At 59.7% G+C, this 56,528-nt stretch carries 52 protein-coding genes (1 of these 52 running past the window's edge); 30 read left to right on the top strand and 22 right to left on the bottom strand.

Annotated elements, in window-relative coordinates; translation table 11 throughout:
* Positions 1-68: 68 nt before the first annotated feature.
* Complete coding sequence (locus AB4P97_RS06995; RefSeq protein WP_395602297.1) at positions 69-569, top strand: Hcp family type VI secretion system effector; 501 nt, start codon at positions 69-71, stop codon at positions 567-569.
* On the top strand, positions 562-897 hold the full coding sequence (locus tag AB4P97_RS06990; RefSeq protein WP_273878565.1) for a hypothetical protein: 336 nt from the start codon (positions 562-564) through the stop codon (positions 895-897). The genes AB4P97_RS06995 and AB4P97_RS06990 overlap by 8 nt, the downstream gene beginning before the upstream one ends.
* 260 nt (positions 898-1,157) lie before the next feature.
* Here the strand turns inward: AB4P97_RS06990 and AB4P97_RS06985 are convergent, their stop codons facing one another.
* The 4 genes from AB4P97_RS06985 to AB4P97_RS06970 form a co-directional block, all read right to left on the bottom strand.
* Positions 1,158-1,706, bottom strand: a complete 549-nt coding sequence (locus AB4P97_RS06985; protein WP_042558757.1) for a cupin domain-containing protein — start codon at positions 1,704-1,706, stop codon at positions 1,158-1,160.
* A gap of 508 nt (positions 1,707-2,214) precedes the next feature.
* Positions 2,215-3,498, bottom strand: a complete 1,284-nt coding sequence (locus tag AB4P97_RS06980) for an FAD-binding oxidoreductase (protein WP_042558756.1) — start codon at positions 3,496-3,498, stop codon at positions 2,215-2,217.
* Positions 3,499-3,550: 52 nt separating this feature from the next.
* Positions 3,551-5,041 (bottom strand): aldehyde dehydrogenase, encoded by a 1,491-nt coding sequence (locus AB4P97_RS06975; protein WP_395602296.1) that lies wholly within the window; start codon positions 5,039-5,041, stop codon positions 3,551-3,553.
* A gap of 174 nt (positions 5,042-5,215) precedes the next feature.
* Complete coding sequence (locus tag AB4P97_RS06970) at positions 5,216-6,592, bottom strand: glutamine synthetase family protein (RefSeq protein WP_042558754.1); 1,377 nt, start codon at positions 6,590-6,592, stop codon at positions 5,216-5,218.
* Between the two features lie 282 nt (positions 6,593-6,874).
* Between AB4P97_RS06970 and AB4P97_RS06965 the strand changes: the two genes are divergently transcribed.
* The 5 genes from AB4P97_RS06965 (at position 6,875) to AB4P97_RS06945 (ending at position 12,190) form a co-directional block, all read left to right on the top strand.
* Positions 6,875-7,636: a gamma-glutamyl-gamma-aminobutyrate hydrolase family protein gene (locus tag AB4P97_RS06965; protein WP_042558753.1), complete on the top strand. Its 762-nt coding sequence runs from the start codon at positions 6,875-6,877 to the stop codon at positions 7,634-7,636.
* 370 nt (positions 7,637-8,006) lie between these two features.
* Positions 8,007-9,149, top strand: a complete 1,143-nt coding sequence (potA, locus tag AB4P97_RS06960) for a polyamine ABC transporter ATP-binding protein (protein WP_042558752.1) — start codon at positions 8,007-8,009, stop codon at positions 9,147-9,149.
* Positions 9,150-9,178: 29 nt separating this feature from the next.
* Positions 9,179-10,060 carry an ABC transporter permease subunit gene (locus AB4P97_RS06955; protein WP_164488122.1) on the top strand — a complete coding sequence of 294 codons (882 nt, stop codon included), beginning with the start codon at positions 9,179-9,181 and terminating at the stop codon, positions 10,058-10,060.
* On the top strand, positions 10,057-10,932 hold the full coding sequence (locus AB4P97_RS06950) for an ABC transporter permease subunit (protein ID WP_042558750.1): 876 nt from the start codon (positions 10,057-10,059) through the stop codon (positions 10,930-10,932). The genes AB4P97_RS06955 and AB4P97_RS06950 overlap by 4 nt, the downstream gene beginning before the upstream one ends.
* Before the next feature lie 160 nt (positions 10,933-11,092).
* On the top strand, positions 11,093-12,190 hold the full coding sequence (locus AB4P97_RS06945; RefSeq protein ID WP_042558749.1) for a polyamine ABC transporter substrate-binding protein: 1,098 nt from the start codon (positions 11,093-11,095) through the stop codon (positions 12,188-12,190).
* Between the two features lie 225 nt (positions 12,191-12,415).
* Here the strand turns inward: AB4P97_RS06945 and thpR are convergent, their stop codons facing one another.
* A complete protein-coding gene (gene thpR, locus AB4P97_RS06940; RefSeq protein WP_042558748.1) occupies positions 12,416-12,955 on the bottom strand; it encodes an RNA 2',3'-cyclic phosphodiesterase in 540 nt (179 codons plus the stop codon).
* 107 nt (positions 12,956-13,062) lie between these two features.
* On the opposite strand from thpR, the gene AB4P97_RS06935 reads away from it, so the two are divergent.
* Positions 13,063-13,257 (top strand): hypothetical protein, encoded by a 195-nt coding sequence (locus tag AB4P97_RS06935; protein WP_047300714.1) that lies wholly within the window; start codon positions 13,063-13,065, stop codon positions 13,255-13,257.
* A gap of 276 nt (positions 13,258-13,533) precedes the next feature.
* On the opposite strand, the gene AB4P97_RS06930 is transcribed toward AB4P97_RS06935, so the two are convergent.
* Entirely contained in the window at positions 13,534-13,887 is a 354-nt protein-coding gene (locus AB4P97_RS06930) for a DUF1428 domain-containing protein (RefSeq protein ID WP_042558747.1), read from the bottom strand.
* 2 nt (positions 13,888-13,889) lie between these two features.
* Positions 13,890-14,972, bottom strand: coding sequence for a hypothetical protein (locus AB4P97_RS06925; RefSeq protein ID WP_395602295.1), 1,083 nt, complete (start codon positions 14,970-14,972; stop codon positions 13,890-13,892).
* Between the two features lie 303 nt (positions 14,973-15,275).
* Between AB4P97_RS06925 and AB4P97_RS06920 the strand changes: the two genes are divergently transcribed.
* Entirely contained in the window at positions 15,276-15,551 is a 276-nt protein-coding gene (locus AB4P97_RS06920; RefSeq protein ID WP_042558746.1) for a hypothetical protein, read from the top strand.
* A 57-nt stretch (positions 15,552-15,608) separates the two neighbouring features.
* On the opposite strand, the gene AB4P97_RS06915 is transcribed toward AB4P97_RS06920, so the two are convergent.
* Positions 15,609-15,815: a hypothetical protein gene (locus AB4P97_RS06915; RefSeq protein WP_042558745.1), complete on the bottom strand. Its 207-nt coding sequence runs from the start codon at positions 15,813-15,815 to the stop codon at positions 15,609-15,611.
* A gap of 243 nt (positions 15,816-16,058) precedes the next feature.
* Between AB4P97_RS06915 and AB4P97_RS06910 the strand changes: the two genes are divergently transcribed.
* The 4 genes from AB4P97_RS06910 (at position 16,059) to paoC (ending at position 21,855) form a co-directional block, all read left to right on the top strand.
* Entirely contained in the window at positions 16,059-17,813 is a 1,755-nt protein-coding gene (locus AB4P97_RS06910) for an L-lactate permease (RefSeq protein ID WP_042558744.1), read from the top strand.
* Between the two features lie 273 nt (positions 17,814-18,086).
* Complete coding sequence (gene paoA, locus AB4P97_RS06905; protein WP_047300711.1) at positions 18,087-18,710, top strand: aldehyde dehydrogenase iron-sulfur subunit PaoA; 624 nt, start codon at positions 18,087-18,089, stop codon at positions 18,708-18,710.
* A complete protein-coding gene (locus AB4P97_RS06900; RefSeq protein ID WP_395602294.1) occupies positions 18,707-19,660 on the top strand; it encodes an FAD binding domain-containing protein in 954 nt (317 codons plus the stop codon). The genes paoA and AB4P97_RS06900 overlap by 4 nt, the downstream gene beginning before the upstream one ends.
* A complete protein-coding gene (gene paoC, locus AB4P97_RS06895; RefSeq protein WP_395602293.1) occupies positions 19,657-21,855 on the top strand; it encodes an aldehyde oxidoreductase molybdenum-binding subunit PaoC in 2,199 nt (732 codons plus the stop codon). The genes AB4P97_RS06900 and paoC overlap by 4 nt, the downstream gene beginning before the upstream one ends.
* A 66-nt stretch (positions 21,856-21,921) precedes the next feature.
* On the opposite strand, the gene AB4P97_RS06890 is transcribed toward paoC, so the two are convergent.
* Positions 21,922-22,398: a cupin domain-containing protein gene (locus AB4P97_RS06890; protein ID WP_273875838.1), complete on the bottom strand. Its 477-nt coding sequence runs from the start codon at positions 22,396-22,398 to the stop codon at positions 21,922-21,924.
* Positions 22,399-22,595: 197 nt separating this feature from the next.
* Between AB4P97_RS06890 and AB4P97_RS06885 the strand changes: the two genes are divergently transcribed.
* On the top strand, positions 22,596-23,495 hold the full coding sequence (locus AB4P97_RS06885) for a LysR family transcriptional regulator (protein ID WP_210625018.1): 900 nt from the start codon (positions 22,596-22,598) through the stop codon (positions 23,493-23,495).
* Here AB4P97_RS06885 and AB4P97_RS06880 read toward each other — a convergent pair.
* Positions 23,492-24,436, bottom strand: a complete 945-nt coding sequence (locus AB4P97_RS06880; protein ID WP_181818475.1) for an aldo/keto reductase — start codon at positions 24,434-24,436, stop codon at positions 23,492-23,494. The genes AB4P97_RS06885 and AB4P97_RS06880 overlap by 4 nt on opposite strands.
* Before the next feature lie 112 nt (positions 24,437-24,548).
* On the opposite strand from AB4P97_RS06880, the gene AB4P97_RS06875 reads away from it, so the two are divergent.
* Positions 24,549-25,319: an alpha/beta hydrolase gene (locus AB4P97_RS06875; protein ID WP_395602292.1), complete on the top strand. Its 771-nt coding sequence runs from the start codon at positions 24,549-24,551 to the stop codon at positions 25,317-25,319.
* A gap of 183 nt (positions 25,320-25,502) precedes the next feature.
* On the opposite strand, the gene AB4P97_RS06870 is transcribed toward AB4P97_RS06875, so the two are convergent.
* Both AB4P97_RS06870 and AB4P97_RS06865 read right to left on the bottom strand, forming a co-directional pair.
* Positions 25,503-26,786: a Zn-dependent hydrolase gene (locus AB4P97_RS06870; protein ID WP_395602291.1), complete on the bottom strand. Its 1,284-nt coding sequence runs from the start codon at positions 26,784-26,786 to the stop codon at positions 25,503-25,505.
* Positions 26,787-26,958: 172 nt separating this feature from the next.
* Positions 26,959-28,443: an NCS1 family nucleobase:cation symporter-1 gene (locus AB4P97_RS06865; RefSeq protein ID WP_395602290.1), complete on the bottom strand. Its 1,485-nt coding sequence runs from the start codon at positions 28,441-28,443 to the stop codon at positions 26,959-26,961.
* A 623-nt stretch (positions 28,444-29,066) separates the two neighbouring features.
* Here AB4P97_RS06865 and hydA point away from each other — a divergent pair.
* The 3 genes from hydA (at position 29,067) to preA (ending at position 33,341) form a co-directional block, all read left to right on the top strand.
* Positions 29,067-30,506 carry a dihydropyrimidinase gene (gene hydA, locus AB4P97_RS06860; protein WP_042559665.1) on the top strand — a complete coding sequence of 480 codons (1,440 nt, stop codon included), beginning with the start codon at positions 29,067-29,069 and terminating at the stop codon, positions 30,504-30,506.
* A 192-nt stretch (positions 30,507-30,698) separates the two neighbouring features.
* On the top strand, positions 30,699-32,066 hold the full coding sequence (locus AB4P97_RS06855; protein ID WP_395602289.1) for an NAD(P)-dependent oxidoreductase: 1,368 nt from the start codon (positions 30,699-30,701) through the stop codon (positions 32,064-32,066).
* The gene (gene preA / locus AB4P97_RS06850; RefSeq protein ID WP_210705390.1) at positions 32,067-33,341 is read left to right on the top strand and encodes an NAD-dependent dihydropyrimidine dehydrogenase subunit PreA; all 1,275 of its coding nucleotides are present in this window, start codon (positions 32,067-32,069) and stop codon (positions 33,339-33,341) included.
* Positions 33,342-33,420: 79 nt separating this feature from the next.
* Here preA and AB4P97_RS06845 read toward each other — a convergent pair whose 3' ends face one another.
* From AB4P97_RS06845 to AB4P97_RS06835, 3 genes are read right to left on the bottom strand one after another with little or no spacing between them, the layout of a single operon-like run.
* Positions 33,421-34,041, bottom strand: a complete 621-nt coding sequence (locus AB4P97_RS06845) for a TetR/AcrR family transcriptional regulator (protein WP_042559668.1) — start codon at positions 34,039-34,041, stop codon at positions 33,421-33,423.
* Between the two features lie 38 nt (positions 34,042-34,079).
* The gene (locus AB4P97_RS06840; RefSeq protein WP_395602288.1) at positions 34,080-35,222 is read right to left on the bottom strand and encodes an HlyD family secretion protein; all 1,143 of its coding nucleotides are present in this window, start codon (positions 35,220-35,222) and stop codon (positions 34,080-34,082) included.
* Positions 35,219-36,874, bottom strand: a complete 1,656-nt coding sequence (locus tag AB4P97_RS06835) for an MFS transporter (protein WP_042559670.1) — start codon at positions 36,872-36,874, stop codon at positions 35,219-35,221. Before AB4P97_RS06835 ends, AB4P97_RS06840 begins: the two co-directional genes overlap by 4 nt.
* Positions 36,875-37,194: 320 nt before the next feature.
* Here AB4P97_RS06835 and AB4P97_RS06830 point away from each other — a divergent pair, with 320 nt between their 5' ends.
* From AB4P97_RS06830 to AB4P97_RS06805, 6 genes are all read left to right on the top strand, one after another.
* A complete protein-coding gene (locus AB4P97_RS06830; RefSeq protein ID WP_261736827.1) occupies positions 37,195-38,490 on the top strand; it encodes an OprD family porin in 1,296 nt (431 codons plus the stop codon).
* 392 nt (positions 38,491-38,882) lie between these two features.
* Positions 38,883-39,707 carry an NAD(P)-dependent oxidoreductase gene (locus AB4P97_RS06825; RefSeq protein WP_047300619.1) on the top strand — a complete coding sequence of 275 codons (825 nt, stop codon included), beginning with the start codon at positions 38,883-38,885 and terminating at the stop codon, positions 39,705-39,707.
* 44 nt (positions 39,708-39,751) lie between these two features.
* Positions 39,752-40,645, top strand: coding sequence for an SMP-30/gluconolactonase/LRE family protein (locus tag AB4P97_RS06820; protein ID WP_395602913.1), 894 nt, complete (start codon positions 39,752-39,754; stop codon positions 40,643-40,645).
* Positions 40,646-40,705: 60 nt separating this feature from the next.
* Complete coding sequence (locus tag AB4P97_RS06815) at positions 40,706-41,677, top strand: TRAP transporter substrate-binding protein (RefSeq protein ID WP_395602287.1); 972 nt, start codon at positions 40,706-40,708, stop codon at positions 41,675-41,677.
* Between the two features lie 77 nt (positions 41,678-41,754).
* Positions 41,755-42,282 carry a TRAP transporter small permease gene (locus AB4P97_RS06810; RefSeq protein ID WP_042559676.1) on the top strand — a complete coding sequence of 176 codons (528 nt, stop codon included), beginning with the start codon at positions 41,755-41,757 and terminating at the stop codon, positions 42,280-42,282.
* Positions 42,282-43,562 (top strand): TRAP transporter large permease, encoded by a 1,281-nt coding sequence (locus AB4P97_RS06805; RefSeq protein WP_210625005.1) that lies wholly within the window; start codon positions 42,282-42,284, stop codon positions 43,560-43,562. The genes AB4P97_RS06810 and AB4P97_RS06805 overlap by 1 nt, the downstream gene beginning before the upstream one ends.
* 47 nt (positions 43,563-43,609) lie before the next feature.
* Here AB4P97_RS06805 and AB4P97_RS06800 read toward each other — a convergent pair whose 3' ends face one another.
* The 3 genes from AB4P97_RS06800 to AB4P97_RS06790 form a co-directional block, all read right to left on the bottom strand.
* A complete protein-coding gene (locus AB4P97_RS06800) occupies positions 43,610-44,410 on the bottom strand; it encodes a sulfite exporter TauE/SafE family protein (RefSeq protein ID WP_042559678.1) in 801 nt (266 codons plus the stop codon).
* Positions 44,411-44,419: 9 nt separating this feature from the next.
* A complete protein-coding gene (locus AB4P97_RS06795; protein ID WP_042559679.1) occupies positions 44,420-45,664 on the bottom strand; it encodes an FAD/NAD(P)-binding oxidoreductase in 1,245 nt (414 codons plus the stop codon).
* Between the two features lie 164 nt (positions 45,665-45,828).
* Positions 45,829-46,170, bottom strand: coding sequence for a helix-turn-helix transcriptional regulator (locus AB4P97_RS06790; protein WP_042559680.1), 342 nt, complete (start codon positions 46,168-46,170; stop codon positions 45,829-45,831).
* 96 nt (positions 46,171-46,266) lie between these two features.
* Between AB4P97_RS06790 and AB4P97_RS06785 the strand changes: the two genes are divergently transcribed.
* Entirely contained in the window at positions 46,267-47,130 is an 864-nt protein-coding gene (locus AB4P97_RS06785; protein ID WP_042559681.1) for an MBL fold metallo-hydrolase, read from the top strand.
* Positions 47,131-47,157: 27 nt separating this feature from the next.
* Here the strand turns inward: AB4P97_RS06785 and bkdR are convergent, their stop codons facing one another.
* Entirely contained in the window at positions 47,158-47,646 is a 489-nt protein-coding gene (gene bkdR / locus AB4P97_RS06780; RefSeq protein WP_042559682.1) for a Bkd operon transcriptional regulator BkdR, read from the bottom strand.
* A 185-nt stretch (positions 47,647-47,831) separates the two neighbouring features.
* Between bkdR and AB4P97_RS06775 the strand changes: the two genes are divergently transcribed.
* The 5 genes from AB4P97_RS06775 to AB4P97_RS06755 all read left to right on the top strand — a co-directional run bounded on the left by AB4P97_RS06775 (position 47,832) and on the right by AB4P97_RS06755 (position 54,043).
* Complete coding sequence (locus tag AB4P97_RS06775; RefSeq protein WP_042559683.1) at positions 47,832-49,067, top strand: 3-methyl-2-oxobutanoate dehydrogenase (2-methylpropanoyl-transferring) subunit alpha; 1,236 nt, start codon at positions 47,832-47,834, stop codon at positions 49,065-49,067.
* Between the two features lies 1 nt (position 49,068).
* Complete coding sequence (locus tag AB4P97_RS06770; protein WP_042559684.1) at positions 49,069-50,127, top strand: alpha-ketoacid dehydrogenase subunit beta; 1,059 nt, start codon at positions 49,069-49,071, stop codon at positions 50,125-50,127.
* The gene (locus AB4P97_RS06765; RefSeq protein ID WP_042559685.1) at positions 50,128-51,402 is read left to right on the top strand and encodes a dihydrolipoamide acetyltransferase family protein; all 1,275 of its coding nucleotides are present in this window, start codon (positions 50,128-50,130) and stop codon (positions 51,400-51,402) included. It abuts the gene before it with no gap.
* Positions 51,403-51,406: 4 nt separating this feature from the next.
* A complete protein-coding gene (lpdA, locus tag AB4P97_RS06760) occupies positions 51,407-52,780 on the top strand; it encodes a dihydrolipoyl dehydrogenase (protein WP_042559686.1) in 1,374 nt (457 codons plus the stop codon).
* A 243-nt stretch (positions 52,781-53,023) separates the two neighbouring features.
* On the top strand, positions 53,024-54,043 hold the full coding sequence (locus tag AB4P97_RS06755; protein ID WP_042559687.1) for a branched-chain amino acid aminotransferase: 1,020 nt from the start codon (positions 53,024-53,026) through the stop codon (positions 54,041-54,043).
* Positions 54,044-54,234: 191 nt separating this feature from the next.
* On the opposite strand, the gene AB4P97_RS06750 is transcribed toward AB4P97_RS06755, so the two are convergent.
* The 3 genes from AB4P97_RS06750 to AB4P97_RS06740 form a co-directional block, all read right to left on the bottom strand.
* Positions 54,235-55,056 carry a TIGR03915 family putative DNA repair protein gene (locus tag AB4P97_RS06750; RefSeq protein WP_042559688.1) on the bottom strand — a complete coding sequence of 274 codons (822 nt, stop codon included), beginning with the start codon at positions 55,054-55,056 and terminating at the stop codon, positions 54,235-54,237.
* A complete protein-coding gene (locus AB4P97_RS06745; RefSeq protein ID WP_042559689.1) occupies positions 55,053-56,273 on the bottom strand; it encodes a putative DNA modification/repair radical SAM protein in 1,221 nt (406 codons plus the stop codon). Before AB4P97_RS06745 ends, AB4P97_RS06750 begins: the two co-directional genes overlap by 4 nt.
* Before the next feature lie 110 nt (positions 56,274-56,383).
* Positions 56,384-56,528, bottom strand: the end of a protein-coding gene (locus AB4P97_RS06740) for a helix-turn-helix transcriptional regulator (RefSeq protein ID WP_042559690.1). 605 nt of this gene lie beyond the right edge of the window; 145 of the gene's 750 nt are visible here — the last part of the coding sequence; its start codon lies off the right edge, out of view; its stop codon occupies positions 56,384-56,386.

Genomic DNA, 56,528 nt, shown 5'->3' with positions numbered 1-56,528 from the left:
ACTGTTCCGGCTTTAGTGGACGGTTACTCTTCAACCAAGAGTTTTCCATTCAACAAAGCAGAGCATCCATGGCCAACCACAGTTACATGAGCATTACCGGAAACAGACGAGGACTGATCTCCGCCGGTTGTTCCGACACTAATTCAATCGGCAACAAGTGCCAACTGGGTCACCTTGACGAAATAATGGTACTGGCCTATTCCCACAACATGACCACCGGCAATAACGGCAGCGTCACCGCAGATCGTGGCCAACACTTGCCGATCATGATTACCAAGAACATCGACAAATCCTCACCACTGCTATCCGCCGCACTTCATGAGCGTGAAGTGCTGGACTGCACCATCTTCTTCTACCGAACCTCACCCGCTGGCACACAGGACAAGTACTTCAAAATCCACATTGCCGGCGCAAAAATCGCCCACATCAACCTCCAGGTTCCCCACGCCATCCACTTGAACGACGCCCAGCCTCAAGAATTGGTGTCGTTTACTTATCGCGAAATCAGTTGGACACACTTACAGGCTGGCACGTGCGGTTTCAGCCGTTGGGAAAATGAAGATGAATGAGGATTCGTGTGACATCAACGACGTTACCCGGGCTGCTTCCGATCTGGTCGCATTCGGGTGCCAGATCAGCGCGATTCGGTTGTACGATAGCTTCAGCCAACTCAAGCTTGGCGAGGTTGTTTCATCTTATGCGAATGAGATTGTTCGAGCGGTAGATGAAGGTGTTATTAGTGCAAAACAAGGATTTGATGCAATTAGCAGCGAGTATTCAGAGCTTTCAAGGAAGTCTGCCTTCTACATCGAGAACGGAATAGGCGTGATCGCAGGAGCTATTCAGTTTGAGTCAGGCGTTTCCAAAATCAAAAACAGCCGAGGACACCCTTTATGATTGAGCGCGAAACAAAACACATTTCCCGAACACTCACTAGTCCGCCACACCCTCGCCCCGAAAAAAAGCGAAAAGCAATGTAAACATGCCAGATAATTCATTACGCCATTAGCCCTGCATCATCACGCGCTCATTCAGAGCCTTCCTACAAATGAAAACCGACAAGCCTGCAAACCTTTCCTCGACTCAGAAAAAATCCGACGCCCTTCAACAAGGCGTCGGATTTACTTACAGCGCATGGTTTTTACCTAAAGCATCAATTAGAAGTTAGCCGGCGTATTCGCACTAATAATCTCAGCCTCATCCGCCCCGATATTGCGAAACTTATGCGGCAACGTCGTAGGAAAGTAATACCCATCCCCGGCATTCAGCACACTCACCGAGCCATCCACGGTCAACTCGACAGTCCCGCGCGTCACAAGCCCACACTCCTCACCTTCCGAGTGAACAATCGGCTCTTCCCCGGAGCTCGCGCCCGGTGCGTATTGCTCGCGCAGCAAGCGCATCTGGCGGCTTGGTACCGAGGCGCCGATCAGCAGCAGGCGCAGGCCGTGGCGGCCGAGGTCGGGCTGTTCGTTGGCGCGGAAGACGTATTGATGTTCGCGCGGCGGCTGGTCAAAGGTGAAGAAGTCGGCCAGGGACATCGGGATGCCTTCGAGCAGCTTTTTCAATGAGCTGACGGAGGGACTGACGCGATTCTGTTCGATCAGGGAGATGGTGGCATTGGTCACGCCGCTACGCCGGGCCAGCTCGCGCTGGGAGAGTTTGTAGCTTTCGCGTACTAGTTTGAGTCGAGAACCCGTATCCATGACTGCCTTATGTAAGAACGACTTAAGGGCGATGGGGGTGGGTGGCGGGTGACGCGCCGGGGCGCGGGTCACGTTGCTCCCGTGTCCCGGAACCGTGAAAGGCGGCTATTAAATCACGTTTGGTGGTGTTGCTCAGCAGGTTCGATGGGTGGTGGGGGAAAAGTCTTTCTTGCCTTGCTAATACAGTGACTGTGGGAGTGAGCCTGCTCGCGAAAGCGGTGTGTCAGACGACATCGATGTTGGCTGATATGACCTCTTCGCGAGCAGGCTCGCTCCCACAGTTGGATCTCTTTTGTGTCAGTTGGCTTTGTGGAGGTTGTCAGGCCGTCATCGCTGGCAAGCCAGCTCCCACAGGTTTTGTGGTTGTCAGTGGGAGTGATGGCGTCTTTACAGGCGTCATCGCTGGCAAGCCAGTTCCCACAGGTTTTGTGGTTGTCAGTGGGAGTGATGGCGTCTTTACAGGCGCCATCGCTGGCAGGCCAGCTCCCACATTTTGAACATTACTAGCTTAGATGCCGAAACGATCGCGCAGCGAGTAGTAGACGGCGCCGAGGGCGGTCAGCGGGGCGGAGAAGGTGCGGCCGCCGAGCATTGGCATGTGTGGCAAGGACGCGAACGCGTTGAAGCGTTCGGCATCGCCGCGGATCATTTCCGAGATCAGTTTGCCGGCCAGGTGCGAGCAGGTGACGCCGTGGCCACTGTAGCCTTGCATGTAGTAGGCGTTTTTCTCGATACGGCCGAATTGCGGCATGCGTGACATGGTCAGCAGGAAATTGCCGGTCCAGCGGTAGTCGATTTTCACGTCTTTGAGCTGCGGGAAGGTCTTGAGAATCTTCGGGCGGATCAGTTGTTCGATGTCGTCCGGTTCACGCGCGCCGTAGACCACGCCGCCGCCGTACAGCAAACGGTTGTCGGCGGTGAGGCGGTAGTAATCCAGCAGATAGTTGCAGTCTTCGACGCAGTAGTTGTTGGTGATCAGGCTGCGCGCCTGTTTCTCGGTCAACGGTTCGGTGACAACGATTTGCGAGCCGCAGGGCATGCTTTTCGCGGTGACGCGGTTGTCGAGGCCTTGCGGCAGGTAGGCGTTGCCGGCGATCAACAGATACTTGGCGCGCACCAGACCTTTGGCGGTGCGCACGACATTTGGCTCGCCGTAGGTGATTTCCACCGCGGCCGATTGCTCGTAGATCTTGCCGCCCAAACTCACGATGGCAGCAGCTTCCCCCAGGGCCAGGTTGAGTGGATGCACGTGGCCGCCCTGCAAGTCCAGCAGACCACCGACGTAGGCGTCGGAGCCGACTTCGCGACGAATGTCCGCAGCGTCGAGCATCTTCAGATTACGGTTGCCGTAGCGTTCCCAGTTTTTCTTCTGCTCGGCCAGACCATTCAGTTGTTTCTTGTTCATCGCCGCGAAGATACCGCCCGGACGGTAGTCGCATTTGATGTCGTATTGCTTGATGCGCGAACGAATGATGTCGGCGCCTTCGAAGATCATGCTGCCCAGGATTTCGGCGGTCTTGTCGCCGTAACGCTCTTCGATCACGTCGACGTCGCGACTGTAGGAGTTAACCAGTTGCCCGCCGTTACGGCCGCTCGCGCCGTAACCGACTTTCGCCGCTTCCAGCACCGTGACTTTATAGCCAGCCTCGGCGAGGAACAGTGCCGAGGACAGGCCCGTGTAACCGGCGCCGATGATGCAGACGTCGCAATCCACCGCTTCTTCGAGGGTCGGAAAGTCGATGACTTCGTTGCGAGTGGCGGCGTAGTAGCTGTTTACGTGTTGTTGTTTCATACGGTTCTCCGAGGGTCGCCGGCTCACGCCAGCAACCGCCGCTGTAAAAGAATTAGAGCTTGATCCAGGTCGCTTTCAGCTCGGTGTACTTGTCGAATGCATGCAGCGATTTATCGCGACCATTGCCCGACTGTTTGAAGCCACCGAACGGCGCGGTCATGTCACCGCCGTCGTACTGGTTGACCCAGACGCTGCCGGCACGCAGGCCACGAGCAAAGGTGTGCGCCTTGCTCAGGTTGCTGGTCCAGACCCCGGCGGCGAGGCCGAAGATGCTGTCGTTGGCGATCTGCAGCGCTTCTTCAACGGTGTCGAAGGTGATCAGCGACAGCACCGGGCCGAAGATTTCTTCCTGAGCGATGGTCATGGCGTTGGTCACGCCGTCGAAAAGCGCCGGCTGCACATACAGGCCGCCGGTTTCTTCAAGGGTGCGTTGACCACCGGCAATCAGCTCGGCGCCCTGCTCGCGACCGATGCTGATGTAACGCAGCACGTTGTCGAGTTGGCGCTGATCGACCACGGCGCCGACGGTGGTCGCCGGGTCGAGGGCGTGACCGGGTTTCCACGCTTGCAGTGCTTCCACCAGCAGCGGAATGAACTGCTCACGAATCGAACGCTCGACCAGCAGACGCGAACCGGCGGTGCAGACTTCACCCTGGTTGAAGGCGATGGCGCCGGCCGCTGCTTGTGCCGCGGCGCGCAAGTCCGGCGCGTCGGCAAACACTACGTTCGGGCTTTTGCCGCCGGCTTCGAGCCAGACGCGTTTCATGTTGCTCTGGCCGGCATAAATCATCAGTTGCTTGGCAATCGCCGTGGAGCCGGTGAAGGCCAGCACGTCGACGTCCATGTGCAACGCCAGCGCCTTGCCGACGGTGTGGCCGAAGCCTGGCAAGACGTTGAACACGCCTTTCGGAGTGCCGGCATCCAGTGCGAGCTGAGCGATGCGGATCGCGGTCAGCGGAGACTTTTCCGAAGGCTTGAGGATGAACGAGTTACCCGCCGCCAGGGCCGGGGCGAATTTCCAGCTGGCCATGATCAGCGGGAAGTTCCACGGCACGATGGCCGCCACCACGCCGCAAGGCTCACGAGTGATCAGGCCGAGCTGATCGTGCGGTGTGGCCGCGACTTCGTCGTAGATCTTGTCGACGGCTTCAGCGCTCCAGCGGATCGCGTTGGCGGTCGCCGGGATGTCGATGCTCATCGAGTCGCTGATCGGTTTGCCCATGTCGAGGGTTTCCAGCAGCGCCAGTTCTTCCTGGTTTTGCAGGATCAGATCGGCGAAGCGGATCAGGATGCGCTTGCGCTCGGCCGGGGCTTTGTTGGCCCACACGCCGGATTCGAAAGACTGGCGCGCGACTTCCACGGCGAGGTTGGCGTCGGCTTCATCGGTGCTGGCGACGGAGGCCAGAAAACGGCCGTCAACGGGGCTCAGGCATTCAAAGGTGTCGCCGCTGATCGCCGGGCAGTATTCACCGTTGATGAACGCGCGGGATTCAATGGTCAGGGACTGGAAGCGTTGTTCCCAGTCGTTGCGGGTCGTTGTCATTGTTATGGCTCGACGAGGGGGTGGTGAGCAGCGGACGAACGCCGCCGATCAAAATCTGGTAACCCGATACCCTGTAGGAGCTGCCGAAGGCTGCGATCTTTTGATCTTGATCCTGAAAAACAAAGTCAAAAGATCGCAGCCTTCGGCAGCTCCTACAGGGGATGGTGCTGGGCTTTAAACGGTATGCAGATACCAGTTGTACTCAAGGTCAGAAATCGAGTTTTCGAACTCGGCCAGCTCGCTCTCCTTGCACGCGACAAACACGTCGATGTACAGCGGGTCGATGTAGCGGGCCATGACTTCGCTGTCGTCCAGCTCACGCAATGCGTCGCGCAGGTTGTTCGGCAGGCTCTGTTCGTTCTGCTCGTAGCTGTTGCCCTCGACTGGCGCACCCGGTTCGATCTGGTTGGTCAGGCCGTGGTGAATACCGGCCAGCACCGAGGCCATCAGCAGGTACGGGTTGGCATCGGCACCGGCGACACGATGCTCGATGCGCACCGCGTCTGCAGAACCGGTCGGCACACGTACTGCAACAGTGCGGTTGTCGATGCCCCAGCTCGGCGAGTTCGGCACGTAGAACTGCGCGCCGAAGCGACGGTACGAGTTGACGTTCGGGCAGAGGAAGGCCATTTGCGCAGGCAGGGTCTCCAGCACACCGCCGATCGCATGTCGCAGCGCGGCGTTCTGCTCGGGATCCTCGCTGGCGAAGATGTTGTTGCCTTCTTTGTCCAGGATCGAAATGTGTACGTGCAGACCATTACCTGCCTGGCCCGGATACGGCTTGGCCATGAAGGTGGTGTCCATCTCGTGGTCGTAGGCGATGTTTTTCACCAGACGCTTGAGCAGGACGGCGTAGTCGCAGGCCTTGATCGGATCGGAGACGTGATGCAGGTTGACTTCGAACTGCGCCGGAGCGCTTTCCTTGACGATGGCGTCAGCAGGAATGCCCTGCTCTTTCGCGCCTTCGAGGATGTCTTGCAGGCAGTCGACGTATTCGTCGAGGTCGTCGATCAGGTAGACCTGAGTCGACACCGGGCGCTTGCCGGAAACCGGCGAGCGTGGCGACTGCGGACGGCCGTTCACGTTGTCCTGGTCGATCAGGTAGAACTCGAGTTCGAACGCTGCACAAATGGTCAGGCCGAGGTCGTCGAATTTGCGCACCACGTTGGCCAGCACTTCACGCGGGTCAGCGAAGAACGGCTGGCCTTCAAGTTCGTGCATGGTCATTAACAGTTGTGCGGTTGGGCGCTTCTGCCACGGCTCGATGCTGAGGGTGCCGGGGATCGGATAGCAGATGCGGTCGGCGTCGCCGATGTCCAGGCCCAGGCCGGTGCTTTCCACCGTGGAGCCGTTGATGTCGAGGGCAAAGAGCGAGGCCGGCAGGTTGATGCCTTTCTCGTAAACCTTATGAAGACTGGTGCGTTCGATGCGCTTGCCGCGCACCACACCGTTCATATCCGCAATCAGAAGGTCGACGTACAAAACCTCAGGATATTTCTTAAGGAATGCGTTTGCTTCGTTGAGTTGAACGGTACGCAGAGGGACCGACATGATGCACCTATTTAGCTGTTAATTATTATGTTCACTGCTGTTTCGCCGAGCCAGTCAACCCGAACGGCAAAGTGAAGTCAATAGCGAACACCCTGCCGCTCAGCCTTTATTTTTAGGGCTTTTCTTGACACCCGCGTGCCAAAACAGGCGCCAGACGCCTGCCAATCATGAAGATTTGATGAACGGCGTTTAGAATTTTTTACACGGGAGTTGTTAATTAAAATCAACGACGCTAAGCTCCGGAAAAGCTCGTTCAAGTGTCAAACTTCGAGGTGAATAAAAATGGCATTCAAGCCATTGATCGGCGTTACTGCGTGCGTCAAACAGATTGGCCTGCACCCCTATCACATCAGCGGCGACAAGTACGTACGTGCTGTCAGCGTTGGCGCCCAGGGGCTGCCGGTGGTCATTCCTTCCCTTGGCAACCTGACTGAAATCGAGGACCTGCTCGGTCAACTCGACGGTCTGCTGCTGACCGGCTCGCCTTCAAACGTGGAACCTTTCCACTATCAAGGCCCGGCCAGCGAACCCGGTACGGATCACGATCCGGCGCGGGATGCCACGACCCTTCCTTTATTGCGTGCTGCCATTGCGGCGGGCGTTCCGGTGCTGGGCATTTGCCGCGGCTTCCAGGAGATGAACGTGGCATTTGGCGGCAGCCTGCATCAGAAGGTGCATGAGCTGCCGGGCATGCTCGATCACCGCGAAGCGGATAGCCCGGATGTGGCCGTGCAATACGCACCGGCTCATGCGGTCACGGTGCTTGGCGGCGGCGTGTTCGAAGCGCTGGAGTTGCCCGGCGAGTTCCAGGTCAATTCCATTCACAGTCAGGGCATCGACCGCCTCGCGCCCGGCCTGCGTGCCGAAGCGGTGGCGCCGGATGGTCTGATCGAGGCGATCTCGGTGGAGCACAGCCCGACCTTTGCCCTCGGCGTGCAATGGCACCCAGAGTGGCAGGTGCTGGACAACCCGAACTACCTGAAGATTTTTCAGGCCTTCGGTGAAGCTTGCCGGCAACGGGCGGCGCGACGCAACCAGCGCTGATATCAGCAAACAATACCTGACGATTTACTGCCCCCACGCAAGTCGGGTGTGCCTGCGCACATCCGTCATTCGTGAAAAACAACACCCGTAATAACAACAAGTACGACCCAGGCAGCCAGGACGGCGGCGCCGAACAAGCCGGAGCGGTATGAGCAGTACCCGTTGGATCAATGCAAAACCCTGTGGGAGCTGGCTTGCCAGCGATGGCGGTGGGTCAGTCACCCTTTATGTTGAAGGTGACGGCCTCATCGCTGGCAAGCCAGCTCCCACAGGGTATTGCTCAGATCCGAACGGCAATGTGCTTACAGGCTTGCAATCCACTTAAGCCAGGCCACATTGGCCTGGCACTGAAACCTGTTGGGAGTTTCACATGGCAAACGCCTCCAGCACTTACAGGAAGGCACTTGAAGGTCATCAGCAACCGAAAAAGGTGTTGGTGAAAATCGATCGTGTCACCAAGAAGTTCGACGAAACCATCGCAGTTGACGATGTATCCCTTGAGATCCATCAGGGCGAAATCTTTGCCCTGCTCGGCGGCTCCGGCTCGGGTAAATCGACCCTGCTGCGCATGCTTGCCGGTTTCGAGCGCCCGACTGAAGGGCGGATTCTGCTCGACGGTGTGGACATCACCGACATGCCGCCGTACGAGCGGCCGATCAACATGATGTTCCAGTCTTACGCGCTGTTCCCGCACATGACCGTCGCGCAGAACATCGCCTTCGGCCTCAAGCAGGACCGTTTGCCAGCCAGTGAAATCGACGCCCGCGTTGAAGAAATGCTGCGTCTGGTGCACATGACCCAATACGCCAAACGCAAACCGCATCAACTCTCCGGTGGTCAGCGCCAACGTGTCGCCCTCGCCCGCTCGCTGGCGAAACGGCCAAAGCTGTTGCTGCTCGACGAACCGATGGGTGCGCTGGATAAAAAGCTGCGTTCGCAAATGCAGCTGGAGTTGGTTGAGATCATCGAGCGCGTCGGCGTGACCTGCGTGATGGTGACTCACGACCAGGAAGAAGCCATGACCATGGCCGAGCGGATCGCGATCATGCACCTGGGCTGGATCGCGCAGATCGGCAGCCCGATTGACATCTATGAAGCACCCGTCAGCCGTATGGTCTGCGAGTTCATCGGCAACGTGAACGCCTTCGACGGCACGGTGGTTGAAGACCTCGAAGGTCACGCGATCATCCACAGCCCGGACTTGCAGCAGAAGATCTACGTCGGTCACGGCGTCAGCACCTCGGTGCAGGACAAGTCGGTCACCTACGCGATCCGTCCGGAAAAAATGCTCGTCAGCACGACCCAGCCCGAGTTCCGCTACAACTGGTCCGAAGGCAAGGTGCATGACATCGCCTACCTCGGCGGTCACTCAGTGTTTTACGTGCAATTGCCGGGCGGCAAAATCGTCCAGTCGTTCATGGCCAACGCTGAACGCCGTGGCGCGCGACCGACCTGGGACGACAAGGTTTACGTCTGGTGGGAAGACGACAGCGGCGTGGTACTGCGCTCATGAGAACTTTCAATCAGCAATTCCTGCGCCTGGTGCCCAGTGGCCGAAAACTGGTGATCGGTATTCCGTTCATCTGGCTGTTCCTGTTCTTCATGCTGCCGTTTTTCCTGGTGATGAAGATCAGTTTCTCGGAAGCTGCGCTGTCGATCCCGCCGTACTCGGAGATTTACACCTACGCCGAACAGAAATTCCAGCTGCTGCTGAACATCGGCAACTACACCATGCTCGGCGAAGACGAGCTGTATCTGTCGGCCTACCTCGGGTCGTTGAAGGTCGCGGCGCTGAGCACGCTGATGTGCCTGGTGATCGGCTTCCCGATGGCTTATGCGATCACCAAGACCGGCAAGGAAACGCAAAACGTCCTGCTGCTGTTGATCATGATGCCGACCTGGACCGCGATCCTGATCCGCGTTTACGCGTGGATGGGCATTCTCAGCAACAACGGTTTGCTCAACAGCTTCCTTATGTGGACTGGCCTGACCGATCACTCGATCGAGATCCTCAACACCAACACGGCGGTGTATATCGGCGTGGTTTACGCCTACCTGCCGTTCATGGTGTTGCCGCTGTACGCCAACCTGGTGAAGCACGACGGCAGTCTGCTTGAAGCCGCGTCGGACCTGGGTTCGAGCAACTTCAACAACTTCTGGAAAATCACCGTACCGCTGGCCAAGAACGGCATCATCGCAGGCTGCATGCTGGTGTTCATTCCGGTGGTGGGCGAGTTCGTGATTCCCGAACTTTTGGGTGGCCCGGAGACGCTGATGATCGGTCGCGTGCTGTGGCAAGAGTTCTTCAATAACCGCGACTGGCCGGTGGCGTCTGCTCTGGCGGTGGTGATGCTGTTGATCCTGATTGTGCCGATTCTGCTGTTCAACCGCAGCCAGGCCAAAGAGATGGAGGCACGGGGATGAAACGCTTCGGTTTTGCAAAGTTCATGTTGATCTTCGGCCTGACGTTTATCTATCTGCCGATGCTGATCCTGGTGATCTACTCGTTCAACGCCTCGAAACTGGTGACGGTGTGGGGCGGCTGGTCGATCAAGTGGTACACCGGTTTGCTCGACAACACGCAATTGATGGGTTCGGTAGTGCGCTCGCTGGAAATCGCCTGCTACACCGCGATTGCTGCTGTGGCACTCGGTACTCTGGCTGCGTTCGTGCTGACTCGGGTGACGCGCTTCAAGGGTCGCACGCTGTTTGGCGGCTTGGTCACCGCGCCGTTGGTGATGCCTGAAGTGATCACCGGTCTGTCGTTGTTGCTGCTGTTTGTGGCGATGGCGCAACTGATCGGCTGGCCGCAGGAGCGTGGCATTGTCACGATCTGGATCGCCCACACCACGTTTTGTGCAGCCTATGTGGCGGTGGTAGTCTCCGCCCGCCTGCGTGAACTGGACCTGTCGATTGAAGAAGCGGCGATGGATCTGGGCGCGAAACCGTTCAAGGTGTTTTTCCTGATCACCATTCCGATGATCGCGCCGTCGCTGGCGGCGGGCGGGATGATGTCGTTTGCCTTATCGCTGGATGACCTGGTGTTGGCGAGCTTCGTCTCCGGCCCCGGCTCCACCACCCTGCCGATGGAAGTGTTCTCGGCGGTGCGTCTGGGCGTGAAGCCGGAGATCAACGCGGTGGCGAGTCTGATTCTGCTGGCGGTGTCGCTGGTGACTTTCCTGGTCTGGTACTTCGGCCGCAAGGCTGAGGCCAATCGCAAGCGGGCGATTCAGGAAGCGATGGATCAGACGGCGAACGAGTCGTGGCAGCAACCGCCACGCGCAGCCACCGCATAATCCTGTAGGAGCTGCGGCACGCTGCGATCTTTTGCCTTTGCGCTTTTTAAGATCAAAAGCAAGATCAAAAGATCGCAGCGTGCCGCAGCTCCTACAAGAGTCGAGTTAGTTGTTCGGTTTTTGTGTTGTGTTTTTGAATAAAAAAAATGGAGTTGTACCGATGAAAATGTTTGGCAGGACTCTGCTGACACTGTCCTTAATGGGCGCAATCGTCATGGGCGCCCAGGCCAACGACAAAGTGCTGCGTGTTTACAACTGGTCCGATTACATCGCGCCGGACACCGTCAAGAAGTTCGAAGACGAGACCGGCATCCGTGTGACCTACGACGTCTTCGACAGCAACGAGACCCTTGAGGCGCGCTTGCTGGCGGGCAAATCCGGCTACGACATCGTCGTGCCGTCCAACAGTTTCCTGGCCAAGCAGATCAAGGCTGGCGTCTATCAGCCGCTGGACAAATCGAAGCTGCCGAACTGGAAGAATCTCAACCCGGTGCTGCTGAAAAATGCCGCCGCCAGTGATCCGGACAACGCTCACGCGTTCCCGTACATGTGGGGCTCGATCGGCATCGGTTTCAACCCGGCCAAGGTCAAGGAAGTACTCGGCGCCAACGCTCCGACCAACTCCTGGGACTTGCTGTTCAAGCCGGAAAACGCTGAAAAGCTGAAGGCCTGCGGCATCAGTTTCCTCGACTCGCCGACCGAAATGATCCCGGCCGCGCTGCACTACCTGGGTTACCCGGTGAACGACAAGGACAAGGCGCACATCATGGAAGCCGAAGCGCTGTTCATGAAGATCCGCCCCAACGTGGCGTATTTCCATTCCTCGAAGTACATCTCGGACCTGGCCAACGGCAATATCTGCGTGGCGGTCGGTTACTCCGGGGACGTCCTGCAGGCCAAGGCCCGCGCGGCGGAATCGGGTAACAAGGTGAAGATCGACTACAGCATTCCCAAGGAAGGCGCAGGCAGTTTCTACGACATGGTCGCCATCCCGCGTGATGCGGCGAACGTCGACAATGCGTATCTGTTCATGGACTTTTTGATGCGTCCGGACATCATCGCCGAGATCACCAACAGCAACGGCTACAGCAACGCCAACTCGGCGGCGACGCCATTGGTGGACGAAGCGATCCGTAACGACCCGGGCTCGTACCCCTCGCAAGCGGTGATGGCGACGCTGTATGCGGTGCCGGATCAGCCGATTGCGACCCAGCGGATCATGACTCGCGGCTGGACGCGGGTGAAACTCGGCAAGTAACCACTACCCAGTGTAGGAGCTGACGAAGGCTGCGATCTTTTGATCTTTAAAAGCAAAAGATCGCAGCCTTCGGCAGCTCCTACAGTGGAATTGTGTGGTTTGAGAATTATTGCTTTTCCGTTCACGCAGCGCCTTACCACCGCTGCACCCTGCATATGAACGGCCTCACCTGGCTCCCTCGGCTCAGGTGAATTTCAGGCGCCCTCGGGCGCCTTTTTTTGTGGCTCACGTCAGTGGCCAATCCTGCAGAATCCGGTAGCGGCCCTTGTGCGATTCAAACAACGCAAAGCGCTCGGCACGCAGGAAAAACGCTGGCGGCGTGGCCGATTCCGGCTCCGGCGCCCGGTAGTCACGGGCCAGAGTCAGGTGCGGACGAAACTCGTGGGCCGTCTCTTCAAAACCGAATGGCAGCATCGCCTGTTCAAGCCCATAGGCTAATCGCAGCAACGCTTGCGGAGCCTGATCCGGCGCCAATGCCAACACCCCGGCACGGTGCCAGACCTGCAGGCGATCCAGTGAAATCTGCAACATTTGCCCCGGCGTGCCCACTTTGCCAGCCGCCTCACAGACTCCGCCGATCTGCGCCAGCGGCACTGCGCCGAGAAACAGCAGCGTCAGATGAAAGTTGTCCGCCGGCACTGACTTGCCGGTTCTCAGACGCAACTCCGCGCGCCACTGCGCAATCGCCTTACGCTGTGCCGGTGGGCAGTCCAGCGCAAAAAACAGGCGTTTGGAGGGTTCATCCCTGTGCGCGTCATCGGTCATGGCCGGGCTCCTTCGTTTCTGGTGATCGGCGTGATTCTACACAGCCTGATCTGACGACTCGCGACACCGGTCTATAGTTCAAGGATTGCCATCAACCGGAGGCCGCCATGCGCGAGGTCCTCAGCAAAGAACCGTGGTGGGCACGACCACCCAATCCCGGGCAGGATGAAACCGAGCTGGAATGGGGCTGGCTGGTGCATTACAGCGAGGGTGAGCCACGTTTTGAATTCGTCCGCGAACGCCCGACGGACGAGCAGATCCGCAACCGAAAAGGCTGCCGAATCACCCCCTCCGCAGAGTGACCCCAAGCCCCGCCCTCTATGTAGGAGCTGTCGAGTGAAACGAGGCGGCGATCTTTTGATCTTGTTTTTAGGGCAAGATCAATAGATCGCAGCCTTCGGCAGCTCCTACAGGGATCTGCGGTGTATTCACCATCGAAACCATCACACAGAAACCTGAGGGACGAACACCGCGAAGCCTGTGGGAGCTGGCTTGCCAGCGATAGCGGTGGGTCCGTTGAAATAGGTGCTGGCTGACACACCGCTATCGCGAGCAGGCTCACCCCTGCTGGGTTTTTTTCAAGGTTCGATGAGGTACTGGAAGCCGCCGAAGATCATCCGCTGTCCATCAAACGGCATCGGGTTGACGTCCGGTTGCATGCGCGGGTCTTCCATCATTTTCGCCATGCCGGTATCGCGAGTGGCCTTGTCGGGCCAGATCAGCCAGCCGGACGCGACGGTTTCACCTTCCTTGAGTTTTACCGCCATCGGGAACGAGGTGAGCTTGCCGTCCGGCACATCATCGCCCCAGCATTCGGCCACGCTCAGGGCGCCGTATTCCTTGAAGATCACCGCTGCGATTTCAGCGTGCTTTTTGTACTGCTCGCGATTGGCGGTCGGGACCGGCGCTACAAAAATATCGATGTAAGCCATGATCATTCTCCTGGTACGTTGGGTTCGATCTGCCGGGTAGTCGATTCCGGCGGACGCCATTCGACACGATGCGCCCCAAACCCGACCGACGGCTCATCAAGCCCACCGAGATTGCGCTCGACCTGCCCGGCCATGTGCAGCGTGCCGGCCATCACGCCAGTGGTCGGGTTCTGCACCAGTTTCAGCCAGGCCTTATCGAAGGTGTTGCCCAGGCTGCTGCGTATCAGCGCCTCACTGTCGGGCCGGTCGTTGGCCTGGAGGATCGCGCGGATGCCCATCACGCCGACGGAAATCATCGCCCCGGCCAGTTTGCCCGCCGCTGCCGCGACTGCACTGGCAGCACCGCGGGGAGCCATTTCCGCCTCCATACGCTGGCTCGCCCGCTTGGCGACGGGTGCCATGCCGGCGTCGGTCGACGCGATGCCTCTGGCGCCGCCGTCGGTGTGAATCTTGTCGATCAGAGCCGCGTACGCCGGCAGGCTGTTCAACGGTTCGGTGCTGATGACTTTGTACAGCGAGGCATCCCGCGCCGGCGGTGGTCCGAGGGCAATGGCCGGGATCTTCTGCAAACGACCGTTGAGCTGGGCAATTGGCACGCGGTGACGCTGGGCGATGAGCGGCATCTGCCGAGCCATCAGCTCTGCATAGAACGCCGTGGCCTGGCCCAGGATCGCATCCGGGTCTACCTCCACCGCGACCGGCGCAAGCACCCTTTTCTGATACTGATCAAGCAGATACGTCGCCAGGCGCTTGGCCGAGGCATCCTGCTCGTCACCGGCGCTGATCGAGTACCAACTGACCTTCATCGACAGCCATTCCTGGGTCCAGTAGCTGCTGAACCACGGAATGAAATTTTCTTCAGTTTGCTGATAGACGCGAGTGCGCCAATGTTCCATCGAGCCCCGGGCGAACAACTTGACCTGCTCGGTGGCTTGCTGCGATGCGTTGACGATTTCGCGGTCGATCTGTTGCCAGGTCGCGGGCGACACCACCACAGCCTGCACAGCGGTCACCGGAGCCCGGGCCGACGTGGCGCAGCCGGCCAGCAAAAACAGCGCGGCGACGACCAGCGCACGCAGGCTCACGGTGGGTGTGTCCTTTAAATGAGGAGGGAGCAGATTTGAGTATAGGTGGGTCAGTCGGCGGTGTTGCTGGATGTTCTGGCCGCATCGCTGGCAAGCCAGCTCCCACAGGTTTCGCGTCGTTCCTGAATTTGTATTCACCGAAGATCACTGTGGGAGCTGGCTTGCCAGCGATGGGGCCAGCCAAAGCGCCGCAAAACTCGACCATCAATGCCGTCGATATTCACCATTGCGACGATCACCTTCCGTCTGCCGCCCACGCAGGGCACGATGGCCACATCCGAACCGCAACGAGGAGTTCACATCATGATTCACACCATCGCACTCTCCGTGAGTTTTCCGGTGTTCGGCAGCAACTACTACGACCAACAACCTGTGTCGCACAAGGCACAATCACTGGTGTTCAACGAAGATTTCGAAGATCTGCTGATGCCCGCCGCGACCAATCATTTCAGCAATGAAGTGGTCGGCATCAACGATCAGTTCCGCTTTCTGAGCGACATTCTCGCCACCCATTTGCTGGATCTCGAGGCCTCTGTGCCTGCGCGTTCCCGCGTCCAGGCGAGCGCTCGTTTTATTTGATGACTGAGGGCCAATGATCGAGGGCGTTCCTTTGCGGGAACGCCCTCTTGTGTTCAATCAATCATCATCCCGATCGCGGTGATAGCGACGGCCATCGCGGCGGTCGTCATCGCGGTCGTCCCAGCGCCGGTCATTGTCGTAATGGCGCCCATGGTCGCGGTCGTAATGCCGGCCGTGGCGGTGGTCATCATCAAAATCCGCCACACAGCCGCCGAGCAATACGGCGGCGGTAACGGTCAGCAGCATCGTTGTAGCGCGCTTCATTCAACACATCCCTAAAACCAAGGTCTTGACGACGGAATCGGCCACGCCGCCCTCGCCTTCAGGTCGCGGTGCGCGCAGCCGTCAATACGACCGGGTAAACCAGGGATGATTCAGTGGCCACTAATGACCGTTTATCGCCTCGTCCGCCCATCCCGAACAGCGGCGAGATGCCACCTATACTGCTTGCAGCCCAACCCCATGCAATGGATCTGCACCCTCAATAACAAAAAGCAGAGGTGGACCATGGTATGGCAGCAAATCTACGACCCGTTTGGCAATCCGGTGATCTCCACGCTCATGGCCGCCGTCCCGGTGGTGGTGATGCTGGCGGCGCTGGCGTTCTTTCACGTCAAAGCGCATCTGGCGGCGCTGCTGGCACTGGCTTCAGCGCTGTTGATCTCGATCTTTGCGTTCGGCATGCCCGCCTCCATGGCCGGTTCGGCAGCACTGTTCGGTGCAGCCAATGGCTTGCTGCCGATCGGCTGGATCGTGCTCAACATCATCTTTCTGCATCGCCTGACCACCGAGAACGGCTCGTTCAAAGTGCTGCAGGATTCGCTGGCGCGGATCACCGATGATCGCCGTTTGCAGTTGCTGCTGATCGCCTTTTGCTTCGGTGCTTTCTTCGAAGGTGCGGCAGGCTTCGGTACGCCGGTGGCGGTGACCGGGGCAATCCTCATCGGCCTCGGTTTTTCGCCGCTGGCCGCGTCTGGCCTGGCACTGATCGCCAACACTGCGCCGGTGGCTTTCGGCGCACTCGGCACACCGATCATCACACTCGCCAAAGTCACCGGACTGGACGAGATGGAGCTGTCGATGATGGTCGGTCGGCAACTGCCATTCTTCTCGGTGCTGGTGCCGTTCTGGCTGATCTGGGCGTTCGCCGGGTGGCGCAAGATGCTCGAGGTCTGGCCAGCGATTCTGGTGGCCGGGGTCAGCTTCGCCGTGCCGCAGTTTCTGGTATCGAACTACCACGGCCCGATGTTGGTGGACGTGATCGCCGCGTTGATTTCCATGGCCTGCCTGACGCTGTTCCTGAAGGTCTGGAAACCGGCGACCATTCACACCTCGGCGGCGCTGTCCGGTCGGGTCGACAACTCCAGGGTCGATGAAGAAAAAGTCACCGCCAGCGCCGCATTCAGCGACCAGGCGCGCCCGGCCGTGATGCGCGCGTGGATGCCGTGGTTCATCCTCACAGTGTTCGTGTTCGCTTGGGGCACGCAGGGTTTCAAGAACCTGTTCGACACTCGGCCGGCAATTGATCCGGTCACGCAATCAGCCAAACTCGATCCGCAAGGCAAACCGATGCGCGAGGCCAATCCGATCTTCGCCCCGGCCATCGTGTTCACGACGCTGCATCAACAGGTCGAGAAGGTGCCGCCTGTGGTGCCTGCGCCGAAAACCGAAGAGGCGGTCTACAAGTTCACCTGGTTGACCAGCACCGGCAGCGGAATTTTACTGGCGGCGATTGTCGGCGGTTTACTGATGGGCTATTCGATCCCGCAACTGATCAAGCAATACCTGCGCACGCTGTGGGTGGTACGTTTTTCGCTGATCACCATCGCGGCGATGCTGGCGCTGGGGTTCCTCACGCGCTACTCAGGCCTGGACGCAACCATGGGCCTGGCGTTCGCGGCGACGGGGATTTTCTACCCGATGTTCGGCACCCTGCTCGGCTGGCTCGGGGTGGCACTGACCGGCTCCGACACCGCGTCCAACGTGCTGTTCGGCGGACTGCAACGGGTGACGGCGGAACAACTTGGCATCAGCCCGGTGCTGATGGCAGCGGCCAACAGTTCCGGTGGGGTGATGGGCAAAATGGTCGATGCGCAGTCTATTGTGGTCGCATCCACGGCAACCCGTTGGTATGGGCATGAGGGCGAGATTCTGCGCTACGTGTTCTTCCACTCGATTGTGCTGGCGATTCTGGTGGGCGGGTTGGTGACGTTGCAGGCCTACGTTTCACCATTCACCCACATGGTCGTCGGCGGCCACTAAACGCACCCGTGTAGGAGCTGCCGAAGGCTGCGATCTTTTGATTTTGATCTTAAAAGCGCAAAGTCAAAAGATCGCAGCCTTCGGCAGCTCCTACAGGGGATTTGCGTATATGGCGATTCATGAGCTGAGTAAATAACTCTATAGCGAAAATCCGCAAAAACCTTTTCCTCCCTCCAGCGGTCACTCCTAGACCGAGACTGGCAAACATGCCGGCATGCCCCTATGGGCCTTTCGCAAACCTGCCGCCTGATTGAGAGAAATAGGAATCGAACCATGCCGATTTCCCGACGTAAATTTATGATTCTCGGCGCCGTCACCGCAACGGCGTTCGCGATGCCGCCATTCATCAGCCTCAAGGCCTACGCCGCCAACCTGGAGCAACCGGCCATGAACAAAGTGACCATTCAAGTGAATGGCAAACCTCAGTCCCTTGAAGTCGACAACCGCACCACCCTGCTCGACGCCTTGCGTGAACACCTGCACCTGACCGGCAGCAAAAAAGGCTGCGACCACGGCCAGTGCGGTGCCTGCACGGTGATCGCCGATGGTCGGCGGATCAACTCATGCCTGACGCTGGCGGTGATGCACGAAGGCAGTGAGATCACCACCATCGAAGGCCTCGGCATGCCGGACAACCTGCACCCGATGCAAGCCGCGTTCATCAAGCATGATGGCTATCAATGCGGTTACTGCACGCCGGGGCAGATCTGCTCGGCAGTCGCCGTTATCAAGGAAATCCGCGACGGCATTCCCAGCCACGTCAGCCCCAGCCTGACCGAGTCGCCACAACTGATCGCTTCCGAATTCCAGGAGCGCATGAGCGGCAATATCTGCCGCTGCGGCGCCTACTCGAACATCATCGAAGCCATCACTGAAGTCGCGGAGGTGCCGGCATGAGACTGTTCAATTACAGCCGTGCCGACTCCCCTGCCGCAGCTGCGCAAGCGGCGCAGATCGAAGGCGCGAAGTTCATCGCCGGCGGCACCAACCTGCTCGACCTGATGAAACTCGACATCGAAACCCCGCTGCACCTGATCGACGTCAACCACCTGGGCCTCGACACGATCGAAGCCACGCCCGAGGGCGGTTTGCGCATCGGCGCGCTGGTGCGCAACACCGATCTGGCGGCCGACGCCCGGGTCAGAAAAGACTATGCGCTGCTGTCCCGCGCCTTGCTCGCCGGTGCTTCCGGACAGCTGCGCAACATGGCGACCACCGCCGGCAACCTGTTGCAACGCACCCGCTGCCCGTACTTCTACGACACAAATCAGGCCTGCAACAAACGCAATCCAGGCAGTGGCTGTTCGGCAATTGGCGGGGTCACCCGGCAGTTGGGGATCATCGGCGTCAGCGACGCCTGTATCGCCACGCACCCGAGCGACATGGCGATTGCGATGCGCGCCTTAGATGCGCAGATTGAAACGGTGAAACCCGACGGCAGCACCCGCAGCATCGCCATGGCCGATTTCCACCTGTTGCCGGGCAACACGCCGAACATCGAAACCAGCCTCGGTGCCGGCGAATTCATCACGGCCGTGACGTTGCCTGCGCCGGTGGGTGGCACGCACATTTATCACAAGGTACGCGATCGTTCCTCGTACGCCTTTGCCCTCGTGTCCGTGGGTTTGATCCTGCAAAAGGACGGCAGCGGCCGCGTCGCGGTCGGTGGTATTGCGCCGAAACCGTGGCGCGTGGAAGCGGCTGAAGCGCTGCTGCCCAAGGGCGCAAAAGCCGTCAGCGAACGCTTGCTCGACGGCGCCACGCCGACCCACGACAACCAATTCAAACTTACCCTGGTCGAGCGCACGCTCGGTTCGGTGTTGGCGCAAGCGAGGGAAGAAGCATGAAATTCGACACGCCCGCCACAACCAACCCGATCGATCAATTGAAGGTGATCGGCAAGCCGACAGATCGTATCGAAGGCAAGCTGAAAACTTGCGGCCAGGCGCCTTACGCTTACGAACAGCATGAAGCCGTGGCCGATCAGGCCTACGGTTTCATGGTCGGTTCGGCTATCGCCAAGGGTCGCATCAGCCACATTGATCTCGCCGACGCAAAAGCTGCGCCCGGTGTGTTGGCCATCGTCACCGCCGACAATGCCGGCAAACTTGGCAAAGGCCAGTACAACGCCGCGCATTTGTTAGCCGGGCCCGAGATTCAGCACTATCACCAGGCCGTTGCACTGGTGGTTGCCGAGACCTTCGAGCAGGCCCGCGCCGCTGCACAATTGGTCAAGGTCGATTACGTCGCGAGCAAAGGCGAGTTCGATCTGGCCAGCGTGCGTGACCAAGGCGTCGAGCAGAAAGAAGAAATGCCCGACGTCACCCACGGCGATTTCGCGACAGCGTTCGCCGGTGCCCCGGTGCAATTCGACCAGACCTACACCACCCCCGACCAGTCCCACGCGATGATGGAACCCCACACGACCCTGGCCGCGTGGAAAGGCGACCAACTGACGCTGTGGACGTCGAACCAGATGATCGCCTGGAGCGTCGGCGACATTGCCGAAACCCTCGGCCTGCCCAAGGAAAAAGTCCGCTTGATCTCGCCCTACATCGGCGGCGGTTTCGGCGGCAAACTGTTTATTCGCGCTGACGCGATCCTCGCGGCCCTCGGTGCGCGCATGGCCGGCAGACCGGTGAAAGTCGCCCTCGCCCGCCCACAGGTCGCCAACAACACCACGCATCGCCCCGCCACTATCCAGCGTATCCGCATGGGCGCCACCGCGGACGGCAAGCTCACCGCCATCGCGCATGAAGGCTGGTCGGGCAATCTCGCGGAGGGCAAGGTCGAAGTCGCGGCGCAGCCGAGTCAGTTGCTGTACGCGGCGCAAAATCGTCTGGTCACCATGCGTCTGTCGCCGCTGGATCTGCCTGAAGGCAACTCAATGCGTGCACCCGGCGAAGCGCCGGGATTGATGGCGTTGGAAATCGCCATGGACGAAATGGCCGAACAGCTCAAACTCGATCCCGTGCAGTTCCGCATCCTCAACGACACCCAGGTCGACCCGGTAAAAACCGAGCGCCCGTTCTCGCAACGACGCTTGATCGAATGTCTGCAAACCGGCGCCGAAAAATTCGGCTGGGACAAGCGCAACGCCAAACCCGGCAGCCGTCGCGAAGGTCGCTGGCTGATCGGCATGGGCGTCGGCGCGGCGATCCGCAACAACCTGCTTATGAAGTCTGGCGCGCGGGTGCGGCTCGAGCGTGATGGCAAGATCACTGTAGAAACCGACATGACCGACATCGGAACCGGCAGCTACACGATCATCGCGCAGACCGCCGCAGAAATGATGGGCGTGGGCATCGACGATGTCGTGGTGCAACTGGGCGATTCGAATTTCCCGGTGTCGGCGGGTTCCGGCGGCCAGTTTGGCGGCAATTGCTCGACTGCCGGCGTGTATGCCGCGTGCGTGAAACTGCGTGAGGCGATCGCCGGCAAACTGGGCATGGCGGCTGATCAGGCGGAGTTTGTTGACGGTCAGGTGCGGGTCGGCGGCAAAACTGTGGCGCTGCGAGAGGCGGCAAAAAATGGCGAGGTGGTGGCTGAAGACAGCATCGAATTCGCCGACCTCGAAAAGCAGTATCAGCAGTCAACCTTTGGCGCGCACTTCGTCGAAGTAGCGGTGGATGCGGCGACGGGCGAAGTTCGTGTGCGGCGGATGCTCGCGGTGTGCGCGGCCGGGCGGATTCTCAATCCGAAAGCGGCGCGCAGTCAGGTGATCGGCGCCATGACCATGGGCGTTGGCGCGGCGTTGATGGAGGAATTGGCGGTCGATAAAAAACTCGGTTTCTTCGTCAACCATGATCTGGCCGGATACGAAGTGCCGGTGCATGCCGACATCCCGCATCAGGAGGTAATTTTCCTTGATGAGACCGACCCGATTTCCTCACCCATGAAAGCCAAGGGTGTGGGTGAGTTGGGGATTTGCGGGGTGAGTGCGGCGCTGGCCAATGCGATCTACAACGCCACCGGAGCGCGAGTGCGGGAGTATCCGATCACGCTGGACAAGATTCTCGATTCCTTGCCGGCGATGATCTGAAGACCTGAAGAGCCCCTCACCCTAACCCTCTCCCACTGGGAGAGGGCTGGGGTGAGGGTCATCGGGTTACTCGGTGCGCGGATATTGCGCCTCACTCACCTGCTCCATCCACTCCACCACACGACCGTCCAGCATTTCAGCAATGGCGATATGCGTCATCGCCGTCGTCGGTGCTGCGCCGTGCCAATGCTTGGCCCCCGGTGCGATCCACACCGTGTCGCCGGGGCGAATCGCGCGAATCGGCTGGCCCCATTCCTGCACAAAACCTGAACCGGCAGTAACAATCAGCGTCTGACCCAACGGATGGGTGTGCCACGCCGTGCGTGCGCCGGGCTCAAAGGTGACGGTGGCGCCGCTGACTCGTGCCTCGTCGGTGCCCTTGAACGGCGCATCGACGCGTACGGTCCCGGTGAACCAATCTGCCGGCCCCTTGGCCGAGGGTTGCGAACCGTTGGGGGTCACGGTCACACGCACGGGTTCATTGGCTTGAACCTCGCCAGCGAGCAAGGAAAGGGTCAGCGCAGAGGCAGCAATCGGGTTCATTGCATTCTCCAGAAAAATGATTGAATCCCCCTGTAGGAGCCGCCGCAGGCTGCGATCTCTTGATCTTGATTCTAAAAACGACGTCAAAAGATCGCAGCCTGCGGCAGCGCCTGCACGAGACATGCGTTCACTCTACCGGGCCGTACTGTTCAGATAATCGACTAGAATCTGAAAAAACTTATGCAGGAAACTAATCAATGCTTCGTGAAAACGCCAGCGACCTGCTCGCTTTCCTAGCGGTGGCGCGCGAGCGCAGTTTTACCAAAGCCGCGGCCAAGCTCGGCGTCTCGCAATCGGCGCTCAGCCATACCATTCGCGCACTGGAAACACGCCTCGGCCTGCGTCTGCTGACCCGCACAACCCGCAGCGTCTCCCCCACCGAAGCCGGCGAACATCTGCTGCAAACCGTCGGCCCTCGCTTCGAGGAGATCGAGCAGGAACTCGCCGCCTTGAGCAACCTGCGTGAAACCCCGGCGGGCAAGATCCGCATCAGCGCCACCGACCACTCGCTGGACTGGCTGCTGCGCCCGGTGCTCAAAACATTCCTGCCGCAATACCCGGACATCGCCGTGGAGGTCTGCTGCGACTACGGTTTCGTCGATATCGCAGGCCAGGGTTTCGATGCCGGCGTGCGTCTGGGTGAAGACGTTGCCCAAGGCATGATCGCCACCCGCATCGGCCCGGACATGCGCATGGCCGTCGTCGGTTCGCCGGCCTACTTTGCCACTCGTTCAGCACCAGACACCCCACGCGATCTGACCGGGCACGCCTGCAACAATCTGCGCCTGCCCACCAACGGCGGGCTGTACACCTGGGAATTCGAAAAGGACGGCGAAAGCCTGAACGTGCGGGTGTCCGGGCAAATCACCTTGAACGGCGTCTATCCGTTGCTCGATGCCGCACTGGACGGCTTCGGCTTGAGCTACATCCCGGAAAACCTCGTCGCGCCTTTGCTGGCGGAAGGACGCCTGGTGCAGGTGCTGGCAGACTGGTGCCCGACGTTTGCCGGTTATCACCTCTACTACCCGAGCCGGCGTCAGGCGGCACCGGCATTTGCGCTGTTGCTGGAGGCGTTGCGATTTCGCGGTGAAAACTAACTCACCAACGCAATCAACTGATGACGCTGCGCATCGGTGAGCGTCGGCCCGAACCCGGCCTTGACGTTATCCGCCATGTAGCGCGGATTACCGGTGCCGGGAATCACGCAAGTGACCGCCGGGTGCGCCAGCAAAAATTTCAGCGCCAACTGCGGCCAACTGCTCACCTGCACATCCGACACCCACGCGGGCAGCGGCTTGCCCTTGAGCCTTCCCAACAACTCTCCGCCACCAAACGGCCGGTTGCAAATCACCGCCACACCGCGCTCGCGGCACAGCGGCAGGATGCGTTTTTCCACGCCACGATCATCGAGGGCATAGTTGATTTGCAGGAAGTCCAGTTGCTCGGCTTTCAGCACTGCTTCGACTTCGTCATAAGCGGACGACGTGTAATGAGTGATGCCGATGTAGCGAATGCGTCCCTGCTCCTTCCATTCGCGCAGGGTTGGCAGGTGGGTTTGCCAGTCGAGCAGATTGTGAATCTGCATCAGGTCGATACGCTCGGTACGCAACAGGCTGAACGACTGCTCCATCTGCGCGATGCCCTCCTTGCGCCCCCGTGTCCATACCTTGGTCGCCAGAAACGCCGGCGAACGTGGTTCGTGGATCGACAGCAGCTCACCGGTTGTTTCTTCGGCGCGGCCATACATGGGTGAACTGTCGACCACCGTGCCACCCTTGGCGAACAGTTCCTCGAGCACCACCGGCAATTGCCGGTAGGCCGGATCCCCCGGCGCGACGTCGAAGCCGCGATAGGTGCCCAGGCCCACCACGGGCAGGGACTCGGAGCTTGATGGGATGGCGCGGGTCTGCATGGCTTGGCCTCCGGAAGCGGCGGACGACGTGGCAGTGGCCAACGCCCGATCAAAGGTGAACACCGCCGAAACGCCGGCAGCCAGGGTGAGCAATCGGCGACGGGAGTAACCCTCAGTGTGGCTCATGCTGGTTCCCCTGCAGCGTGGATCTGTTGCACGTTGTGTGCGCAGGCTGCCGCTTGCATCCGCTGGACTACACTGCGACAGCAAACCTTCATACCCCGTTAAAAGTAGCCGAATGTCCCGAACCCTGATGTCACTCGTCGCATTGATCGTCGCCGCGTACCTGGTGCTGTGCGCGGCGCTGTTCGTTTTCCAGCGCTCGCTGATCTATTTTCCGCAGCCCGGCGCCGTCGATTCGCTGGATTCGCGGCTGAAACTGTCGATGCCGGACGCGGATATCTGGGTCACCACTCGCGAACGCGTCGGCCCGCGTGCGTTGATCTATTTCGGCGGCAATGCCGAGGACGTGTCGCGCAATTTGCCGGAGTTCGCCCAAGCCTTTCCCGAGTACGCGTTGTACCTGCTCAATTACCGAGGCTTCGCCGGCAGCGGTGGTTCGCCATCCGAAGAGGCGATTGCCGAAGATGCCTTGGCATTGTTCGATCAGGTGTATGCCAGCCACACACAGATCGCCGTGGTCGGACGCAGCCTGGGCTCGGGTGTCGCCGTTCGCCTGGCCAGTCAACGCCCGGTGCAGCAGTTGATTCTGGTAACGCCCTACAACAGCCTCGAAGAAATCGCCGCGCGGCAATACCCATGGGTGCCGGTGAAGTGGTTGCTAAAGGATCGCTTCGAGTCAGGCAAGTACGCCGCGCACATCCGCGTGCCGACGTTGCTGCTGGCGGCGAGTGATGACGAGGTCATTCCCCGCGCCAGCACCGAGCGATTGCTGGGCAGTTTCCCCAAAGGTGTTGCGCTGCTCAAGGTTGTGCCGGATTCGGGGCACAACTCGATTTCCGGGCGGGGGGAATATTTGCAGTGGATGGGGGATGTGTTGAATCGCTGAGGATTATCGGGCAGGGAGTTTTTGTTGTCAGGGCCCCATCGCTGGCAGCTCCCACAGGGATCGGTTGTGCATCCGATTCTGGTGAACAACATCGAACCTGTGGGAGCTGGCTTGCCAGCGATGGGGCCTGCCCTCGCAACACCAAAACCGACGGCCTTGCGCGATGGGTCCAGCGCGCAATCTTCAGGCTGCGACTTTACCCCCCGCCACCATCGCCGAAGCCGCCAGCATCGCCCGCAGCAACACTGCGCACCCCGCCGCCAGATCATCCGGTGCGGCATTTTCGATTTCGTTGTGGCTGATGCCCCCTTCGCACGGTACGAAGATCATCCCGGCAGGCCCCAGTTCAGCGAGGAAAATCGCGTCGTGGCCGGCGCCGCTGACGATGTCCATGTTCGACAAGCCCAGACCCTTGGCGGCACTGCGCACGGCGTCGACGCAGCCCTTTTCGAAGTACAGCGGCGGGAAGTCGGCTGTCGGGGTCAGTTCATAGGTCAGGCCGTGCTCTTCGCAGGTGGCCTCGATGACCTGCTTCACTTCGGCGATCATCGAGTCCAGGCGCGCCGGTTCCAGATGGCGGAAGTCGAGGGTCATGCGCACTTCGCCAGGGATGACGTTGCGCGACCCCGGATAGGCTTGCAGGCAACCGACCGTGCCGCAGGCGTGGGGTTGATGGCCGAGGGCGGCGCGGTTGACGGCGCCGACGATGACCGAGGCGCCGACCAATGCGTCCTTGCGCAGGTGCATCGGGGTTGGCCCGGCATGGGCTTCGACTCCGCGCAGCTTGAGGTCGAACCACTTCTGCCCCAGCGCGCCGAGCACCACGCCGATGGTTTTATGTTCGTCTTCCAGAATCGGACCTTGTTCGATGTGCGCCTCGAAATAGGCGCCGACCTTGTGCCCGCTCACTTTTCGCGGCCCTGCATAGCCGATTGAATTCAGTGCTTGGCCAACGGTGACGCCATCGGCATCGACTTTGGCGAGGGTTTCTTCGAGGGTGAATTTTTCCGCGAACACGCCAGAACCCATCATGCACGGCGCGAAACGCGAGCCTTCTTCGTTGGTCCAGACCACCACTTCCAGCGGCGCTTCGGTTTCCACGCCGAGGTCGTTAAGGGTGCGCAACACCTCGACACCGGCGAGTACACCGAAGCAGCCGTCGAACTTGCCGCCGGTGGGTTGCGTGTCGATATGGCTGCCGGTCATCACCGGTGGCAGGCTCGAATTGCGCCCAGCGCGGCGGGCGAAGATGTTGCCGACCTCATCGACCGTGACGCTGCACCCGGCGTCCTTGCACCACTGCACAAACAGGTCGCGGGCCTGGCGGTCGAGGTCGGTCAGGGCCAGGCGACAGACACCGCCCTTGACCGTGGCGCCGAGCTTGGCCAGCTCCATTAACGACGCCCACAAGCGGTCGCGGTTGATGTGCTGATGGGTCGATTGCAGAACGTCTACAGCTGCGTTCATGGGGATCTCCTCAGGCTGCTTTTCTTATGGATATTGCTGTGGCGTTTGTGAGACCGCCATCGCTGGCAAGCCAGCTCCCACGAGATCAAGTCGTACACAAAATATGTGTTCACTCAAATACCTGTAGGAGCTGCGGTGCGACGATTCGACTTGCCAGCGATGAGGCCCTCCCTCACACCGCCGATTTCACGACTGAAGGCTGCGCTCGCATCACGCACAACCCGTAATAAATGATTCCACCCAACGCCGAGCCAGTGAACCAGCCGTAGCTGTAAAACCAGCTGAACGCATCACTGCCCAGCGACAGCAAGGTCAGCACCACCGGCACACCAAACGCGACGAACCCGGCCCAGTTCCACGCTGGGTAAACGTCGTCGCGATACAACCCGGCCAGGTCCAGTTGTTGTTTCTTGATCAGGAAATAATCCACCACCATGATCCCGGCGATCGGCCCGAGCAGGCTCGAATAGCCCAGCAGCCAGTTGGAATACACGGTTTCGAGGCTGACGTCGGAGACGATCAGGCCGAGTTTTTTCAACAGCTCATGGGCCATCAACACCAGCCCCACCAGCCCGGTCAGCAACACTGCTTTGGTGCGGTTGATGACCTTAGGCGCGATGTTCTGAAAGTCGTTGGTTGGCGAAACGATGTTGGCAGCGGTGTTGGTCGACAACGTGGCGATGATGATCAACGCCATCGCCACCGCGACCCATACCGGGCTCTGGATGTGGCCGATCAGGGTGACCGGGTCAGCAACCGTCACGCCGACCAGTTTCACTGACGCGGCCGTCATGATCACGCCGAGGGAGGCGAACAGGAACATGGTCAGCGGCAGGCCAATGATCTGCCCGACAATCTGATCCTTCTGGCTCTTGGCGTAGCGACTGAAGTCAGGAATGTTCAGCGACAACGTTGCCCAGAAGCCGACCATCGCCGTCAGCCCGGCAGCGAAGTAACTGACCACGCTCGCACCTTCAGGACGCTTGGGCGGGATCGCCAGCAGTTCGGTCATCGACACATTGGGCATCGCCCACACCAGCAGGCCGATACCGACCGCGACCAGCAGCGGCGCAGACAAGGTTTCCAGCCACTTGATCGACTCGGCACCGCGGATCACCACCCACAGGTTCAGCGCCCAGAAGATCATGAAACCGATCACTTCGCCGGTGCCGCTAAGGGATTTCCAGCCCTCGAATACCGAGCCGAGAAACAGGTGAATGGCCAGTCCGCCAAACATCGTCTGAATGCCGAACCAACCGCACGCGACCAGTGCGCGAATCAGGCACGGCACGTTGGAACCGAGAATGCCGAACGATGAACGCAACAATACCGGAAACGGAATGCCGTACTTGGTGCCGGGAAAAGCATTCAGCGTCAGCGGAATCAGGACGATGACGTTGGCAAACAGAATCGCCAACAGCGCTTCACCGACGCTCAGGCCGAAATACGCCGTGAGCACGCCGCCCAGGGTGTAGGTCGGCACGCAGATCGCCATGCCTACCCACAATGCGGTGATGTGCCATTTGTTCCAGGTTCGTTCGCGCACCTTGGTCGGTGCCATGTCGTGGTTGTAACGGGGACTGTCGAGGACGTCGCTGCCGGCTTCAAGCTCAAACAAGCCGTCGCGCTCGGTCACTTGCGATCTGATCTGTTGCATGGCCGCTCCACTGTTCTTCTGATTATTTTTTGCTCATCAGGCGGCTGGCGCATGGGGCGCGAGCCGGACGATGGCCGGAGGAACTGACAACTTTCATGCACCGGCCATGGTGTCAGCGGCGGCATCAATAAACGTGCCGGGTGTACCGCTCAGCGCTCGGGCCGTGCATTAAACGCATTGCAACTTTCTGATATTGCTCGATTTTAATTATTCACCGGGTGAGCCTTCGGAAACTTGTCTGGGCGCTCAGGCTAAACGCTTGGCTAGTTGTCCGAACAGACAGGACTCAAACTGGTGCACTGCACTTTTTTTGTTGATGAGCGATCAACCGCAGCTCAACTTCAAGCGGCTGATTTCACATAAGAAATCTTGACCATATTTCCATCCTGTCAAGTGCGTCAAAATGGTGAGCAGGCTCACCATTTTGGTGATTTTGATTATTTTTCTTTAATTATCAGTAATTTAATTAAGATATAAGCTTATAAAAAATAATCTTGATCTATTGTAAAACTGAGTCTAGTTTCTATTCCTGACAGCGATGACAGGAATACGCCCTTCGCCGCTGTACATCAATAAAACATTTAGAACCGGCACAAGTCGGTCATGCCTGCGAGGAACTCGGAATGTCTCTGTTGATCCGTGGCGCCACCGTTGTTACCCATGATGAAAGTTATCGCGCCGACGTCTATTGCGCTGACGGCGTGATTAAAGCCATCGGTGAAAACCTTGATGTTCCCGCCAGCGCTGAAGTGCTCGACGGCAGCGGTCAATACCTGATGCCCGGCGGCATCGACCCACACACTCATATGCAACTCCCGTTCATGGGCACCGTGGCCAGCGAAGACTTCTTCAGCGGCACCGCTGCGGGTCTGGCCGGCGGCACCACCTCGATCATCGATTTCGTGATTCCCAATCCGCAGCAGTCGTTGATGGAGGCGTTTCATCAGTGGCGCGGCTGGGCGGAAAAATCGGCGTCGGACTACGGCTTCCATGTCGCGATCACCTGGTGGAGCGAGCAGGTACGCGAGGAAATGGCCGAACTGGTCAGCCATCACGGGATCAACAGCTTCAAGCATTTCATGGCCTATAAAAACGCGATCATGGCCGCCGACGACACGCTGGTGGCGAGTTTCGAGCGCTGTCTGGAACTCGGCGCGGTGCCGACCGTGCACGCAGAAAACGGCGAGCTGGTTTATCACCTGCAACGCAAATTGATGGCCCAGGGCATCACCGGGCCGGAAGCACATCCACTGTCTCGTCCTTCGCAGGTTGAAGGTGAAGCGGCGAGTCGGGCCATTCGCATTGCTGAAACAATCGGCACGCCGCTGTATCTGGTGCACGTTTCGACCAAGGAAGCCCTCGACGAAATCACCTATGCGCGCAGCAAGGGCCAACCGGTTTACGGCGAGGTTCTGGCCGGCCATCTATTGCTGGATGACAGCGTCTACCAACATCCGGACTGGCAGACCGCCGCCGGTTACGTGATGAGTCCGCCGTTTCGTCCACGCGGCCATCAGGAAGCGCTGTGGCATGGCCTGCAAAACGGCAATCTGCACACCACCGCCACCGACCACTGCTGTTTCTGCGCCGAGCAAAAAGCCGCCGGGCGCGACGACTTCAGCAAGATCCCCAACGGCACTGCCGGCATCGAAGACCGCATGGCGCTGTTATGGGATGAAGGGGTCAATACCGGGCGTTTTTCGATGCAGGATTTTGTCGCGCTGACCTCCACCAACACCGCGAAGATCTTCAATCTCTACCCACGCAAAGGCGCGATTCGCGTCGGCGCCGATGCCGATCTGGTGCTGTGGGACCCGCAAGGCACGCGCACCATTTCCGCCAAGACCCACCATCAGCAGGTGGACTTCAACATCTTCGAAGGCAAGACCGTGCGCGGTGTACCGAGCCATACCGTCAGCCAGGGCCGTGTGGTCTGGGCCGATGGCGACTTGCGCGCCGAACGGGGTGCCGGACGGTACATCGAACGGCCGGCGTATCCGGCGGTGTTTGATTTGCTGAGCAAGCGGGCTGAGCAACATAAGCCGACAGCTGTGAAACGCTGAAAGCGGCCTTCGGCCTTCGCGAGCAGGCTCGCTCCCACATTTGAAATGCATACCCCGTGTAGGAGCTGCCGAAGGCTGCGATCTTTTGATTTTGGTTTTCAGAAGCAAGATCAAAAGATCGCAGCCTTCGGCAGCTCCTACAGAGATTTGGCCAATGCCCGTCAGAGGCAGCAAACCGTGAGGCAAAAAACCGTGATCGAGACCCTGAACCATCTCCCCCACCCGCACGAAAGCGCGGCCGCCCTCGCTGGTCATTTCACCGATCTGGCGCCGCCGCTGAACGATCGCCAGGCCCATCTGGAAGCATCGCGTTGCCTGTATTGCTATGACGCGCCGTGCGTCAATGCGTGCCCGAGCGAGATCGATATTCCCTCGTTCATCCGCAACATCCATCAGGACAACGTGCCCGGTGCCGCGCAGAAAATCCTTTCGGCGAACATCCTCGGCGGCAGTTGCGCGCGGGTCTGTCCGACCGAAATCCTCTGCCAGCAAGCCTGCGTGCGCAACAACGCCCAGGAATGCGCACCGGTGCTGATCGGCCTGTTGCAACGCTACGCCGTGGACAACGCACACTTCACCGAACACCCGTTCCAGCGCGCCGCTGCGACCGGCAAGCGCATCGCGGTGGTGGGCGCCGGGCCGGCGGGTTTGTCCTGCGCCCATCGCAGCGCCATGCACGGTCACGATGTGGTGATTTTCGAGGCGCGGGAAAAGGCTGGCGGGCTCAATGAATACGGGATCGCCAAGTACAAACTGGTCGACGATTACGCGCAGAAGGAACTGGATTTCCTCCTGCAAATCGGCGGCATCGAAATCCGCCATGGGCAAAAACTCGGCGAAAACCTGACCCTCAGTGAATTGCATCAACAGTTCGATGCGGTGTTCCTCGGCCTCGGCCTCAACGCCAGCAAACAACTTGGCCTGGCCCACGAAGACGCCCCCGGCCTGCTCGCGGCCACCGACTACATCCGCGAACTGCGTCAGGCCGATGACCTGACGCAACTGCCGCTGGCCGAGCGCTGCATCGTCCTTGGCGCCGGCAATACTGCGATCGACATGGCGGTGCAAATGGCTCGCCTCGGTGCTCGCGATGTGAATCTGGTGTATCGCCGCGGCGCAGCGGACATGGGCGCAACCGGCCATGAGCAGGACATCGCCAAAGCCAATCAAGTGCGCCTGCTGACCTGGGCGCAACCGGAAGAGGTGCTGCTCGATGATCAGGGCCGCGTGCGCGGCATGCGTTTCGCTCGCACGGATCTGGTCGACGGTCGCCTTCAAACCACCGGGGAAACCTTCGACCTGGCGGCCGATGCGATCTTCAAAGCCATCGGTCAGTCCTTCGACGGCAGCGCCCTCGCCGACCCGATGGCCCGTGAACTCAAGCGTCAGGGCGAACGGATTCAGGTCGATAAAAACCTGCGCACCAGCATTCCCGGCGTGTATGCCGGTGGCGACTGCACCAGCCTCGATCAGGACCTGACGGTGCAAGCGGTGCAACACGGCAAACTCGCCGCCGAGGCGATCAACGCTCAACTGATGCTTAACGTGGAGGCTGCGTAAATGGCCGATCTATCGATAGTCTTCGCCGGCATCAAAGCCCCTAACCCATTCTGGCTGGCCTCCGCGCCGCCGACCGACAAAGCCTACAACGTGGTCCGCGCCTTCGAGGCGGGCTGGGGCGGCGTGGTCTGGAAAACCTTGGGCGAGGATCCGGCGGCGGTCAACGTGTCGTCGCGTTACTCGGCACACTACGGCAACAACCGCGAAGTGCTGGGCATCAACAACATCGAGTTGATCACCGACCGTTCACTGGAGATCAACCTGCGCGAAATCACTCAGGTGAAAAAGGATTGGCCGGACCGGGCGATGATCGTGTCGCTGATGGTGCCGTGCGTTGAGGAATCGTGGAAATACATTCTGCCGCTGGTGGAAGCCACCGGGGCCGATGGCATCGAACTCAACTTCGGCTGCCCCCACGGCATGCCCGAGCGCGGCATGGGTGCGGCGGTCGGTCAGGTGCCCGAGTACGTCGAACAAGTGACGCGCTGGTGCAAGACTTACTGCTCGCTGCCGGTGATCGTGAAGCTGACGCCAAACATCACCGACATCCGCGTTGCCGCCCGCGCGGCGCATCGCGGTGGTGCGGATGCGGTGTCACTGATCAACACCATCAACTCGATCACCAGCGTCGATCTGGAACACATGGTCGCCCTGCCCACCGTCGGCAGCAAGAGCACCCACGGCGGTTACTGCGGCTCTGCGGTGAAACCGATTGCGCTGAACATGGTTGCGGAAATTGCCCGCGATCCACTGACCCAGGGCCTGCCGATCTGCGGCATCGGCGGCATCGGCAGTTGGCGTGATGCAGCGGAATTCATGGCGCTGGGCAGCGGCGCGGTGCAGGTGTGCACGGCGGCGATGCTGCATGGTTTTCGGATTGTCGAGGAGATGAAGGACGGTCTGTCACGATGGATGGACAGTCAGGGTTACGCCAGCATCGCCGAGTTCTCCGGGCGTGCGGTGGGCAACACCACGGACTGGAAGTACCTAGACATCAACTATCAGGTGATTGCGAAGATCGATCAGGAGGCTTGCATTGGTTGCGGGCGTTGCCATATTGCTTGCGAGGACACTTCACATCAGGCGATCAGCAGTGTTCGCGAGGCCGATGGCACGCATAAATATGAAGTGATCGATGATGAGTGCGTCGGCTGCAATCTGTGCCAGATCACCTGCCCGGTAGCGGACTGCATCGAGATGGTGCCGATGGAGACGGGCAAGCCGTTTCTGGACTGGAATCATGATCCGAGGAATCCGTATCACGTTGCGGTCTGATTCAAAATCAAAAGATCGCAGCCTTCGGCAGCTCCTACACAATCTCTGTAGGCGCTGCCGAAGGCTGCGATCTTTTGCGCTAGGGCTCCAACCCGATCCCGCGCAAAATCACACTCGTCACCGTCTGCACCGCCCGCTCGAATTGCATATCCGACAGCGGCTGGTGATCGTTCAGGATATTCACCTGATGATCAAAGTCGGCGTAATGCTGGGTCGACGCCCAGATCATGTACAGCAGGCTCGACGGCTCCACCGGCAAGATGCGCTTGTCCTCGACCCACTGGCGGATCTTCGCTTCTTTCATCTTCGCCCAGTCATACAGGCTGACATCCAGCGCCTCACCCAGCGTCGGCGCACCATGAATGATTTCATTGGCCCAGACTTTCGAGCCATACGGCCGGCTGCGCGAGTGGTTCATCTTGGCGCGGATATAGCTGCTGAGCACCACCCGCGGGTCATCGAACATCTCGAAGCACAATGCGTCCTGCTTCCACACTTCCAGCAGATCAAACAGCACCGCGCTGTACAACTCACTCTTGGTGCTGAAGTAGTAATGCAGATTGGAACGCGGCAGTTGCACCTCCGCGGCGATGTCGGCCATGGCGGTGCTGCCGAAACCTTTTTCGGCGAAGACCTTTTCCGCGCCGAGGAGGATTTTTTCGACGTTACTGCGGCGAATCTCGATCTTGTGATTGCCCATGTGGGCTCCCTGACAACAACGTTTTCGAAGACTGTTGGTCAATGCGGCTGGGTATCCCCCGCCGCCGTATCAATACTTACCACCACCGACATCCCCGGCCGCAATCGTTCTTCTTCCTGCTGATCGGGATCAATGGTGATGCGCACCGGCACTCGCTGGGCGATTTTGACGAAATTGCCTGTCGCATTGTCCGCCTGCAACAAGGCAAATTCAGAACCGGTGCCCGGCGAAATATGCTGCACATGCCCGGTGAATTTGCGGTGGTTCAACCCGTCGACGGTGAAGTGCACCGGTTGCCCGACCCGCACGTTATTCATCTGGGTTTCCTTCATGTTGGCGATCACCCATTTCTGGTTCGGCACCAATGCCATCAACTGCGCGCCGGAGTTGACGTAAGCGCCGAGACGCACGCCGATCTGCCCGAGCTGGCCGTCGCGCGGGGCGACGATGCGCGTGTTCGACAGGTCGATCCGCGCCAGTTGCACGGCGGCGTCGGCGCTGGCGACAGCGGCCTCGAGTGAGCCGCGATTGACGATCACCGTTTGCAGGTCCTGACGGGCGATTTCCAGATTGGCCTTGGCCTGGGCGGCGGCCGCGATACTTTGCGCGTCGGCCGCCAGTGCCACGTCCATTTCTCGTTTGGACACCGAGCCGTCTCTCACCAGTTCCTTGTTACGGCGCAGATCGGCCGCACTTTTGCGTAACTGCGCTTCGCTGTCGGCGACCACTGCCTGACGCAACTTGATCGTCGCTTCGGCGCTGTTGCGTTGCTGCACCACGTTGGCCAGGGCGGCTTTCTGCACCGCCAGTTGCGCCAGCGATTGGTCGAGGCGTTGCTGATAGATGCGGTCATCCAGACGTACGAGCAAATCACCGGCCTTCACGAACTGGAAATCCTGCACCGGCACTTCATAAACATAGCCCGCAAGCTGGGGGCCAATGATCGTCACCTGCCCGCGCACCAGGGCGTTTTCGGTGGTCTCGACGGCACTGCTGAACGGCGGCAATTGCCAGGCATACAGCACGATCAATACGCCGACGATGGCAACCGCGGCAAAACCCAATGACGAGATGATCCGTACCCGCAGTGAACGCGGTTCGGTGCCTGGCGAGGATGGCGGCGCCACGCCTTCCGGGGTGGCGGCGATGGCATTGGTGGTTGTGGTGGTCGGTTCGGTCATGAAGTTGTGGCACCGCTGGAAGATACGGGAGGCGCAGGGGCGACGGCTTTGGTGGTGCTCATCAGCCACAGTGCGCGAATGGAAATCCAGATCATGGTCAGCACAGCGATCACCGCGATAAGCATGAACACATCGTTATAGGCCAGCACGTTGGCTTCGCGCGTCGCGGCATTGGCCAGGCTGCGAATCCCGGCCAGATTGCGCAGGCTCGGGTCGGCCAGTAGCGAGCCGTACGCCGAGCCGCCGCTCTGCACCCGCGCGGCCACTAACGGATCAGACAACGTCAGGTGCTCGACGATGTGGCTGGAATGAAATTTTTCCCGGACGATCTGAAAGGTGCCGAGCAGCGCCGCGCCGATCAGGCCGCCGAGGTTATTGCAGATACCGAACAGCACGGAAAAACTCACCAGATTGCGTGGATTGGTCAGCACATTACGGGTGCCGAGGACCATGGTCGGACCGAGGAAAAAGGTACTGCCGAACGCCAGCAAAAACTGGCTGAAATACAGGTTTTCAGGGCGGGTCAGGTTGTTGGAGAAACTGTCCATCACCGAGCCTGTGGCCATCAATGCCAGCGAAATAATCAGCGGCATGAGCAGGTGTTTCGGGTTGATCGTCAGCGCACTGGTCAACAACCCGGCGACGCTGCCGATCATCATCACCACGTAGAGGCTGTGTAACTGCTGGCTGCTCATGTTGAGGTTTTGCATGAAGCCGACCGCACCGGTGGATTGCTCCGAGGTGACCATGCGAATCAGGATGACCGCCAGCGCCAGACGAATCATCACCCCGCTGCCGAGCCAGCGTGTCATCAACAACGGGTTGCTGCGGTTGTGTTCAATGGCCAGGCCGGTGAGGATCAACGCGATCGAACCGGCCAGGGCGACGCCGAGCCAGTCGGCCTCCAGCCACCAGTCGATCCGCCCCAGCGACAGCACCGCGCAGAGCAGCGCCACACCGCTGGCCAGAATCGCGAAGGTGAGAAAGTCGAGTTTTTCGAAAGTCTTGAAGCGGTCTCCGGGCGGCAGCTTGAGCAGCAAAACACAACCCAGCGACAGCAGTGCCATGCCCAATTCGAACAGGTACAGCCCGCGCCATTCGGCAATCTGCAACAAATCTTCGGAAAACAATCGCGCCAGCGGCAAAGCCAACTGCGAGCTGCCGAGGCCGAGCACCAGTGCTTTCATCCGCCATTTCGCCGGAAACGCCTGGACCATGTAATACAAACCCAAGGAGCTCAACGCCGCACCGACCATACCGTGCGCCGCACGCACCGCCACTGCCGAGTTCAGATCGTTGACGAATAAATGGCCGAAGGTCACCAGCGCATACAGCACCAGAAACACCTCGGTGAACGCACGCAAACCGAACTGCTGACGAAACTTCACCAGCAGCAGGTTCATCGACACGTTGGTCATCACATACGCCGCCGGCAGCCAGGCCATCTCCGCCGTGGTCGCACCGAGCGCGCCCTGCAGGTAAATCAGGTTGGCGACCACCAGCGAATTGCCCAAACCGCCGGTCAACGCCACCAGCAAACCCACCAGCGCATAGGCCAGTCGCTTGGGATTGGAGTGCAATGGCGTCGAGGGGGAGCCGGGCAAACTGGGCTTCTCGTGAGGCTGCCAGTTGCGCGGGGCGTATTGATCCATTGAAAAGCCTTGTGCGGGAGATGAACGAAGTTTGCCGCAAAACCGCAGACAGCACATTCCATGTACAACAAAAAACCCTGTGGGAGCTGGCTTGCCAGCGATGAGGCCGGCAGATCCGGCATCTTTGTGTACTGACCCACCGCTATCGCTGGCAAGCCAGCTCCCACAGGGTTCTATGTTGAATGGGCGATTTTTACCTCGAACGAGTCATCGTATAACTTCCTGTTGACTTTCCAGTGAAACCTAGGAAATATCCGCCCCTATGTTGTACGACGACGTATAACAATAATAAAAACAACAATGATCCTGGGAGCGTCACAGTGAGCACAATCGCCCGCAATTCCGTCCGCCCTTCCCGCTTTAGCGTCACTTGTCCTCGTGCCACCCTTAGCCTGATCGGCTGCAGCAGTCTTGTTCTCGCCTTGCCCATGAGCGCCGCCGCCGAAGGCTTTCTCGAAGACAGCAAAGCCACGCTGAACCTGCGCAACGCCTACTTCAACCGCAACTTCACCAACCCGAACAATGCGCAGGGCAAGGCTGAAGAGTGGACGCAGAGCTTCATCCTCGATGCCAGGTCCGGCTTCACCCAAGGCACCGTGGGTTTCGGCATAGACATGCTCGGGCTGTACTCGCAAAAGCTCGATGGTGGCAAAGGCACTGGCGGTACACAGCTGCTGCCGATCCACGATGACGGGCGCCCGGCAGACAATTTCGGTCGCCTCGGTGTGGCATTGAAAGCCAAGGTGTCGAAGACCGAATTGAAGGTCGGCGAGTGGATGCCGGTGCTGCCGATCCTGCGTTCCGACGATGGCCGCTCCCTGCCGCAAACCTTTCGCGGTGGCCAGATCACATCCACCGAGATCAACGGCTTGAGCCTGTACGGCGGCCAGTTCCGCGGCAACAGTCCGCGCAACGACGCGAGCATGGAAGACATGTCGATGAACGGCCGCGGCGCATTCACCTCCGACCGGTTCAACTTCGGCGGTGGTGAATATGCCTTCAACGACAAGCGCACCCAGGTCGGCGTCTGGTACGCCGAACTCACCGACATCTACCAGCAGCAATACTTCAACCTCAGCCATAGCCAGCCAATCGGCGACTGGACGCTGGGCGCCAACCTCGGTTTCTTTACCGGCAAGGAAGACGGCAGCGCGCAGGCCGGCGATCTCGACAACAAAACCGCATTCGCCCTGCTTTCGGCCAAATACGGCGGCAACACCTTCTATGTCGGCCTGCAGAAACTCGGCGGCGACGATGCATGGATGCGCGTCAACGGCACCAGCGGCGGCACCCTGGCCAACGACAGTTACAACGCCAGTTATGACAACGCCAAGGAACGCTCCTGGCAGGTTCGCCATGACTACAATTTCGTCGCTCTCGGCGTTCCCGGTCTGACCATGATGAACCGCTACATCAGCGGCGATAACGTCCACACCGCCACCACCAGCGATGGCAAGGAATGGGGACGCGAGTCGGAACTGGCCTACACCGTACAGAGCGGACCACTGAAAAATCTCAATGTGAAATGGCGCAACGCGACAATTCGCCGAGATTTCAGCACCAACGAGTTCGATGAGAACCGGATCTTTATCAGCTATCCGATATCGTTGTTGTAAGGCATCCGCCCTTTCTCTGTGGGAGCGAGCCTGCTCGCGATGGCGTCATGTCAATCAATGCAAATGTTGCCTAAATCGCCGCCATCGCTGGCAAGCCAGCTCCCACAGTGTCGGTGGTGAATACAGGAATCGTACATGCCTTTGATACCTGTGGGAGCTGGCTTGCCAGCGATGAGGGCGGCAGATTCAACATTGATGTTGATAGACACTGCGCCATCGCGAACAGGCTCACTCCTACAGGGATCGCATTGTCAGGCGAGAACCGGGCAATCAGCCCTTCCGTCATTTACACCAAAAGTCGCGTTGACAAGATCCGGAAACCCTACCGATACTTCAGCGCAGTCATACGACAACCTACAACAAACCTAATAACAATGAGTTCAGGGATTGCCATGACGTCCACCTCTACCTCACGCGCCCCATTCAATCGCCTGCTGCTGACCGGTGCTGCCGGCGGCCTGGGCAAAGTCTTGCGCGAACGTCTGCGGCCTTACGCCAATGTGCTGCGTTTGTCTGACATCGCTGCGCTCGCCCCGGCCGTGGATGATCACGAAGAAGTCGTGCTGTGCGATCTCGCCGACAAAAACGCTGTGCACCAACTCGTCGAAGGCGTCGACGCGATCCTGCATTTCGGCGGTGTGTCCGTTGAACGGCCGTTCGAAGAGATACTCGGCGCCAACATCTGCGGCGTCTTCCACATCTATGAAGCCGCCCGCCGGCATGGCGTGAAACGGGTGATCTTCGCCAGTTCCAACCACGTCATCGGCTTCTACAAACAGGACGAACAACTCGACGCCAGCTCCGCCCGCCGCCCCGATGGTTACTACGGCTTGTCCAAGTCCTACGGCGAGGACATGGCCAGTTTCTACTTCGATCGCTACGGCATCGAGACCGTGAGCATTCGCATCGGCTCTTCGTTCCCGGAGCCACAGAATCGCCGAATGATGCACACCTGGCTGAGCTTCGACGACCTCACCCAATTGCTCGAACGCTCGCTGTACACACCGAATGTCGGCCACACCGTGGTGTATGGCATGTCCGACAACAAGGACGTCTGGTGGGACAACCGCTTGGCCAGCCACCTCGGCTTCGAAGCCAAGGACAGCTCTGAAGTGTTCCGCGAAAAAGTCGAGGCACAGCCGATGCCGGCCGCCGATGACCCGGCGCGCATTTATCAGGGCGGCGCCTTCGTTGCGGCCGGGCCGTTTGGTGACTGACCTGTCCACTTGATCCCCCTCCAACAAGAACCAAGGGAATGAGTATGCAAGCCGAATTGATCGTCGACGCCCGCAACGCGGTCGGTGAAAGCCCGGTCTGGGTGCCGCAGGAAAACGCCCTCTATTGGGTGGATATTCCCAACGGTGGCCTGCAACGCTGGAGCGCCGACACCGGGCATGTTCACGCCTGGAAAGCCCCGCAAATGCTCGCCTGCATCGCCCCTCACAGCCGTGGTGGCTGGATCGCGGGCATGGAAACCGGTTTCTTCCGGCTGTACCCGAACGCGGACGGCAGCCTCGACAGCGAATTGCTCGCTACGGTCGAACACAGCCGCGAAGACATGCGCCTCAACGATGGTCGTTGCGACCGTCAGGGCCGTTTCTGGGCGGGCAGCATGGTGCTGAACATGGGTTTGAACGCGCCCGAAGGTCGGCTCTATCGCTACGGCGCCGCCGAGTCCGGTGTGATCGACGCGCAACTCGACGGTTTCATCGTGCCCAACGGTCTCGGCTTCAGCCCCGATGGCAAAACCATGTACTTGTCCGACTCGCATCCCAACGTGCAACTGATCTGGGCTTTCGATTACGACACTGCCAGCGGCACACCGTCGAACCGTCGCGTCTTCGTCGACATGAATCAGCACTGCGGCCGCCCTGATGGCGCGGCGGTCGATGCCGACGGTTGCTACTGGATCTGCGCTAACGACGCCGGCCTTGTCCACCGTTTCACCCCGGATGGACGCCTTGATTATTCGCTGCCAGTGCCGGTGAAGAAACCGACCATGTGCGCCTTTGGTGGCGCCCGAATGGACACCCTGTTTGTCGCTTCGATCCGCCCCGGCGATGACCACGACCCGCAGTCTCTGGCCGGCGGCGTGTTCGCCCTGAACCCCGGCGTCAAAGGCCTGCCGGAGCCTCTTTTCAACGATTTGCTTTAACCCGCCTCTGCTGCACCGCTGTGCCTTGAACACAAAAATAACAAGACTGGAGACACCCCCATGGACTTCAAACGCACCTTGCTCGCCGCTGCACTTCCGCTGGCCTTCACCCTCAGCAGCGCCGCTCACGCGCTGGAAATCAAATTCGCCGACATCCACCCCGCCGGTTATCCAACGGTTGTCGCCGAAAAAAGCATGGGCGATGCCCTGACCAAGGAAACCAATGGCGACCTGACCTTCAAGTATTTCCCGGGCGGTGTGCTCGGCTCGGAGAAAGAGGTCATCGAACAGGCGCAGGTCGGCGCGATCCAGATGACACGTGTCAGCCTCGGCATCGTCGGCCCGGTCGTACCAGATGTGAACGTGTTCAACATGCCATTCATCTTCCGCGATCAGGCGCATATGCGCGCCGTCATTGACGGCGAAGTCGGAGATGCAATTCTCGACAAAATCACCAATTCCGAATTCGGTCTCGTCGCCCTGGCCTGGATGGACGGCGGTACGCGCAACATCTACACCAAAAAACCGGTGCGCAAACTCGAAGACCTCAAGGGCATGAAGATTCGCGTGCAAGGCAATCCGATGTTCATCGACACCATCAACGCCATGGGCGGCAACGGCATCGCGATGGACACTGGCGAGATCTTCAGTGCCCTGCAAACAGGGGTGATCGACGGCGCGGAAAACAACCCGCCGACCCTGCTCGAACACAACCATTTCCAGAACGCCAAGTACTACAGCCTGACCGGTCACCTGATTCTGCCCGAGCCCATCGTGATGTCGAAAATCACCTGGGAAAAACTGACTCCCGATCAACAAGTACTGGTCAAGAAAGCAGCCAAAACCGCGCAGGCCGAGGAACGCGCGTTGTGGGACGCCAAGTCCACCAGCAGTGAAGAGAAACTCAAGGCTGCCGGCGTGGAGTTCATCACCGTCGACAAAAAACCCTTCTACGAGGCCACCGCTTCGGTCCGCGAAAAGTACGGCGCGCCTTACGCCGACCTGATCAAGCGCATCGAAGCCGTTCAGTAACTCTCTGTCCTCAATGAAAGGCCCGGCAGCGCTGACCTCGTTTGGTGTCAGCGCCTGCCCGGTTACGGTGGAACCCGATGAAGAATCTACTGCTGAGCATCAATGACCGGATCTACATGGCCTGCATCTGGGTCGCCGGTCTGTCGGTGCTGACCATTTCCCTGATCATCCCCTGGGGCGTGTTTGCCCGTTACATCCTTGGCACCGGTTCGAGCTGGCCGGAGCCCACCGCCATCCTGCTGATGATGGTTTTCACCTTCATCGGCGCCGCCGCCAGTTATCGCGCCGGTGCACACATGGCCGTGGCCATGGTCACCGATCGCCTGAACCCGAACATGCGCAGAACCATGAGCATCGTTTCCCAGGTGTTGATGGGCATCATCTGCCTGTTCATGACCATCTGGGGCACCAAGCTGTGCCTGTCCACCTGGAACCAGTTCATGAGCGCCATGCCTACCCTGCGCGTGGGCATCACTTACATGCCGATTCCGGTTGGCGGCGCGCTGACATTGATTTTCGTCGTGGAAAAACTTTTGCTGGGTGACCAGAGCAATCGCCGCGTGGTGCGGTTCGATCTGGTTGAAGAAAACGAAGGGGCTGCCTGATGGACGCATTGATTCTGCTGGGCAGTTTTATCGTACTGATCCTGATCGGCATGCCAGTCGCCTACGCCCTCGGGCTGTCGGCGCTGATCGGCGCATGGTGGATCGACATTCCGTTTCAGGCCCTGATGATCCAGGTCGCGGGCGGGGTGAACAAATTCTCGCTGCTGGCGATTCCGTTCTTTGTTCTGGCCGGGGCGATCATGGCCGAGGGCGGCATGTCCCGGCGCCTGGTGGCGTTTGCCGGTGTGCTCGTCGGGTTCGTGCGTGGTGGCCTGTCGCTGGTCAACATCGTGGCGTCGACGTTTTTCGGCGCAATTTCCGGTTCGTCGGTAGCCGACACCGCTTCTGTGGGGTCGGTGCTGATCCCGGAAATGGAGCGCAAAGGCTACCCGCGTGATTTCTCCACGGCGGTGACCGTCAGCGGCTCCGTGCAAGCGCTGTTGACCCCGCCGAGCCACAACTCGGTGCTCTACTCGCTGGCCGCCGGCGGCACCGTGTCCATCGCATCGCTGTTCATGGCCGGCGTGGTTCCCGGCCTGTTGATGAGCGCGTGCCTGATGGTGCTCTGCCTGATTTTCGCGCGTAAACGCGACTATCCCAAAGGCGAAGTCATCCCGATGCGCCAGGCCCTGAAAATCTGCGGCGAAGCGTTGTGGGGGTTGATGGCGATGGTGATCATCCTCGGCGGCATCCTTTCGGGGATTTTCACTGCCACCGAATCGGCTGCCATCGCGGTACTGTGGTCGTTCTTCGTGACCATGTTCATCTACCGCGACTACAAGTGGAGTGAACTGCCCAAGCTGATGCACCGCACCGTGCGGACGATTTCGATCGTGATGATCCTGATCGGTTTCGCCGCGAGCTTCGGCTACATCATGACCCTGATGCAGATTCCGGCGAAGATCACCACGCTGTTCCTGACCCTGTCGGACAACCGCTACGTGATCCTGATGTGCATCAACGTCATGCTGCTGTTGCTCGGCACAGTGATGGACATGGCGCCGCTGATCCTGATCCTCACGCCAATCCTGATGCCGGTGATTCTCGGCATTGGCGTCGACCCCGTGCAGTTCGGCATGATCATGCTGGTCAACCTCGGGATCGGATTGATAACACCGCCGGTGGGCGCCGTGCTGTTTGTCGGCTCGGCCGTGGGCAAGGTCAGCATCGAGAGCACCGTGAAAGCGCTGCTGCCGTTCTATGCGGTGCTGTTCATGGTTTTACTGCTGGTAACGTACGTGCCGGCGATTTCGTTGTGGCTGCCGCATCTGGTGTTGTAACGCAGTACTTGTGGCGAGGGATTTGCTCCCTCGCCACAGGGTTTCCCTCAAGCCCGCAACAACATGTACCCCGCCACCACCAGACACACACTCGCAAACCCCACCTGCAACGCACGTGCCGGCACCCTTGCGCAGAGCTTGCGCCCGATGATCATGCCGACAACGCTGGCGACAATGAACGCCGCACCCAGGCTGTCGATCCGCACCCCGGCATGAAACGCACCGATCACACCGATCGCCGAAATAAGGCTGATCACCATCAATGACGTGGCAACGATGCCGCGCATCTGCACATCGGTCAGCTGCTTGAACGCCGGCACGATCAAGAAGCCGCCACCCACACCCAACAATCCTGAAACCACGCCCGTCACAGCACCCAATGCCGCCAGGGTTGCAGTGCATTTGGCCGTCCAGTCGAAGCGTCCGGTCTCTTCATCGAGCATGCAATTCTTCTGGCCCCAACTGGCATGGCCATGATCACTCGGCCCCGCTTGCTGACGCTCGCGCCGCAACATGCGCCAGGCCACCATGACCATCAGCAGGCTGAACAGAATCATCAGGATCTTCTCCGGCAACTGATGCGCGAAGTAGATCCCCAGCGGCGAAAACACCGCGCCGAGTGCGGCAATCAATAGCGCCGCGCGATAACGCACCAGACCATGACGCAAGCCATCGATAGCGCCGACTGCCGCCGCACTGCCGACGGCAAACAACGCCACTGGCGCCGCTTGCGTCATCGTCCAGCCGAGCCCGAGCACCAGCGCCGGTACCGCAAGAATCCCGCCGCCGGCCCCGGTCAACCCGAGGACCAACCCCATCACCACGCCAAACAGACTTGCCAGCAACATAGGGTTTTCTCAATCGACCTTGGACAGGCTGGTCAGCCATTCGCGACCTTTAAGCATGCCGTTCCAGTAGAACCACGGCAGCAACGTTGCCTTCAACCACCATGCCGAACGACGTGGCACGGTCGGGTCCAGGGCAAAGGTCGGCAGCAATTTACCGGCATAACCGAACTCGGCGAGGATCACCTTGCCCTTCTCCACCGTCAGCGGGCAGGAACCGTAGCCGTCGTACTTCAACGGCAGCGGTTGTTGCTTGCGCAGGGCCAGCAGGTTTTGTGCGACCACCACAACTTGCTTGCGCACCGCCGCGGCGGTTTTCGCGTTGCTGGTGCCACAGATATCACCCAGTGCAAACACCTCGGGATAACGCGGATGCTGCAGGCTATGCGGATTGACTTCGCACCAGCCAGCGGCGTCGGCCAATGTGCTTTGCGCAATGAACTCCGGCGAAACCTGCGGCGGCACGACGTGCAACAGATCGAAGGTTTTTGCTTCGCGGGTGACGTTGCCGTCGGCGTCCTTGACCTCGAACCACGCGGTTTTCGCCGGGCCGTCGACCTTGACCAGATTCGCGTTGAACGCCAGTTGCGCGTTGTACTTCTCGATGTATTTCATCAGCGGCGGCACGAACGTGGCCACGCCGAACAACGCGGCGCCCGCCAGATTGAATTCGACATTGATGTTGTTCAGCACGCCGCTTTTAAGCCAGTGGTCGCAGGACAGGTATAGCGCTTTTTGTGGGGCGCCAGCACATTTGATCGGCATTGCCGGCTGAGTGAACAGCGCCTTGCCGCCGCGCAGTTTCTGCACCTGATCCCAGGTGTACTGCGCGTGCTGATAACTGTAATTGGAGGTGACGCCGTGCTGGCCGAGGCTGTCTTTCAAGCCTTCGATTTTCTCCCAGGCCAGACGCAGGCCGGGACAGACGATCAGGTTTTGATAGCTGACACTGCGTTGATCGCTGAGGCTGAGTTGGCGGTTGTCCGCGTCGATTTGGGTGACCGCCGCTTGAATCCAGGTTGCCTGGCGCGGCATGACTTTGCTCATCGGTCGAACGGTGTCTTTCACGTCATAAGCGCCGCCACCGACCAGCGTCCACGCCGGTTGGTAGTAATGTTGGGAGCTCGGTTCGATGACGGTGATGTTCAAGTGCGGGTCGCGCTTGAGCAGGCTGGCGACGAAGGCGATACCGGCAGTGCCGCCGCCGATGACCACGATGTCTGCACTGATGGATGGGCCACAGTGTTGAACGTTCATTGCTTGTTCCTTATAGCTGCACGCAAGGTTACCCGTCATACACAAAACCTGTGGGAGCTGGCTTGCCAGCGATGGCGGAGTGTCAGTCGCCATCAATATCGAATGAAAAATCCTCATCGCTGGCAAACCAGCTCCCACAGGGAATGTGGTGTGTTGGCGGATATTTACTGATGACCCAGGCTCTTGAGCACAGCGCCACAGTAGAGGCCGGACAATGTTTTCATCACCTGAATCACTTCAGGACTGGCCAGCCCGTAGAAGATGTATTTGCCCTCACGACGGGTCCCGACCAATCCCTCATCGCGCAGAATGCCCAGTTGCTGGGACAGCGTCGGTTGACGCACGCCGGTCATCTTTTCCAGTTCGCCGACATTGCGCTCGCCCTGGGTCAGCTGACAGAGGATCAACAGACGATCTTCATTGGCCATGGCCTTGAGCAGCGAACAGGCCTTGGAGGCCGAAGCGCGCAATTGGGCGACTTCACATTCGGTCAGAGTGGATTGCATTTGCATGATGCCTTCAACGTCACTTAAGCTGCGAACATTATGTTTTTACATAAAGTGTTGCAACTGACTTTTCCACCCTTGCACAGGTTCATGTCCATGACCGCGTTGATTGAAGCCTTTCTTGACCCCGCCTCCTCGACCTACAGCTACGTGGTTTACGAGGCCGACGGCGGACAATGCGCAATCGTCGACCCGGTGCTCGACTACGATGGCGCCGCCGGCCGCACCTGCACCGCTCAGGCTGATCGGATCATTGCGTTTGTCCGCGCACATGACTTGCAAGTGCAATGGCTACTGGAAACCCACGCCCACGCCGATCACCTGTCCGCCGCGCCGTATCTGCGCCGGGAACTGGGGGGCAAGATCGCGATTGGCGAGTCGATCAGCAAAGTGCAGAACGTGTTCAAGGCATTGTTCAATCTCGAGCCGGAATTCTGTGTCGATGGCTCGCAGTTCGATCACCTGTTCGCGCCGAACGAATCATTCACCATCGGCAACCTCAAAGCCACGGCGCTGCATGTGCCGGGGCATACACCGGCGGACATGGCCTACTTGATCGACGGCGAGCAGATTCTGGTCGGTGACACGCTGTTCATGCCGGATGTGGGCACGGCGCGCTGCGACTTCCCCGGCGGCAATGCCCATCAACTGTTCAACTCGATTCACAAACTGCTGGCCTTCCCTGCCAGCGTGAAACTCTACGTTTGCCACGACTACCCGCCAGAGGGCCGCGAGGCCCACTGCCAGACCACCGTCGGTGAACAGCGTAAAAGCAACATTCATGTGCATGACGGCATTGATGAAGCGGCGTTCGTCGAGATGCGTACCAAGCGTGATGCCGGGCTGGGTATGCCGACGCTGCTGCTGCCGGCGATTCAGGTAAATGTGCGGGCGGGGAATTTTCCGGCGGCGGAAGACAATGGCGTGGTTTATCTGAAGATTCCGATCAACAAACTTTAACGTCAAAAGATCGTCCGATCTGGCCGTTCAGACACCCAACGTCAACCCATTCGCCGGCAATGGCAACGCCGTTTTATAGCGCACCTGCTTGAGCGCAAAGCTCGAGCGGATATTCGCCACCCCCGGCACTTTCGTCAGAAAGTCCATCATGAATCGCTCCAGCGATTGGATGGACGGCACCAAAACCCGGATCAGATAGTCCGGGTCGCCGGCCATCAGGTAGCACTCCATCACCTCGGGGCGATCGGAAATCGCCTCCTCGAAATGCTGCAATGCCTCCTCCACCTGCTTCTCCAGGCTGACGTGAATGAACACGTTGACATGCAGGCCCAGCAGATCGGCGTCGAGCAGCGTGACTTGCTCGCGAATCAGGCCCAATTCTTCCATTGCCTTGACCCGGTTGAAACACGGCGTTGGCGACAGATTCACCGAGCGTGCGAGGTCGGCGTTGGTGATGCGCGCATTCTCCTGAAGGCTGTTGAGAATGCCGATATCGGTACGGTCCAGTTTGCGCATGAGACAAAACCACCTGTTTTTTATGTTTATGCAGATTTTTTATCTGCAAATCATCTCCAGCGCAACGAAACAGAGAGAAATATTCTTCTTGCCCGCGCCTATGATTGTTGTAGGACAAGATTTCTTCCAGCGAAGAATGACTGCCAGCTCACTACAAGAAATTCACAAGATCGAGCGTAGAAGCCATGACCCAAGCGTACGAACCGCTGCGTCTGCACGTCCCTGAACCCTCGGGCCGTCCAGGCTGCAAAACCGACTTTTCCTACCTGCATCTGACCGATGCCGGTACGGTGCGCAAACCTTCCATTGACGTTGAACCCGCCGACACCGCCGACCTGGCACGAGGCCTGATTCGCGTGCTCGACGATCAAGGCAACGCCCTCGGCCCATGGGCTGAAAACGTGCCGGTCGAGATCCTTCGCAAGGGCATGCGCGCCATGCTCAAGACGCGTATCTACGACAACCGCATGGTGGTCGCCCAGCGTCAGAAAAAGATGTCGTTCTACATGCAGAGCCTTGGCGAAGAAGCCATCGGCAGCGCCCAGGCGCTGGCGTTGAACGTCGACGACATGTGTTTTCCGACCTACCGTCAGCAAAGCATTCTGATGGCGCGCGACGTGCCGCTGGTCGACCTGATCTGCCAGTTGTTGTCCAACGAGCGCGACCCGCTCAAGGGCCGTCAACTGCCGATCATGTACTCAGTCAAGGACTTCGGCTTCTTCACCATTTCCGGCAACCTCGCCACCCAGTTCATTCAGGGCGTGGGCTGGGGCATGGCCTCGGCGATCAAGGGCGACACCAAAATCGCCTCGGCCTGGATCGGCGACGGCGCCACTGCCGAATCGGACTTCCACACCGCCCTCACCTTCGCCCACGTTTATCGGGCGCCGGTGATCCTCAATGTGGTCAACAATCAGTGGGCGATTTCGACCTTCCAGGCCATCGCTGGCGGTGAAGCCACCACATTCGCCGGACGCGGCGTCGGTTGCGGCATTGCCTCGCTGCGTGTTGATGGTAACGACTTCTACGCGGTCTACGCGGCTTCTGCCTGGGCTGCCGAGCGCGCCCGCCGCAACCTCGGCCCGACCATGATCGAATGGGTCACCTACCGCGCCGGCCCGCACTCGACCTCCGACGATCCATCGAAATATCGTCCTGCCGATGACTGGAGCCACTTCCCGCTCGGCGACCCGATCGCGCGTCTCAAGCAGCACCTGATCAAGATCGGCCACTGGTCCGATGAAGAACACGCCGCCGTCAGCGCCGAACTCGAAGCCGAAGTGATTGCCGCGCAGAAACAGGCCGAGCAGTACGGCACCCTCGCCGGCGGCCAGATTCCAAGCGCCGCGACCATGTTCGAAGACGTCTACAAAGAGATGCCGGAGCACTTGAAGCGCCAGCGTCAGCAGTTGGGGGTCTGAGATGAACGATCACAACAACAATATTCAGCTGGAAACCGCCATGACCACGACCACCATGACCATGATCCAGGCCCTGCGCTCGGCCATGGATGTGATGCTTGAACGTGACGACAACGTGGTGGTATTCGGTCAGGACGTCGGTTACTTCGGCGGCGTGTTCCGTTGCACCGAAGGCCTGCAGACCAAATATGGCTCGTCGCGGGTGTTCGACGCACCGATTTCCGAAAGCGGCATCGTCGGCGTTGCCGTCGGTATGGGCGCTTACGGTTTGCGTCCGGTGGCCGAGATCCAGTTCGCCGACTACGTCTACCCGGCGTCCGACCAGATCATTTCCGAAGCGGCGCGTCTGCGCTATCGCTCGGCTGGCGAGTTCACCGCACCGATGACCCTGCGCATGCCGTGCGGTGGTGGCATCTACGGTGGCCAGACCCACAGTCAGAGCATCGAGGCGATGTTCACTCAGGTCTGTGGTCTGCGCACGGTCATGCCGTCCAACCCGTATGACGCCAAAGGTTTGCTGATCGCCTCCATCGAAAACGATGACCCGGTGATCTTCCTCGAACCAAAACGCCTGTACAACGGCCCGTTCGACGGCCACCACGACCGCCCGGTAACCCCGTGGTCGAAACACCCTGCCGCGCAGGTTCCGGACGGCTACTACACCGTGCCGCTGGACGTCGCCGCGATCACCCGTCCGGGCAAGGACGTGACCGTGCTGACCTACGGCACCACCGTATATGTCTCGCAAGTGGCCGCTGAAGAGAGCGGCGTCGATGCCGAAGTCATCGACCTGCGCAGCCTGTGGCCGCTGGACCTGGAAACCATCGTCAAATCGGTGAAGAAAACCGGTCGCTGCGTAGTGGTTCACGAAGCCACTCGCACCTGCGGTTTTGGCGCCGAGTTGGTGTCGCTGGTGCAAGAGCACTGTTTCCATCACCTGGAAGCGCCGATCGAACGCGTCACCGGTTGGGACACCCCCTACCCGCACGCGCAAGAGTGGGCGTATTTCCCTGGCCCGTCCCGAGTGGGCGCGGCTTTGAAACGGGTCATGGAGGTCTGAATGGGCACGCACGTTATCAAGATGCCGGACATTGGCGAAGGCATCGCAGAAGTAGAACTGTCGCAATGGCACGTCAAGGTTGGCGATCTGGTGGTTGAAGATCAGGTGCTGGCCGATGTCATGACCGACAAGGCGATGGTCGACATTCCGTCGCCGGTGCATGGCAAGGTGATTGCGCTCGGCGGTCAGCCGGGTGAAGTGATGGCGGTCGGCAGCGTGCTGATCAGCATTGAAGTGGAAGGCGCGGGCAATCTGAAAGAATCGGCTGCCCCGACTCCGGTTGCTGTCAAGGAACCTGCTGCACCGAAAGCCGAAGCTGTCGTAGAGACCAAACCCGCCGCCGCTGCACCGCGCTCGGCTGCCGTTTGTCAGGGCCCGATGGTTGCCCGTGAGGCGAATGAGCGTCCGCTGGCCTCCCCGGCCGTGCGCAAACATGCGCTGGATCTGGGCATTCAATTGCGTCTGGTGCGTGGCAGTGGCCCGGCCGGTCGCGTATTGCACGAAGACCTCGATGCCTATCTGGCGCAAGGTCAATCCAACGCTCAAGCGCCAGTCGCCGCCGCTTATGCCCAGCGCAACGACGAAGAACAGATTCAAGTGATCGGCATGCGCCGCAAGATCGCCCAACGCATGCAAGACGCCACGCAACGTGCCGCGCACTTCAGCTACGTCGAAGAAATCGACGTCACCGCGATTGAAGAACTGCGCGCGCATTTGAACGAAAAACACGGCGCCAGCCGTGGCAAGTTGACCTTGCTGCCGTTCCTCGTCCGCGCACTGGTGGTGGCCCTGCGCGACTTCCCGCAGATGAACGCCCGTTACGACGACGAAGCCCAGGTCATCACTCGCCTCGGCGCCGTGCATGTCGGGGTCGCCACGCAAAGCGATGTCGGCCTGATGGTGCCGGTGGTGCGTCACGCCGAAGCGCGCAGCCTGTGGGACAGCGCGGCAGAAATCTCGCGCCTGGCCAACGCCGCCCGCAACGGCAAGGCCAGCCGCGATGAACTGTCCGGCTCGAGCATCACCCTGACCAGCCTCGGTGCGCTGGGCGGCATCGTCAGCACGCCGGTGCTGAATCTGCCGGAGGTGGCAATCGTCGGCGTCAACAAAATCGTCGAACGTCCGATGGTCGTCAAAGGCCAGGTAGTGATCCGCAAGATGATGAACCTCTCCAGCTCCTTCGATCACCGCGTGGTCGATGGCATGGACGCGGCGCTCTTCATCCAGGCCATTCGCGGCCTGCTCGAACAACCCGCAACGCTGTTTGTGGAGTGATGCAATGCAAACCTTGAACACCACGCTGCTGATCATTGGCGGCGGCCCCGGCGGCTACATCACGGCGATTCGCGCCGGGCAACTGGGCATTCAGACCATTCTGGTCGAAGGCCAATCGCTGGGCGGCACTTGCTTGAACATCGGCTGCATTCCCTCGAAAGCGCTTATCCATGTGGCTGAGCAGTTTCACCAGACCCAGCAGCACAACCAGCATTCGGCACTGGGTATCAGCGTTTCGGCGCCGACCCTCGATATCAGCAAAAGCGTCGAGTGGAAGGACGGCATTGTTGATCGCCTGACCACCGGCGTCGCCGCATTGCTGAAGAAGAACAAGATTCAAGTCATCAACGGCTGGGCCAAAGTCATCGACGGCAAAACCGTGGAAGTCGGCGACACGCGCATTCAGTGCGAGCATCTGGTACTTGCCACCGGTTCGACCAGTGTCAACCTGCCGATCCTGCCGATTGGCGGGCCGATCATCTCCTCCACCGAAGCGCTGGCGCCGAAAAGCGTGCCGAAACGCCTCGTCGTGGTCGGCGGTGGTTATATCGGTCTGGAGCTGGGCATTGCCTATCGCAAGCTTGGCGCTGAAGTCAGCGTGGTCGAGGCGCAGGAGCGCATTCTGCCGGCCTATGACGCTGAGCTGACGCAACCGGTGCATGAAGCGCTGAAGCAACTGGGCGTGAAACTGTATCTGAACCACAGCGTGCTGGGTTTCGACGGTACCTTGCAGGTGCGTGATCCAAACGGCGACACTCTGAATCTGGAAACCGATCAGGTGCTGGTGGCCGTCGGTCGCAAACCTAATACGCAGGGCTGGAACCTCGAAGCACTGAATCTGGACATGAACGGCTCGGCGATCAAGATCGACAGCCGCTGCCAGACCAGCATGCACAATGTCTACGCCATCGGCGACCTCAGCGGCGAGCCGATGCTGGCCCATCGCGCCATGGCGCAAGGCGAGATGGTTGCCGAGCTGATCAGCGGCAAAAACCGCGAATTCAACCCAACAGCCATCGCTGCCGTGTGCTTTACCGACCCGGAACTGGTGGTGGTCGGCAAGACGCCGGACGAGGCCAAAACTGCCGGGCTCGACTGCATCGTTTCCAGCTTCCCGTTCGCCGCCAATGGCCGGGCAATGACCCTGGAGTCGAAAACCGGCTTCGTGCGGGTGGTTGCGCGTCGCGACAATCATCTGATTGTCGGTTGGCAGGCGGTGGGTGTCGGGGTTTCGGAGTTGTCCACGGCGTTCGCGCAGAGCCTGGAAATGGGCGCGCGGCTGGAAGACATCGGCGGCACCATTCATGCGCATCCGACCTTGGGTGAAGCGGTGCAGGAAGCGGCGTTGCGTGCTTTGGGGCATGCGTTGCATCTGTAATTCAGGACTTTTGCGGATGGCCATGAAGGCCCCTTCGCGAGCAGGCTCGCTGCCACATTTGAAATGGGTTCTACCTGTGGGAGCGAGCCTGCTCGCGAATTCCTGAGGGCAACACGAATTATCTGTCTGTCATCCGATAGTCCGGGCTGCGAAACCGCTCAAGAATGAAGTATTGTTGTGCCCATCCAAAAAACGTCAGAAGCCTTGAACCGTTTCGACGGTTGTTCAGTGATAGAGGGTGTCATGGGTAACGAAAGCATCAATTGGGACAAGCTGGGTTTTGACTACATCAAGACCGACAAGCGCTATCTGTCGTACTTTCGCGATGGCGAGTGGGACAAAGGCACCCTGACCGAAGACAACGTGCTGCACATCAGCGAAGGCTCGACTGCCCTTCACTATGGTCAGCAGTGCTTTGAAGGCATGAAGGCCTATCGTTGCAAGGACGGTTCGATCAACCTGTTCCGCCCGGACCAGAACGCCCTGCGCATGCAACGCAGCTGCGCGCGTCTGCTGATGCCGATGGTCGAAACCGAGCAGTTCATCGAAGCCTGCAAAGAAGTGGTTCGTGCCAACGAGCGTTTCATTCCGCCATACGGCACCGGTGGCGCGCTGTACCTGCGTCCGTTCGTGATCGGCGTGGGTGACAACATCGGCGTGCGCACTGCGCCCGAGTTTATCTTCTCGATCTTCTGCATCCCGGTCGGCGCCTACTTCAAGGGCGGCCTGACCCCGCACAACTTCCAGATTTCCAGCTACGACCGCGCCGCCCCACAAGGCACCGGTGCAGCCAAGGTTGGCGGCAACTACGCGGCCAGCCTGATGCCGGGCTCGAAAGCCAAGAAAGCCAACTTCGCTGACGCGATCTATCTGGACCCGATGACCCACACAAAAATCGAAGAAGTCGGCTCGGCCAACTTCTTCGGGATCACCCACGACAACAAGTTCGTGACCCCGAGCTCGCCCTCGGTACTGCCGGGTATCACCCGTCTGTCGCTGATCGAGCTGGCGAAAACGCGTCTGGGCCTGGAAGTGGTTGAAGGCGATGTGCTGATCGACAAACTGGCGGACTTCAAGGAAGCCGGCGCCTGCGGCACTGCGGCGGTGATCACCCCGATCGGCGGCATCAGCTACAACGACCATCTGCATGTGTTCCACAGCGAAACCGAAGTCGGCCCGGTTACCCAGAAACTCTACAAAGAGCTGACTGGCGTGCAAACCGGCGACATCGAAGCGCCAGCGGGCTGGATCGTCAAGGTTTGATCTGACGGTTGCTGATATCCAAAAGCCCCCACCGGGAAACCGGTGGGGGCTTTTTATTTAAAGCGAGATCAAAAGATCGTCCGATCGCGGCCCGAGCCTTCGGCAGCTCCTACAGTGACTCAGTATGCTTGGGACATTTGTGTATCGGGTGTTCACGCTTCCCTGCAGGAGCTGCCGAAGGCTGCGATCTTTTATTTAAGCGCAATCCGTTTCCCGGAACGCCCGGCAATCCCGCTAGCCTGCCCATTCTGCTGCTTGCCCATCCGCGCTTGCGTGATCAGTCCGGGGATCAATTCCCCCTCCGGCAGGTTTTTCCAGAACCGCACCGGCAAATGGCCCTGCATCACTTTCGGGTTCAGCCGCGCCGGGTTGAAGATGTGGCTGTAATAGGTCAACCACAGATCGCCGTGCGGATCGTCGACGTTCTGCGCCATTTGCTGCCATTCCACCGGGCATTGGCGCTCATGGATCAGTTGTTCGCCATCGAAATAAACGCCATCACGCGGGGTCGCGATCAGCCAACGGTGCCGGCCCATGCGCGCGACGAAATGCTCGCTGGCGCTATGCAGGATGTCGTGCGCCGGTTCGTGCCACGCCACATATTGCGGGCCGGGCAAATCCGTCGGCCGCTCGATGAAGCGCACGAAGGCATGCAGGTGATGGGCTTCGCGGCGTACTTGCTTGATCCGCCGCTGTAGCTCGCTGCCCAGCTTGTCCCCAGCCATCATCGCCGTGCGATCACCGTGGCTGACTCGCCACAGCACCTCGTACAAGAGACTCCAGCGCTGGTCGCCACGATATTGTGCGGCTTGCCCAAGCGTATCGAGCAATGCACGCGGAATTCGCGCCTGAAACGGCCCCTGCCCTTCGGGGATTTGATGCTCACTGGCGAACAGATCACTGACGCCCTCGCTGGCCCAGCTCACCACACTCGGGTCGACTTCATGGCTAAGCAGCCAGCGTGCCTGCTGGCGCCAGGTATCGAACAGGTCGTCGCAATCGAGATTGATCATCCCCACAACCCCATCTGCTGCGGCATCGGCCGATCGCGCAATTGCTGATACAGCAATTGACTGGTGACCTCGGCCTGCTGCGGGTGGTAATCGCTGGTGATGATGAACGGCTTGGCCTTGGCCAGCACACAGCGCATGCGCGCCACATCTTCGTAACGGATGCGCCGCTGCCGGCGCAACTCCACCAGACGTTCCGTGGTGCGCAGGCCAATGCCGGGAATACGCGCGATCAACGAGGGTTCGGCGCTGTTCAGATCCAGCGGGAATACCTCGCGATTCTGCAGCGCCCACGCCAGTTTAGGGTCGATGTCCAATGCCAGGTTTCCCGGCCCCTTGAGCAACTCGCCGGCGCTGTAGCCGTAGCTGCGCAACAGAAAATCAGCCTGATACAAGCGGTGCTCGCGCATCAGCGGCGGTGCAGCCAGTGGCACGCTTTTCGGGCTGTCGGGGATCGGACTGAACGCCGAGTAGTAGACCCGGCGCAGCCGGAAGTTACCGTACAAGGCCTGGGCGCCATGGAGGATGGTGCTGTCGTCGGTGTCATCGGCGCCGACAATCATCTGCGTGCTTTGTCCGGCCGGTGCGAACTTTGGCGCACGAGGCTCGTTGAGTACGGTCTGCTCGCCGGTGTAGATGGTCTGCATCGCCTGCTTGATCGAACCGATGTGCTTCTCCGGTGCGAGGATTTGCAGGCTGGCATCGGTTGGCAGCTCGATGTTGACGCTCAGGCGATCAGCGTAGCGCCCGGCCTCCGCGATCAATGCAGGGTCAGCTTCGGGAATGGTCTTGAGGTGGATGTAGCCGCGAAACTCGTGCTCTTCGCGGAGCAATTTGGCCACTCGAACCAGCTGCTCCATGGTGTAGTCCGCCGAGCGGATGATCCCCGAGCTGAGAAACAGCCCGCTGACGCAGTTACGGCGGTAGAAGTCCATGGTCAGCGCCACGACTTCCTCGGGCGTGAAACGCGCGCGAGGCACATCACTGGAGCGGCGGTTGACGCAGTACTGGCAATCGTAGAGGCAGAAATTGGTCAGCAGGATTTTCAGCAGCGAGACGCAGCGCCCGTCCGGCGTATAGCTGTGGCAAATGCCCATGCCATTGGTCGAGCCCAGACCACTCTTGCCCTCGGAACTGCGCTTGGGCGCGCCACTGCTGGCGCAGGAGGCGTCGTACTTGGCGGCGTCGGCGAGAATGCTGAGCTTGTCGATAATTTGCATGGCACGGGCCCTTTACTGGTTGCATATACAGTATAGGGTCGACCTGTCAGGTTCAAGGTGAAAAAGTGCCCTTCGTCGGTAGATCAAAAGATCGCATCGTGCGATAGCTTCTACACGTGATCACGGCCCGCCGAAGGCTGGGGTCTTTTGGTCTGGCTGTTCTCAATCGGCAACGCGATACCGAACTTCGCACGAATTTCCTTGCGCCCCACCGCCGTCAACGCCAACGCCCGACTGTCCAGATCCTGCGTCACC

Source organism: Pseudomonas sp. A1230 (genome assembly GCF_044218825.1).
GTDB classification, from domain to species: domain Bacteria; phylum Pseudomonadota; class Gammaproteobacteria; order Pseudomonadales; family Pseudomonadaceae; genus Aquipseudomonas; species Aquipseudomonas iridis.
The sequence above is the reverse complement of the archived record's forward strand: the minus strand, read 5'-3'. Positions and strand labels throughout refer to the sequence as shown.

Excerpts from the sequence above, each read along its gene's own strand:
- AB4P97_RS06810 (WP_042559676.1), top strand. The coding sequence starts at position 41,755 with ATGAAGAATCTACTGCTGAGCATCAATGACCGGATCTACATGGCCTGC.
- AB4P97_RS06915 (WP_042558745.1), bottom strand. The coding sequence starts at position 15,815 with ATGAAGCGCGCTACAACGATGCTGCTGACCGTTACCGCCGCCGTATTG.
- AB4P97_RS06990 (WP_273878565.1), top strand. The coding sequence starts at position 562 with ATGAATGAGGATTCGTGTGACATCAACGACGTTACCCGGGCTGCTTCC.
- thpR (WP_042558748.1), bottom strand. The coding sequence starts at position 12,955 with ATGACCGATGACGCGCACAGGGATGAACCCTCCAAACGCCTGTTTTTT.
- AB4P97_RS06970 (WP_042558754.1), bottom strand. The coding sequence starts at position 6,592 with ATGTCGGTCCCTCTGCGTACCGTTCAACTCAACGAAGCAAACGCATTC.
- AB4P97_RS06820 (WP_395602913.1), top strand. The coding sequence starts at position 39,752 with ATGCAAGCCGAATTGATCGTCGACGCCCGCAACGCGGTCGGTGAAAGC.
- AB4P97_RS06790 (WP_042559680.1), bottom strand. The coding sequence starts at position 46,170 with ATGCAATCCACTCTGACCGAATGTGAAGTCGCCCAATTGCGCGCTTCG.
- AB4P97_RS06750 (WP_042559688.1), bottom strand. The coding sequence starts at position 55,056 with ATGATCAATCTCGATTGCGACGACCTGTTCGATACCTGGCGCCAGCAG.
- AB4P97_RS06995 (WP_395602297.1), top strand. The coding sequence starts at position 69 with ATGGCCAACCACAGTTACATGAGCATTACCGGAAACAGACGAGGACTG.
- potA (WP_042558752.1), top strand. The coding sequence starts at position 8,007 with ATGGCAAACGCCTCCAGCACTTACAGGAAGGCACTTGAAGGTCATCAG.
- AB4P97_RS06775 (WP_042559683.1), top strand. The coding sequence starts at position 47,832 with ATGACCCAAGCGTACGAACCGCTGCGTCTGCACGTCCCTGAACCCTCG.
- AB4P97_RS06805 (WP_210625005.1), top strand. The coding sequence starts at position 42,282 with ATGGACGCATTGATTCTGCTGGGCAGTTTTATCGTACTGATCCTGATC.
- preA (WP_210705390.1), top strand. The coding sequence starts at position 32,067 with ATGGCCGATCTATCGATAGTCTTCGCCGGCATCAAAGCCCCTAACCCA.
- AB4P97_RS06900 (WP_395602294.1), top strand. The coding sequence starts at position 18,707 with ATGAGACTGTTCAATTACAGCCGTGCCGACTCCCCTGCCGCAGCTGCG.
- AB4P97_RS06870 (WP_395602291.1), bottom strand. The coding sequence starts at position 26,786 with ATGAACGCAGCTGTAGACGTTCTGCAATCGACCCATCAGCACATCAAC.
- lpdA (WP_042559686.1), top strand. The coding sequence starts at position 51,407 with ATGCAAACCTTGAACACCACGCTGCTGATCATTGGCGGCGGCCCCGGC.
- AB4P97_RS06980 (WP_042558756.1), bottom strand. The coding sequence starts at position 3,498 with ATGAAACAACAACACGTAAACAGCTACTACGCCGCCACTCGCAACGAA.
- hydA (WP_042559665.1), top strand. The coding sequence starts at position 29,067 with ATGTCTCTGTTGATCCGTGGCGCCACCGTTGTTACCCATGATGAAAGT.
- AB4P97_RS06815 (WP_395602287.1), top strand. The coding sequence starts at position 40,706 with ATGGACTTCAAACGCACCTTGCTCGCCGCTGCACTTCCGCTGGCCTTC.
- AB4P97_RS06800 (WP_042559678.1), bottom strand. The coding sequence starts at position 44,410 with ATGTTGCTGGCAAGTCTGTTTGGCGTGGTGATGGGGTTGGTCCTCGGG.
- AB4P97_RS06950 (WP_042558750.1), top strand. The coding sequence starts at position 10,057 with ATGAAACGCTTCGGTTTTGCAAAGTTCATGTTGATCTTCGGCCTGACG.
- AB4P97_RS06920 (WP_042558746.1), top strand. The coding sequence starts at position 15,276 with ATGATTCACACCATCGCACTCTCCGTGAGTTTTCCGGTGTTCGGCAGC.
- AB4P97_RS06945 (WP_042558749.1), top strand. The coding sequence starts at position 11,093 with ATGAAAATGTTTGGCAGGACTCTGCTGACACTGTCCTTAATGGGCGCA.
- AB4P97_RS06975 (WP_395602296.1), bottom strand. The coding sequence starts at position 5,041 with ATGACAACGACCCGCAACGACTGGGAACAACGCTTCCAGTCCCTGACC.
- paoA (WP_047300711.1), top strand. The coding sequence starts at position 18,087 with ATGCCGATTTCCCGACGTAAATTTATGATTCTCGGCGCCGTCACCGCA.
- AB4P97_RS06835 (WP_042559670.1), bottom strand. The coding sequence starts at position 36,874 with ATGGATCAATACGCCCCGCGCAACTGGCAGCCTCACGAGAAGCCCAGT.
- AB4P97_RS06910 (WP_042558744.1), top strand. The coding sequence starts at position 16,059 with ATGGTATGGCAGCAAATCTACGACCCGTTTGGCAATCCGGTGATCTCC.
- AB4P97_RS06795 (WP_042559679.1), bottom strand. The coding sequence starts at position 45,664 with ATGAACGTTCAACACTGTGGCCCATCCATCAGTGCAGACATCGTGGTC.
- AB4P97_RS06930 (WP_042558747.1), bottom strand. The coding sequence starts at position 13,887 with ATGGCTTACATCGATATTTTTGTAGCGCCGGTCCCGACCGCCAATCGC.
- paoC (WP_395602293.1), top strand. The coding sequence starts at position 19,657 with ATGAAATTCGACACGCCCGCCACAACCAACCCGATCGATCAATTGAAG.
- AB4P97_RS06880 (WP_181818475.1), bottom strand. The coding sequence starts at position 24,436 with ATGAGCCACACTGAGGGTTACTCCCGTCGCCGATTGCTCACCCTGGCT.
- AB4P97_RS06845 (WP_042559668.1), bottom strand. The coding sequence starts at position 34,041 with ATGGGCAATCACAAGATCGAGATTCGCCGCAGTAACGTCGAAAAAATC.
- AB4P97_RS06875 (WP_395602292.1), top strand. The coding sequence starts at position 24,549 with ATGTCCCGAACCCTGATGTCACTCGTCGCATTGATCGTCGCCGCGTAC.
- AB4P97_RS06890 (WP_273875838.1), bottom strand. The coding sequence starts at position 22,398 with ATGAACCCGATTGCTGCCTCTGCGCTGACCCTTTCCTTGCTCGCTGGC.
- AB4P97_RS06840 (WP_395602288.1), bottom strand. The coding sequence starts at position 35,222 with ATGACCGAACCGACCACCACAACCACCAATGCCATCGCCGCCACCCCG.
- AB4P97_RS06985 (WP_042558757.1), bottom strand. The coding sequence starts at position 1,706 with ATGGATACGGGTTCTCGACTCAAACTAGTACGCGAAAGCTACAAACTC.
- AB4P97_RS06785 (WP_042559681.1), top strand. The coding sequence starts at position 46,267 with ATGACCGCGTTGATTGAAGCCTTTCTTGACCCCGCCTCCTCGACCTAC.
- AB4P97_RS06865 (WP_395602290.1), bottom strand. The coding sequence starts at position 28,443 with ATGCAACAGATCAGATCGCAAGTGACCGAGCGCGACGGCTTGTTTGAG.
- bkdR (WP_042559682.1), bottom strand. The coding sequence starts at position 47,646 with ATGCGCAAACTGGACCGTACCGATATCGGCATTCTCAACAGCCTTCAG.
- AB4P97_RS06965 (WP_042558753.1), top strand. The coding sequence starts at position 6,875 with ATGGCATTCAAGCCATTGATCGGCGTTACTGCGTGCGTCAAACAGATT.
- AB4P97_RS06765 (WP_042559685.1), top strand. The coding sequence starts at position 50,128 with ATGGGCACGCACGTTATCAAGATGCCGGACATTGGCGAAGGCATCGCA.
- AB4P97_RS06745 (WP_042559689.1), bottom strand. The coding sequence starts at position 56,273 with ATGCAAATTATCGACAAGCTCAGCATTCTCGCCGACGCCGCCAAGTAC.
- AB4P97_RS06935 (WP_047300714.1), top strand. The coding sequence starts at position 13,063 with ATGCGCGAGGTCCTCAGCAAAGAACCGTGGTGGGCACGACCACCCAAT.
- AB4P97_RS06770 (WP_042559684.1), top strand. The coding sequence starts at position 49,069 with ATGAACGATCACAACAACAATATTCAGCTGGAAACCGCCATGACCACG.
- AB4P97_RS06755 (WP_042559687.1), top strand. The coding sequence starts at position 53,024 with ATGGGTAACGAAAGCATCAATTGGGACAAGCTGGGTTTTGACTACATC.
- AB4P97_RS06885 (WP_210625018.1), top strand. The coding sequence starts at position 22,596 with ATGCTTCGTGAAAACGCCAGCGACCTGCTCGCTTTCCTAGCGGTGGCG.
- AB4P97_RS06825 (WP_047300619.1), top strand. The coding sequence starts at position 38,883 with ATGACGTCCACCTCTACCTCACGCGCCCCATTCAATCGCCTGCTGCTG.